Below are 57,671 nucleotides of genomic sequence, written 5' to 3' on the forward strand. Positions count from 1 at the left end.
GGCAAACAAGCCATCAATATCGTGGTTACAATCGTCTACGAATACAAAACCCCCATTGTTCACATATTTCTTGAAATTGGCCGCTTCCTGCTGGTCGAACTGCACTAGCTTATGGCCGCTTAAATAGCAGAAAGGATAATTGAAAAGATCATGACTACTCAATTCTACGATCTTTTCTTCCGGATCTAAAGGGATGGTGGTATACTCCAACAAAGAGTTGAGCAGGTTGGAAGGCATCCGCTGATCTGTATCCCAGTTTCCGGATTTATACTTTATTCTCGCAAATGTGAACTTTGATCTTTGCATCGTTCTAAAATAACGTCAATTTTCAATACAATCCAGGTTTTAACCAGAGATATCTTGTAATTTTTTTGATATTCTGGTCAGGGATTAGGAATAAATACATGGAGAGCGCTATATTGAATCACAATCTTTACCTCATTAAACCTCAATGCTTTGGAAATTTCAGAAAATAACGTAAAAAACCTGATCCATAAAATTACCCTGTTAAAAGAAGAAATTCAAAAAGTGATTGTCGGACAAGACCTCATCATTGAGGAAATGCTGGTTGCTTTGCTTGCTGGTGGACATTGTTTACTGGAGGGTGTACCCGGACTGGCAAAAACACTAATGGTGCGTACCATGTCGCAGGCCCTCGATCTTTCTTTTAGAAGAATTCAGTTTACCCCAGACCTCATGCCTACCGATATCATTGGTACAGAGATTTTGGAAGAAGACCATGTAACCGGCAAAAGATTTTTTAAGTTCAATAAAGGACCTTTATTCGCGAATATCATTTTAGCGGATGAGATCAACAGGACACCGCCAAAAACGCAATCTGCTTTATTAGAAGCGATGCAGGAGTTTGAAGTCACTTATGGCGGACATACTTATCCATTAGACCGACCATTTTTTATCCTTGCCACACAAAATCCTATTGAACAGGCCGGTACTTATCCGCTTCCTGAAGCACAACTGGATCGTTTTCTATTGTATATTAAAATCGGATACCCTACTGCTGCCGAGGAGACTAAAATCCTGAGCAGTACTACCGGCTCTGTTAAAAATAAGGTGCAAGCTGTAATCGGAGCGGAGGAAATCAAACAACTTCAGGCACTGACCAGAGAGGTGAGTATCAGTGATGACCTGATTTCCTATGTGTCGGAGCTGATCAGGGCAACACGCCCGGATACCAGTACCATTGCCTACGTGAAAGAATGGGTGCGTTGGGGTGCAGGTCCCAGAGCCGGACAAGCATTGATCTTAACGGCTAAAGCCAGGGCATTGATCCATGGCCGTTATGCCGTTGTGATGGAAGATTTACAAACCATGGCCTTTCCGGTATTGAGGCACCGCATATTGATGAATTTTAAAGCAGATGCAGAACAGGTAACTGCCGATATGGTGGCTGATGAACTGCTGAAAGCAATTTCAAGACCGAAAATCAATATTTAATGAGCAAACTGCTGGATCCGAAGGTGATGATGGCGATTAAAGAGCTGTCATTGTCGGCGAAAATGACGATAGATGGTTTTATGAGCGGCATTCATAAAAGTACGGTTAAAGGCCCCGGACTGGAGTTTAGCCAGTATCGGAGTTATCAGCCGGGCGACGACCTGCGTTCTCTGGACTGGAAGATGTTTGCCCGCTCAGACCGTTATTATATCCGCGAATCAGAAGTGGAAACGAACATTAGTATCCGCCTGTTGGTAGATGCCAGTGCCTCCATGAATCATCAGGACGGGGAGTTTCGAAAGATTGATTATGCCCGTTATTTGGCTGCTTCGCTGGCTTACCTGGGGAATTTGCAGGGAGATGCTATTGGTTTATATGTGTTTAAAGATAGCGGTATCTTCTCCATGGTAGCCAAACAGGACTTTCAGCACCTCGCCAGGTTGTTCTACCAATTGGAACAGGTAAAGCCAGAAGGAACCTTTACCAAAGCTATAAATTATAAAGAACTCTATGCAGGCGCTCAAAAACGTGAATTACTCATTTTTGTCACCGATCTTTATGAAGTAAACCAAGAGATCTTTGATTTGCTGGATACCTTAAACACCTTGAAACATGAAGTGTTGGTTTTTCATTTGATGGCTGCGAATGAAATGAATTTAGATTTTAAGGGCTTCAGTACTTTTGAAGACCTGGAAAGCGGTAAAACCATCCAGATTGATCAGGAATCCGCAAGGACGGCATATCAGGAGAACTTAAAGCAGTACCTCGAACAAATCAGGACTAAAATGCTGGACAGGAGGATTTCTTATCGGTTGATCCAGACAGATCAGCCACTAGACCAGGCATTGAGAGATTTTTTGAATCAAAGAAACAAATTAAAGATATAAAGATATCATTGTGCATTTACTCTATCCCATAGGTTTAATCGCGTTGGCCGGACTCATTGTCCCGCTGATCATCCACCTGTGGAAGTTAAAGCAGGGGAAAACGCTTCGCATTGGAAGTATTGCACTTTTGGGCACAAGCTCGCCCTTTACTTCCAGAAGTTACCAGATCACCGATTGGCTCTTGCTGTTTTTAAGGATGCTGCTGATTGCCTTACTGGCTTTTCTGCTGGCAGAGCCTTATATGAAAAAAGGGAAGGAAGAGGCATTGCAAAAAGGTTGGCTGTTATTGGAAAAAGAGCAGTTGCCAAAACTGTATAAAACGGAGAGAAAGCGCATTGATTCTTTGATTCAGGCAGGATATGAATTGCATGATTTCGGTTTGAAGTTTCAAGAGATTAGTTTAAAGGATACGCTGAATGTAAACTCAGGAAGTACAACTGCTGTCAGCAAGATGCCTAAACTTAGCTACCATGCTTTATTACGAACGCTGAATGCCCAAATCAAATCGAATTTCCCGGTTTACCTTTATGCGGATCGCCGCTTGGAAGAACTGGGAGGCGCATTGCCAGCTATTGATTTCCGTTTAACATGGAAAGCTATTAAATCAACAGATACGCTAGGTACCTGGACGAGCAACTTCGCGCATAAAACTTTTGAAGCGACTTCCAGTTCTGCCTTGACTACTTTTAAAAGACTGGATGAGGCTCAGGAAGGGACCGGAATTAAGGTGTTGATCTATGGAGACGATTCTAATGAAGATTTAAAATACTTAAAGGCAGCAATCCAGGCGATTGCTAAGGAAAGCAAACGAAATATTGAGGTTGATGTCTTTAATGAAAAGAATAACAGTGATTTAAGATTTGATGTTGGCTTCTGGATTTCTACAAAAGGAGTTAGCTCCGGCTTCCTGGCTAGCCTGCGTGATGGCGCTCGCTTGTTTAATTATGCCGGTGAAAAAAACATTGCCCTTAATTCCTGGTTGGTTGCAGAACCAGAAGGAAAAGGGAACGCGGAGCTAATCAGCTTACGCAAAAGAACCATTGCAGCTGTCTACCCTGGAGCGAAAATCTGGACGGACGGATTTGGTACTCCCTTATTGACCCGGACAAAAGAAAAAGCACTTGATCATTATCGTTTTTATAGTCGCCTAAACCCCATTTGGAATGAGCTGGTATGGAAGGAGAAATTTGTAGAGTTGATGATGCCGATTCTATTAGGGGATGATGGAACAGATACCGGTTTTGGTTTCGAAATGAGTCCTGTTGATCAGCGAAGGAGTTTCCTGAGTTTAAACCCGTCATCTGGAGGGCTTTTATCCTCCGGATCATCTGAAATAGTTAATAAAGAAGTCGCCATTCAAAGTGTAGGCCTAGCTCAAGAGGAATCGCTTCAAAAAGTATTTTGGATAATGGCCATCCTGGTTTTTACCACAGAACGTATCCTTTCTTTCCGTCTTAAAAATAGAGAACAGCATGGTTGAGCAGGAAAAGATACCTCGTATAGAAAAGCTTAGGAAACAGTGGACTGTGGTGCTACTTTTCCAGATTCTGGCATTAAGTCTGGGGCTGGCTTTAATTTTCGGCACTTTAGCCATTTACTTGTTTGACTGGTCGGCCTGGGTGTTTTCTGTCTTGTTTCTGATTGCTGTCTCCCTGTTGAGTTGTTTTAAGCCATTCTGGAAAGTAAGCAAATTACAGATTTGCCGGTATTTGAATGAAAAATATCCGGAACTGGAAGAAAGCGCCGAGCTATTGTTAAAAGATAGGGAGTCTTGTACACAGTTGGAACGGTTACAGCAAGATAAAATTAGCGGAGTGCTGAATCACATGCCTGCGCCAAGGCTGCCATTCCATAAATTAAGATGGGCAGGTTTGGTATTGCTGATGGGCATAGCGATGAGTCTTGGCATTTCTTTTCTAAAGCCAATAGCAGGCGCTCAGTCAGCTTTAGCAGCAAATGAGAAGGCTCAGAGTGTAAAAGAAAAGGTATTGCCGGAGATCGCGTCTTTTTCATTGTTGATCAAAGCACCTGCTTATACCGCTGTGCCGGAAAGAACACAAGCTAAGTTTGCCTTTACCGCAGAAAACGGGGCATTATTGAAATGGGACATCCGTACGACCTTACCGGTTAAGGTATTGAAACTAATTTTTAATGATCAGGAAGTTGCGGTGTTAAAGTCGCAGGATGGGGAAGGAAAGGTATGGCAGTATTTTAAAACCTTTAGGAAATCGGGTTTTTATCAGGTAGAAATCGATGGTAAAAAATCGGAGCTTTATCTGATGACTCTCATACCGGATCTTCCGGCGGTGATCCGGATCAGCCAGCCTAAACCACATACCAGCATCGATTATGGGCAGGCACAGCAAGTTCGCTTAAACCTGGATTTAACCGATGATTATGGGCTACAGTCTGCATATGTGGCTGCTACAATGGCGAGTGGGAAAGGAGAAGGCGTGAGTTTCACAGAAAAGAAGCTGGACTTTAAGGAGGTTTTTAATAACCGGAAATCGATGTCGTTAACGAAACTGATCGACCTTAAAGCCTTGGGAATGAAACCTGGGGATGAACTTTATTTCTATGTCAAAGCTTTTGATAATCTAGGGCAAATGAGTAGATCTGACGTGTATTTTGTGTCCATTGTAGATACGGCCGAATTGATGAGTATGGCCGGCATGACGAATGGTGTAAATCTGGTGCCGGAGTATTTTAGAAGTCAGCGGCAGATTATTATTGATACAGAAAAGCTCCTTGCTGAAAAAAGCGGGATCACTGAAGAAAGTTTTAAAAACCGGAGTAATGAGCTGGGAATGGATCAAAAGTTATTGAGACTTCGCTATGGAAAGTTCCTGGGGGAAGAGTCTGAAACAGAGATTGGTGCTGATCATGACCATAAAGAAGGGGAAAAGGAGGATCATCATGAGCATGAAGAAGGAAAGGGCGAAGAAGGTCATCAACATGGAAATGAAAAAGAGAGTACAGAGAAATTTGGGGATGTGAAAGCCATAATGGACAGTTATGCGCATAAACATGACATTGCTGAAGATGCTACTTTCTTTGAGCCGGAATTAAAAGCGCAGTTGAAGGCGGTTTTGACAGAAATGTGGAAGTCAGAATTGCAATTGAGAACCTATAAAACCCGGGATGCCTTACCATTTGAATATAAAGCTTTGCGTTTACTGAAAGACCTTCAGCAAAAATCGAGGGCTTATGTGGCTAAGACCAGCGTTAAAGTAACACAGTTGAAGGAAGAAAAACGCTTGTCGGGCACATTGGATAAGATCGGCACACCTGTACAAAAAAGCGATTATGAAACTGATGAAAAACAGCAGCAATTGCTAAAACAAGCGCTTACGGTATTGGAGAATAGAAAAGTTAATGCTGGCTTTAGCGAAAAAGAGCAGCTATTGATGAGAGAAACAGAGCAATATATGATCATCGCAGCCTCAGATCAACCGGTACTCTACTTACCTGCTTTAGCGGCAGGGCGTAAACTCTTATCCCCTAAAGGTGGATCAGGAAAAGACATTGCATTGCTGCAAAAAGCGATGCTTAGAATGTTAGGTTCGGTACAGGTTAGTCCTCAGTTACCGGATGTGGCTCCGGCCTCTACATTGGGTCAGAAATATTTCAATCAGCTTAAAAAAGGGGGACGATAAATGGAGTTTAAATACCTGGCAATCGGAATTTGTGTGGCATTGGGCCTTTTCCTCCTGATCACTGAGGCAAGAAGAAAGCGTAAAGCGCAACTGTTTTTGCGATTGGTTGCAAGTACCATCGCTGTCTTATGTTTTTATTTTCTGTTGTACCCTCCGGTGTACAGTAGCAAAAAAACTGAAGGGGCTGTAGCGTTCAATTTACTTACTGCAGGAACCAGTACTAAAGATTTAAAAGGATTATCTTATTCTATAGATGATCAGGTGTTTAAGGATTACAAGAAGTCTGGTGTTCGCTACATTTCTGACCTGGAGTACTTTCTGCAATCAAATCCTGATCTGCAGGAAATTCATATTTATGGCTATGGTTTAAGTTCGGATCAGTTGCAATTATTAAAAGGAAAACTGCTTAGTTTTCATCAGGAACCTGAACAGGGCAGCTTAACTGCTCTAAACTGGAATGCTCAGCTTAAGGCTACGGAGCAATTGAACATACAGGGTACTTACCGGCATATTGGACCAGGCTCGGTAAAACTCCTGCTGGAAGGTTTGGGAACAAAGCTGGATTCTGTAAGTATTGTTCAAAATGGCGCGATATCTTTTAGTTTAACTACCCGACCACAACAAGCGGGGAAAGCGGTTTTCCGGTTGATTGGCCTGAAAGAAAAGGATACCTTATTTAGCGCCCCGGTTCCTCTGGAGATCAAATCTTCCGATCCGGTAAGGGTTTTGATGCTGGCCTCTAACCCTGACTTTGAGTATAAATTCCTGAAGAACTGGCTCTATGAGAAACAATATCCCCTGATTTTTAGAACACGGATCAGTAAAGATAAATACAGCACAGATTTTCTGAATACAACAATAAATGAAATCCATAGTATTAGTCCGGCACTGTTGAGCAAAATGGATCTGTTGATCCTGGACGAAGAAGAGCTGGCACAACTATCCGGAGCGGAACTTTCTAATGTGAAGCGTGCTGTGGAAGCTGGTTTGGGATTGTTTATCAGGGCGAGTACGCTTAAAGGAAATGTCGGAACTGGTCTTGGAACCGACCCTGGACGTTATGAGTTGACAGCCATAAAGAACAAAGCTTTAAGGGGCGGCTTTGTTGGCCAGACTGGAATGCTTAGTCCTTTACCGCTGGAGCAAAGTCTGTTTTTAAAGCATGGGGCCAAGGATCTGCCTTTATTTCAGGAAGCTGAAGGGAAGATCCTGGTCAGCAGCAGCATTTATGGTATGGGCCGACAAACCCTTTCGGTGTTGCCTGCTACTTATCAATGGTTGCTTATGGGCTCGAATGCCGATTATGCGCAATTCTGGTCAGAAATGCTCCATAAAACAGCAAGAGCTACCGAAGTTCCTCAAACCTGGTCGATCAGCCCGGCTGTTCCTACGCTGGGGGAAAGAATAAATGTCTCTATCGCTCTACCTCAAAAAACTACGCTTCCTCAGTTTAAAATAGAAAACATAAGGATGGCGCCAATACAAAACAGGGAGCTTCCTGGGCAATGGCAATTGAATACCTGGGCTACACAGCAAGGATGGAATACCCTCAGCTCTGGTAATAATCAGGATTTCTTTTATGTCTATGCAGCCGAAGACTGGCAGCAGCTGAAAGATGCTCAAAAGCAATTGGCTACCAGTCAGTTTGTGAAAGCATATCCCATTTCTACTAATGTTTTGAAATCTAGCGTTTTATTGGAAGAAAAACTTTCTTTATGGTGGTTTTTTATTCCTTTGTTGATTTCTGTCAGTTTTTTGTGGTATGAAACTAAAATGTTATAATATTTCTTGAATTTTCCTTTCTTAATTTAGTTAAATTGGGAGTATTATTAACCTAACTAACTGAACCACTTGAAAAGAAAAGACTTTCTCTACCTATCCGGAATCGGGATGGGAGCTTTGATGCTTCCCGACCTTTCTGCTTTCGGAAATCCTATCGATCCCTTGCAAGCATTGGAAGGGGTAGATGTGAAAATTAAAAAAGAACTCGCCGATGCGGCTTTAAATGCGGCAAAATCTAAAGGTGCTAGTTATGCAGATATCAGAATTGGCCGATACCTCAATCAATTCGTGGCTACAAGAGAGAAAAGAGTGCAGGGCGTAGCCAATACCGAATCGTATGGAATTGGCGTACGGGTACTTGCTGATGGCTGCTGGGGATTTGCTGCAACCAACAATGTGACCAAAGAGGCGGTAGCTAAAGCTGCCGAACAAGCGGTTGCAGTAGCTAAGGCAAATGCCAAGATTCAGGGGGAGCCGGTACAGCTGGCACCACAGAAAGGTTTTGGTGAGGTGAGTTGGAAAACCCCGTTGGAAATCAATGCGTTTGAGGTTCCTGTGAAGGAGAAGGTAGACCTCTTGCTCAACGTGAATGACATCGCTATGCAAAATGGTGCGAGCTATGTGAACTCGGTCATCTTTGCGGTAAATGAGCAGAAATATTTTGCCTCTACAGATGGTTCTTACATTGATCAGGACATCCATCGCATTTATCCTTCCTTTAACGTCACTAGAATTGACCGGGAGTCGGGTAAATTCCAAACCAGGTCTGCCTTAAGTTCTCCAATGGGGATGGGTTATGAATACATGAATGCCCGTCCGCAGGATAAGGTTTCAGGTGTGGTGACCCGTTATAAAGACAGGTATGATATGTTGGAAGATGTGAAGTCTGCGGCACTCAATGCCTCAGAAAAGGTGAAAGCTAAATCTGTGGAGCCTGGGAAGTATGACCTGGTCTTAGATCCTTCACATTTATGGTTAACTATTCATGAATCTGTAGGGCATCCAACGGAGCTGGATCGCGTATTAGGCTATGAAGCGAATTACGCAGGAACGAGCTTCCTGACCCTCGATAAATGGAAATCCAAGAACTTTAAATTTGGTAGCGAGCGCGTAAATGTGGTGGCCGATAAAACTCAGCCAGGTTCTCTGGGTGCAGTGGGTTATGACGATGAAGGCGTGAAATGTAAGAAATGGGACATTATTAAAGATGGTGTTCTGGTGAATTATCAAGCCATTCGTGATCAGGCACACATCATCGGTCTGGATGAATCGCAGGGTTGCTGCTATGCCCAGGGATGGGACGATGTGCAATTCCAGCGCATGCCGAATATCTCTTTACAAGCAGGAAAAGAGAAGCTTAGCGTGGATGATATGATAAAAAACGTAGAAAAAGGGATATACATCATCGGAAATGGTAGCTTTTCAATTGATCAGCAGCGTTATAATTTCCAGTTCGGCGGACAAACATTTTACGAGATCAAGAACGGAAAGATTGCAGGAATGCTGAATGATGTGGCTTACCAGTCTAATACTCAGGAGTTCTGGAATTCCTGTTCTGCTATTTGCGACCAAAGTGATTACCGCCTAGGTGGTTCTTTTAACGATGGTAAAGGACAACCTTCGCAAAGCAGTGCAGTTTCCCATGGAAGTGCAACCACAAGATTTAATGGAGTTAATGTGATTAATACAGCAAGAAAGATTTAATTATGGCCATATTAAGTAAAGAAGAAGCCCAGGCAATACTAAAAAAGGTACTCAGCTATTCAAAATCTGATTCCTGTGAACTAAGTTTAAGTGGTTCTGATGGCGGGAATATCCGCTATGCGAGAAATGCAGTGTCTACTGCCGGACAAATCAGTGTGATGGATCTGTCAGTGAGTGCTACTTTCGGAAAGAAAACAGGGGTAGCCACCATCAATGAATTTGATGATGCCTCCTTACAGAAAGTCGTGAAAAGAGCCGAAGAACTGGCCATGCTCGCACCGGAAAACCCAGAGTTTATGCCATTATTAGGGCCACAGACTTTTCAGGAATCCGCAACCTATAATGCAAAAACAGCTGCCATTACTCCGGATACAAGGGCGGAAATGGTAGGAAAGAGTCTGCAGGTATCAAAAGCAGCAAATCTGGAAGCCGCAGGGTTTTTAGAGAATTCTACGCGATTCAATGCCATTATGAACTCTAAAGGGCTTTTTGCCTATAACAAAGGCACCGATGTTTCCTTTTCTGTAACGGTAAGAAATCAGGCAGGAACAGGTTCGGGCTATATAGAGCAAGGTTTCAATGACCTGGACAAAATGGATACGCTAATGTTGAGTAAGATTGCGGCTTCGAAAGCAACAGGATCTGCAGCGGCAAAAGCCATTGAACCAGGGAAATATACCGTGATTTTAGAGCCATTAGCGGCTAGTGATATGCTGGGCAATATGTTCAGAGGCTTTGATGCGCGTAGTGCGGATGAGGGCAGGAGCTTTATGAGTAAAAAAGGCGGGGGAACCCGTTTGGGAGAACAGCTGTTTTCGGAGAATGTGAATATTTATTCTGATCCAATGAATCCGGAGATCCCTTCTGCAACCTGGACTGGTGATGGTTTACCGGTGAAAAGAACGCAATGGGTAGAAAAAGGGGTGGTGAAGAATCTTTCGTATTCCCGCTATTGGGCTGGACAAAAAGGTGTGGAGCCGGTACCATTCAGTAGAAGTATTGTGATGGAAGGTGGCACACAATCACTGGAAGACCTGATTAAAAGTACGGAAAAAGGGATTTTGGTGACCAGGTTCTGGTACATCAGGTCTGTGGATCCGCAAACGCTATTGTTAACAGGCTTAACCAGGGATGGTACTTTTTATATTGAGAATGGAGAGATTAAGTTCCCGGTAAAGAATTTCAGGTTCAATGAGAGTCCGGTGATCATGTTGAATAATGTGGAAGCCTTAGGGAAACCGGTAAGAACAGGAAGTGGAATGATCCCACCGATGAAAATCAGGGACTTTACTTTTACTTCTTTGTCGGACGCGGTTTAAATTAAAAAGGGACAATTAAAAAGGGAGGCAGGGTTTTTCAACGGCTGGAACCTTTGCCCTGAAGGGGGCAAAATTCCTATGCCTTTTTCATAACCCTGCCTCCCTTTTTTGTTGATCGCCATACTTTATGGGGGTCGTTTAAATTGGTTATTTAAAAGGATATTAGATTTTATAAAGAAGATTACATTGAGAAGAAGAGACTTTCTATATATGACCGGAGTTGGCCTTGGCGCCTCGATGGTTTCCGGTATGCCGGTTTTTGGCCGGGAGATTACCATTGAGGAGGCTTTGACGCCTGTGGATGTGGCTTTGAAGAAAAGAATGGCGGATGTGGCACTAAATGCGGCCAGGGCAAAAGGGGCTACTTATGCAGATGTCCGGATTGGCAGGTATCTAAATCAGGTGATTGCAACGCGGGAAAAGCAGGTGCAGAATATTGCCAATTCAGAGTCTTATGGCATGGGAGTTCGGGTGATTGCCTATGGTAGCTGGGGCTTTGCTGCAACCAATAATCTGGACAACGACAGCATTGCCAAAGCAGCAGAAATGGCGGTAGCCATTGCAAAAGGAAATGCGAAGTTGTTAACGGAACCGGTACAGCTGGCTCCACAGAAAGGTTTTGGAGAGGTCAGCTGGAAAACTCCAGTGGAAATCAATGCTTTTGAAGTGCCGATTACGGATAAGGTGGAGATGTTGTTAGGGGTAAATAATGAGGCTTTAAAAGGGGGAGCGAAGTATGTGAATTCGAATCTTTTTATGGTCAATGAACAGAAGTATTTTGCTTCTACGGATGGTTCTTATATCGATCAGGATATCCAAAGAATCTGGCCAACTTTTACGGTAACCAGGATTGATCCGGCAGGAGGAAAGTTTGAAACCAGAAATGCACTTTCGGCCCCAATGGGGATGGGATTTGAGTATTTGAAACCAAAGGATACAGAGCGGATTAAAGGTGGTCCGGTAACGATGTATAAAAAGCGTTATGATATGATGGAGGACGTCCGGGAAGCTACGGCACATGTGGCTGAAAAGTTGAAAGCCAAGCCTGTAGCACCGGGGAAATACGATCTGGTATTGGATCCTTCCCATTTGTTCCTGACCATTCATGAGTCTGTGGGGCACCCAACTGAGTTGGATCGGGTATTGGGTTATGAAGCCAATTATGCTGGAACCAGCTTCCTGACTTTGGATAAATGGGAAAGTAAGAAATTCAATTTTGGCAGTAAAATGGTGAATGTCATTGCGGATAAAACTGAGCCGGGTTCTTTAGGAGCTGTAGGTTACGATGATGAAGGGGTAAAATGTGGCAATTGGGATATCATTAAGGACGGTATTCTGGTGAACTATCAAACCATCAGGGATCAGGCGCATATTCTGGGCTTGAAAGCCTCTCAAGCCTGTTGTTATGCCGATAGTTGGGAAAGCATCCAGTTTCAACGCATGCCAAATGTGTCTTTAGCAGCTGGGAAGGTTCCGCTTACAGCTGCAGAGATGGTGAAGGATGTTGAAAAGGGGATTTATATGTTTGGTAGAAACTCTTATTCCATTGATCAGCAGCGTTATAATTTTCAATTTAGTGCGCAGCTGGCTTATGAAATTAAAGATGGAAAGCTTGGTGGAATGTTGAAAGATGCTTCTTATCAATCCAATACACAGGAGTTCTGGAATTCCTGTACACAACTGTGCGACCAAAGTGATTACCGTCTGGGGGGTACTTTTGCCGATGGCAAAGGTCAGCCAGGGCAGGTGAGTGCTGTATCGCATGGCAGTGCAACTACCCGATTTAACGGGGTAAACGTGATCAATACCGGACGTAAGTTAAGCTAAGATTTATTGTAACTTTTTGTGGGGGATAACCGTCTGATAATTACTATTTATTAACCTTAAACCACCTTACTTTGAAACGTAGAAATTTTATTTATTTAACAGGAGTTGGAGCGGCCGCGGCAATGCTTCCGGCCATTCCTGTATGGGGGAATGAGATCTCCCCTGAAAAAGCACTCGAATACATCGATCCAGCGGCAAAAAAGCTGCTTTCTGATGTCGCACTCAATGCTGCACGTGCTAAGGGAGCCACTTATACCGATGTTCGTGTAGGCAGGTACCTGAACCAGTTTGTAGTGACCAGAGAGGATAAAGTACAAAATATTGTCAATACAGAGTCTTATGGTGTGGGTATCCGCGTCGTTGCCAATGGTTGCTGGGGCTTCGCGGCAACAGACCAGATGGACAAAGACAGCATTGCGAAAGCAGCAGAATTGGCTGTAGCCATCGCAAAAGAGAATTCCAGGTTACAATCAGAACCGGTACAACTGGCACCACAAAAAGGTTATGGGGAAGTGAGCTGGAAATCTCCGATAGAGAAGAATGCTTTCGAAGTACCGATCAAGGAAAAGGTAGATTTATTGCTTTCCGTAAATGATGCCGCCATGAAAGGCGGTGCTGATTATATCAACTCCATTCTGTTTATGGTGAACGAGCAAAAGTATTTTGCTTCTTCTGATGGTTCCTATATTGATCAGGATGTTCACCGCATCTGGCCTACTTTTTTCATCACTAAAATCAATAAAGAGACTGGTAAGTTTGAAACCAGAAATGCCTTAAGTGCGCCTACAGGTAAAGGTTATGAATACCTGGATGCCAGACCTGAGGATAAAATAAAGACTGCTTCCGGAACCCTGTATAAAGGCAGGTATGATATGCTGGAAGATGCGAAACAGGCGGCAACGCAGGTGGGTGAAAAATTGAAAGCGAAGTCGGTGGAGCCGGGTAAATATGACCTGGTTCTCGATCCTTCACACCTTTGGTTAACCATCCATGAGTCTAGCGGACACCCTACGGAACTGGATCGTGTATTGGGCTATGAAGCGAATTTTGCAGGTACCAGCTTCCTGACTTTAGACAAATGGCAGAGCAAGAATTTTAAATATGGCAGTAAGGAAGTGAACATTACCGCGGATAAAACAGAGCCAGGTTCTTTAGGAGCGGTTGGTTATGATGATGAAGGCGTGAAATGTGGCAAATGGGATGTGATCAAAGATGGTGTTCTGGTGAATTACCAGGCAATCAGAGACCAGGCACATATTGTTGGATTGGATCATTCACAGGGCTGTTGTTATGCCGATAACTGGAGTAGTGTACAATTCCAGCGCATGGCAAATATTTCTTTGCAACCGGGTAAAAAGCCTTTATCTATTGCCGACCAGATTAAAAATGTAGAAAAAGGGATTTATATCGTTGGTGATGGCTCTTTTTCTATTGATCAGCAGCGCTATAACTTCCAGTTTGGCGGACAGTTGTATTATGAAATTAAAGCGGGTAAGATTGTAGGAATGCTGAAGGATGTAGCTTATCAGGCCAATACGCAGGAGTTCTGGAATTCTTGTGTCGCCATCTGCGATCAGAGTGATTACCGACTAGGTGGTTCATTCTTCGATGGTAAGGGGCAACCTATGCAAACCAGTGCCGTATCTCATGGTTCGGCTACCACGCGTTTCAATGGAGTTAATGTGATCAATACAGCTAGAAAAATCGGATAGAAATCATGGCAATACTAACTAAAGAACAAGCCAAAGCGCTTTTGACGAAAGTGCTGAGCTACTCAAAAGCAGATGAAATTGAAGTAAACCTGGGTGGATCTGATTCAGGAAATGTCCGATATGCAAGAAGTTCAGTTTCTACCAGTGGGGGCTCTAGTACCCAAAGTCTGGTGGTGAGTGCAGCATTTGGCAAGAAATTAGGGGTGGCAACGATCAATGAATTTGACGATGCCTCTCTGGAAAAAGTAGTGCGCAGGGCTGAGGAACTGGCAAAGCTGGCACCGGAAAATCCGGAGTTTATGTCCTTTTTAGGCCCTCAGGAATATGGTCCGGATTCGCCAACCTATTCGGAGGTTACTGCAGCTGTAGGCCCGAAAGAAAGAGCTGATGCTGTTGCTGCAAGTCTGGATCAGGCAAAGAAAAATAAACTGAATGCAGCGGGTTTCCTTTCTAATCAGTCGGGCTTTTCAGCGATGATGAATAGCAAGGGCCTGTTTGCCTATAATAAGGCCTCAGATGTGGCCTTTAATATTACCATTCGTACAGATGATGGCAAGGGATCTGGTTATGCGACCAGAGGTTATAACGACTTTAGTAAACTGGATACCAAGACAGATACTGCTGTGGCGGCAAAAAAAGCCATGGCTTCGGTTACCGCAAAGGCGATTGAGCCGGGTAAATATACCGTGATCCTGGAACCTACTGCAGTGGCCGTAATGCTGGAGAACCTGTTTTTTGACCTTGATGCCCGTAGGGCAGATGAAGGTAGGAGTTCAATGAGCAAGCCTGGTGGGAAAACTAAAGTAGGAGAACAATTACTGGATGAGCGTGTCAATGTCTATTCAGATCCATGGGATAAGGAATTACCGGGATCTACCTGGTCTGGCGATGGCAGACCGCAGCAGAAAGTAAACTGGATAGAAAAAGGGGTGGTTAAAAACCTGTATGCTTCGAGGTATTGGGCAGAAAAAACCGGGATTAAAGCCTTGCCTTCGCCAGATGGTCTGATCATGGTAGGTGGCAATAAATCTTTGGAAGAGCTGATAAAAGGAACAGAGAAAGGCATATTGGTGACCAGGTTATGGTATATCCGTCCTGTAGATCCTCAGACCTTATTATTGACCGGACTCACCAGAGACGGTACATTTTATATTGAGAATGGAGAGATCAAGTTTCCGATCAAGAATTTCAGGTTCAATGAAAGCCCGATTATCATGTTGAACAACCTGGAGGAAATGGGGAAAACAGAAAGAACAGTGTCAGCAGAATCGAATTCAAATTACCTGTTGCCACCATTAAAGATTAGAGATTTCACTTTTACCTCTTTGTCAGACGCAGTTTAGCGCAGAGATAGAAAATGAAAATGGCTGCCCGAGTTGAATCGGAGCAGCCATTTTGCATAGGTAGGGATGTCTGTAGGGTATTTTTTCGCTTATTTATTGATGTTAGGATTACTGTTTAATTCCGATTGTGGAACAGGAATCAGGTAATAAGGGCTGTTAGGTACAAAATCCGTATCATTTGAGAACCTTAACGTCGTATGTTGTTTCGCTAATACTTCTTTTGGACCAGTAGGTGTAATGACCGTAACTTTTAATGGTTTTCCGTCTAATCCCAGAGCTGGTTTTCTAACCACGGTCGACTGTGTTCTTAAGATATCTGAGATGGCAAAACCTTCTCCCCAGAGTTCTTTTCTTCTTTCAATCAGGATATCGGCAATCACCTCATCTTTAGTTTTTGAACCTAATAGATAAGCATTCGCCTTTCTTGCTGTTAAAAGCTCATTTAAGGTCTCTACAGCTTTAGGCAAGTTGTCTGCTCTTGCATAACCTTCTGCGGCAATCAAAGTCATTTCTGCAGAACGCATCATCACGATATCAGCGGTAACATCTGCGCGGAATTTGAATTTCTGGTACCTTAAATAGCCTTCTCTGCTTGGTGATCCATCCCATTGGAACAGTTTTGACCTGATGTCATTATCATCAAACAGTTTTTTGAAATTTGGATCTGCCATGAAGCTGTAGTAGTAAGAAGAAGAGCTGCTCACATCTATGTAATGGAAGGAATAACTGGCATTACTTTGATCTGGCTGCTGTCCTTGTCCCCAGATCCATTCGCTGTTTTTCAAATCATTGAAGCCATTTGCATAGTCATCAGCGGGCATATAAGCATAGTTTTTCTTTGCTGCCAGGGCTTGTTCCGTAGCCAGATCCCATTTACCGATGTTCAGGTAAGTTCTCGCTAAGAGACCATGAACCACATCAATATTGATTTTATATTTAGTAGTACCGGGGCGGCTATAAGTTGGCAATAAGCGCTCTGCCTCTGTTAAATCGGCGATGATCACTTTATAGATTTCTTCCAGCGTTGCTTTTGGCTGCCCAACAGAGGTTGGTGTGGTTGGGGTAATGTATAAAGGAACTGCTTTTGCATTCGGATTCAACTGGTAATTGAACTGGTAATACGTCACCAGGTTTAAATAGCTGTTGGCTCTTAAGGCTAAGGCCTGACCTTTAATTCTGGCTTTTTTCTCTGCTGTACCTTCTGCTCCATCAATTTTGGTGATGACGTTGTTCATGTTGTCGATCACTTTGTATAAAAGCGTCCAGATTCCGTTCAATCGTGTTTGGTTGTTAGCGATGGTATAGTTGTAGGAATCACTATAACCATACTTATTTTGAATGATGGCTACATCATTACCCATGGCATCACTGTTTCTAAAAATAGTAGAATAACCTGGGTTGGCATAGGTAAAAAAGGTTTCGTGCATATAGGCCCAGGTACCGTTAATTACCAAATCGATGTTGTCAGCATTCGCATAAACCAGTGCTTCGTCTACGGATGTTGTAGGGCTGGTGGTTAACTCTTTCTTGCAACCCAGAAAAGGGAGTAAAAGAGCCGTAACCGCGATATATGTGATATTTTTGATCTTCATTGTCGTAGAATTTAAATTAGAAAGTAAGGTTTAAACCAGCAGATAAAGTGCGCATTGATGGGTAACGGAAATAGGTTGTTCCTTCAATGGTTTGCTCAGGATCCATTCCCTTATGACCGTAAAAGGTCAGCAGATTTTCTCCGGTTAGCGTCAGTCTCAGATTGGCTAATCCCCATCTGTTGGCCAATGTTTTTGGCAAACTGTAAGCTAAAGTCACGTTTTTCAATCGTGCATAAGTCCCACTGTACAGGAATCGGGTAGAGGCTTGCGTCCATCCTTTGTTATCTGTAGTCAGCTTAGGCACATCTGCATTTGGATTTTCCGGTGTCCAGTGGTTCAGGATTTCTGTAGACCATGGGCGGCCGATAGAGCTACCAGTATGCATTAAACCTACATAATCATTGTCCAGGATTTTACCACCAATGCTATAGCTCAATAAAGCAGAGATCTCAAACTCTTTGTAATTGAAGGTATTGGAGATACCCCCCGTTAGCTTAGGAAGTGAAGTACCCTGGTAGTATTGTGTAGCCTTCGTGTAATCATTTGTAGTTACTTTGTTGTTGTTATTGTCTGTTCTATACCAAAGAGGTTCACCGTTAGCTGGGTTTACACCTGCCCATTCTTTCAGGTAGAAATCAGAAATCGTTCCACCTATCTGCATAATTTTAGTCGTTGTGACAATCGGTTCAGATGGCTTGCTAGGATCTCTCTGTGGCAATTCGGTAATGGTGTTTTTGTAATGTGTTGCATTTAAACTAACTGTCCATCTGAAATCTTGAGTTCGTACTGGAACGGCATTGATCTGTACTTCGAATCCGATGTTTTTCAGGGCGCCAACGTTTTCATCGATGGCGGAGAATCCTAATGATGGAGGCAGTGGACGGCTAAACAATAAGTCTTTTGATCTTCTGTCGAAATACTCTACCGTACCGCTGATGCGATCATTGAAGAAACCGAAATCTACCCCAACATTCAGGTTTAAATTAGATTCCCATTTCAGGTTTGGTGTAGCCAATCTTGAGCTGACCAATCCACTTTCACCCAGGTTATTCATCACACGGTATAGTCCTTTGTAAGCGTAATAAGATCCGATGTTGTCGTTACCTTGCGCACCATAACTGGTTCTTAAGGTCAAAGTACTCAACCATGGGGTATCTTTCAGGAAGTCCTCTTCTGAAGCTTTCCATGAACCACCTAAGGACCAAAAGGTACCCCAACGTTTCTTTTCAGAGAATCTTGAGGTTCCATCACTTCTTAGGGAAGCGGACAAGAGGTATTTCTTTTTGTAGTCATATTCTGCTCTTCCAAGGAAACTTAACAAAGCATAGTCGATGGAACTTCCACTAAAACCAGTCAGCTGTGCAGCTGCATCTGGCTCATAAAAACCTGGTAGCGCAAAGCGCTGACGGGAACCGGAAATTACACGGTAATTGTATTTGTAAAGCTCTTGTCCAGCTAAAACATTCAGGTGATGGTCACCAATAGTTTTATCGTAGGTCGCAATATTGTTCCAGGTCCAGGAATAAGTTCTGCTATTTGATTTAGATACAGAGCCACTGGTTTCTTTTCCATCACCTAACAATGGATTGCTGTAATTATGAGTGTTCAGGTTTACAAAATCACCACTGTAAGTGCTTTTTAACTTTAATCCAGGTAGGATGGTAGCTTCTAAGAATGTTCTGGCAGAAACATTATCCTTCATGATTTCTGATTTATCCAGTCCTACCGTAGCAGGGAGGTTACTTCTTGGAATGGCAGAGCTTGGACGGTAGGCACCAAAATCATAGATCTTTTGATTGTTGCCATCCAGTTTATAAGAACCATCAGGATTGCGTTCATATATTGGATAAAAGCTTGGGATCGCTCTTGAATATTGAATTACATTGGCGGTATTACTGTCTTCCGAAGTTGGATAATCCTGAATGCTGTTTGCAGCAGAAAAATTCAGTCCTGCGGTCAGCCATTTTTTTGCCTGAGTGGTCAGGTTTATTCTTGCATTGTAGCGTTTGTATCCTGAACCCAATGCAATACCTTTATCGTTCAGGTATCCACCAGAGATGAAATATTGGCTTTTTTCGCCACCACCACTAAAGCTTAGATCCGCTTGAGTTCTTCTGGCTGTTTGTTCTGTAGCATCGCCCCAGTTGTCATTCCATAGCGCTGTAGCACCAGGAACAATTTTACCATCCAATCCAACTGGATTTGGGTAATTGATGCCATAAGGGTTGATGCCTAAATCACCGATGATTTGTCTGCTGGCTGCTTCTCCAGCCTGTTGGTCTGTGAATGTAGGGTTAGAACTGATTTGTTTGTTTTTTACTGCCAACCAATAGTTTTCAAAGTATTGATCGGTGGTTACCTGTGCGTAATCTTTTATGGCACGGTCTGATATTCCCTGGCTATAGCTCGCGTTGATTTGAGTTTCAGTGTTTCTTTTACCAGATTTAGTGGTGATGATGATGACACCATTTGCACCTCTGGAACCATATAAGGCACTTGAAGCGGCATCTTTTAGCACACTGATCGATTCTACATCTGCCGGGTTAAGGGCACTCAGGTCTCCGGAAAAAGGGTTACCATCTACTACATATAAAGGGGCACTGGAAGCGTTAATTGAACCGATACCGCGAATACGGATGGTTGCTGCAGTTCCCGGTTGTCCACTGGAGGAAACCGCTTGAATACCTGGCGCTAAACCTTGCAGTGCCTTCGTGATGTTGGACACTTGTCGGTTTTGAAGTTGTTCTCCATTGATTCGGGATACAGATCCGGTAATGTCTCTCTTTTTTGAGGTACCATAAGCCACGACCACTACTTCATCCAGGTTGTTGGAACCATCAACAAGGGATACTTTTAAGTTAGCACCTGCTTTTGCCTGGATCTCCTCACTGTTAAAACCGAGGTAAGAAAATACCAGTGTTTCCTGTTCTTTAGGCAACTGAAGAAGGAAATTTCCGTCTTTATCAGTGGTTGTACCCACTTTTGAGCCTTTGATCAGTACACTCACCCCAGGTAGGGGAAGTTTGGTTCCTTTTTCAATTACTGTACCGCTAACTTTATAAAGCTCCTGGGCATGTGCAAATTGAATGAAGAACAACAGGAATAAAATAGATAATCTTGTTTTCATTTGAATAGTTTTTTCTTTGATAATAGGATTTAGCTCCGCCGGTTCCCTAAATTATAGGAAGGGTAAGGGGGGCAATAAAAGAATGTTTTAGGCAGAAATTTTAGGCAATAGTTTTCCTTCACCGAAATGTGGTGTTTTCCTCAACTAAGAAATATTTCTACAGAATTAGGCCGGGCAACAACACATTCGGCGTGTTGCAGGAACCTTTGAAATTAAACAGGTGAAGGATTCAGCCTGAGGAGAATTTTGAAGTAGAATTTGATACATAACCGTGTCTTTACTTGAACATATTAAACGTTTCGCATGCAAATGTAAGTAAAAACACTACTAAATCCCTAGACTTTAAGTAAATTCTATCAGATTATTGTCATAATAGATTGGAATCGGCTTTTAATGCGCTTCAATAGTGGTTTGTTGATTAAAGAAAAGAGGCTGGTCATGATGATTTTGACACAGCCTCTTTGATGAAATGAGGTTTTATTGGGTTACTTCCAGCCGCCACCTAAGGCGCGATACAGATTCACAACTGCATGTAATTTCTGGCTTTGGTCATTTATTCCTTTCAGTTCTGCGCTCAGCAGGTTTTGCTCAGCCGCTAGAACATCTGTATAATTGGTATTCTTACTGTTGTTTAACAGCTCTTTATTAAATTCAACAGCGAGGCTTAATGCCTTCAGTTGTTTGGCACGTTTTTCTTCTTTTTGTGCTGCCGCCTGGTATGCTGAAAGTGCATCAGAGACTTCCTGACTGGCTTTCAATAAAGAAAGTTCAAAGAAGTGTAAGGCTTGTTGTTGCTTAGATAAGGCAATCGCTAAACCTGCTTTATTTTGTCCTTTGTTTAAAATTGGTTGTGTCAGAGAACCGGCAATATTGCCGAATAAACTGCCTTTACTAAACCAATCTTTCCAACCATAGTTCGAAAAACCAGCCGTGGCTGTAATATTCAGTCCGGGGTAAAATTGAGTTCTGGCCACATTCGTGTTTTCAAATGCTGCGCGAAACAGGTATTCTGCTTGTTGTACATCCGGACGATGTGCCAGCAATTGTGCAGGGATTCCAGGTTTTAAATTATAAACAAGTTGCTGTTGCAGTAGTGTGCTTCTTTGAATCGGGGCAGGAGATCTGGCTAGCAGGACAGCCAGGGCATTTTCCTTTACCCTGATCTGTTGCTCCAGATCCGGAATAGACAATTCAGCTTCATAATAATTCGCTTCACTTTGAACGACAGCTACACCATTTAAGATGGAGTTTTCAAATAGGAGCTTTATGGTTGCTGCATCCTGGCCTCTGTTCAATGCGGTTTTCTTAGTGACAGCCAGCTGCTCGTCCAGGCTTAGCAAATCGTAATAGTGATTGGCAATGTCGGCAATCAGTTGTGTCTGTATAGCTCTTTTGGCGGCATCGCTAGCCAGCAATTCTGCCATCGCTCCGCGTTTCGCACTGCTTAATTTGCCCCAAATATCCAGCTCCCAATTGCTGCTGATGCCAAAGTCGTATTGGGTCGTGTTTTTGAAAAGGCCAAATCCCTGTGGGTAGGACAGTCGACTTTGTTTTGCGCCAATGTTTGTTTTCAAGTCGGGTAGGTAAGCTGCTTTGCTTTTTCTTAGCAGGGCGTTCGACTGATTGATGCGTTCTATAGCAATTTTTAGGTCCAGATTGGCAGTTAGGCCTTCTGTTATCAGTTGTTGTAAAATGACATCTGTAAACAGGGAAGACCATTGCATACGCACCATGTTTAAGGTATCAGCTACTGCTGCTGAATTGCGATAAGCAGCTGGTTGAGAGATATTGGGTTGCTGGTAAGTTTTGCTGACTTTACAGGAAGTTATGCCCAGCGCTGCCATCAATAGCAGCACTGGGGTTTTATATTGGAATATTTTCATATAGTTCAATTAATTGATTTCTGGAATTGGACGTGGAGGATGATTTGGAATTGGGGCTCCTGTTATCTTTTCCTGTAGCGATTGGAAAATCACAAACAAAACAGGAATCACAAACACACCAAATAGCGTTCCGATCAGCATGCCACCAACCGCAGCGGTACCGATTGATTTATTACTCAATGCACCTGCACCCGTTGCCATCATTAAAGGAATCAATCCAAAAATAAAAGCGAAGGAAGTCATCAGGATTGGTCGTAGTCTTGCTCTCGCACCCAATAAAGCGGCTTGTACGATGCTTCTGCCACTCAATCTGTGCATTAAGGCAAATTCTACAATCAGAATGGCATTTTTGGCAAGTAAGCCAATCAGCATGATCAGACTGATCTGCAGGAAAATGTTGTTGTCGATTCCAAATAGGTTGGCAAATATAAAAGCACCGGCTAATCCTATGGGTAGGGATAATAAGACCGAGAAAGGCAGGATGTAACTCTTATACTGGGCACTTAACAGGAAGTAGATAAATACCAGACATAAGGCGAAAATCATGACCGTTTGACTGCCGCTGGACAGTTCTTCTCTGGTTAAGCCTGAAAACTCGTAGGTGTAACCACGACTTAAAGTCTGGGCGGCAACTTCCTCAATGGCTTTAATTGCATCACCTGAACTGTATCCTTTATTAGGAACGCCGGTCACCATTGTAGAGGTAAATAGGTTGAAACGGTTGATGAATTCAGGGCCATAGGTTTTCTTCAAGGTCACAAATTCTGCTATTGGTGCCATGACTCCCTTTTCCGTTTTCACAAATACCTTGTTGAGGTCAGTTTCTTTTTCTCTGAAATCCGGGTGACTTTGCATCATTACGCGGTATTGTTTTCCAAACTTGTTGAAGTCGGAAGCGTATACCCCACCAAAATAACCCTGTAGCGTATTCAAAACCGTGTTTACCGAAACTCCTGCATCTTTACATCTGGCTACATTTACGTTAACCTGTAACTCCGGGAAGCCGATGTTAAAGGGACTGGTGGCGTACATGATTTCCGGACGCTGGTTAATCCCCGCCATGAATTTCCCGATAGATTTGGCAAATGCCTCATAGTTTCCACCGGTTTTATCCTGCAGCTGTACTTCAAAACCATTGCTGTTGCCGAAACCCTGTAAGGTTGGCGCGGCGAAAAAGATCACTTTTGCACCTTTTATATGTGCGGTTTTCGCAAAGAGCTGGTTTACGATGCTTCCCACATCTTGTTGAGGTCCTTTTCGTACATTCCATGGTTTTAAGCGGATAAATAAAGCACCATAAGAACCCCCAAATCCATTGATCAGGTCCATTCCTGCTAATCTTGAAGAGAGTTCTACTTCTGGGATGCTTCTGGCAATGCTATCAACCAGGTTCGTGATTTCCTCGGTACGCTCTAATGTGGCTGCCGGAGGGAGGATCACGTCTCCATAAATGGCGCCACCATCTTCATTAGGGACGAAACCGGTAGGTGTAGTTTTTAATAGGGAATAAAATATCATTCCGAAAAGTGCAATGCCCGCTAAGGAAAGCCATTTTCTGCGGATCAGGAACCTCACTGCCCGCATATATTTAGCCGTTAAAGACTCAAATGAAGCATTGAATCCAGCATAGAACCTGGGCATGAAACCTTGTTTTGGCTGATCTTTTTCAGGATGATGGGGTTTTAACAAAATTGCACAAAGGGCAGGGCTTAATGTTAGGGCGTTTACCGCAGAGATCACAATTGCGACAGCTAAGGTTAAGCCGAACTGCTTGTAAAATACCCCCGCAGATCCGGTGATAAAGGTGACGGGAACAAATACTGCCGACATGATCAGGGTAATTGAAACAATTGCACCACTGATTTCGCTCATCGCATGAATCGTTGCTTTTTTAGCGGATTTAGCTCCCTGGTCTAGTTTCGCATGGACGGCCTCGACCACCACAATCGCATCATCTACCACAATTCCGATGGCCAATACAAGAGCGAAAAGTGTCAGGAGGTTAATCGTAAAGCCAAAGAGTTTCAAAAAGAAGAACGTACCAATGATTGCTACGGGCACGGCAATGGCCGGGATCAGGGTGGATCTGAAATCCTGTAGGAAGATAAATACTACGATAAATACCAGGATAAAGGCTTCTGCAATGGTATACATTACTTTCTCTATCGAGGCGTCCAGGAATTCATTGGCATTTAAGAAGGTTTGGTATTCCACACCTGGAGGGAAATCTTTGGAGGCTTCTTTCAAAATGTTTTCACAGGCAATGATCAATTCTCTGGCATTGGAGCCGGAAGACTGGCTCACAGCACCACCAGAAGAGACTTTTCCCTGCGTCACCAGACTTGTGGTATAATCCAATGCGCCAAACTCTACTGTAGCTACATCTTTTAACCGGACCAGGCCACCTTGTTGGGCACTGCGAAGGATGATGTTTTCAAATTGCGAGGGTTCCTCTAAGCGGCCGGTATATTTTAAGGCATACTGCACAGATTGCTTGCTGTTTTCTCCAATCTTTCCGGGCGCAGCTTCTATGTTTTGTTCTTTTAAAGCGGCGATAATGTCATCAGGTACCAAATGATAACTAGCCATTGCATCCGGTTTCAACCAAACCCTCATCGAATATTCCTGATTGCCATAAATTACGGCTTCACCAACACCTTCTACACGTTTCATTTGCGGCATGATGTTTATCCTGAGGTAATTGTCCAGGAATTTCTGATCATAGGCGCCGTCTTTACTGAAAAGTAAAAAGCTAAATGCCGTACTGCTCAGTTTTTTACTGGTGGTAATCCCAGCTTTAATCACTTCGGTAGGCAATAAGCTGGTGGCTTTAGTGACCCGGTTTTGTACGTTTACCGCAGCCTGATCTGGATCCGTACCCTGTTTAAAGAATATGGTGATGGTGGCACTTCCATTGTTACTCGCGGTGGAAGTCATGTAAGTCATGTTTTCTACTCCATTGATTTGCTCTTCCAATGGTACAATTACACTTTTCATGACCACATCTGCATTGGCACCCTGGTAAGCGGCAGAAACGGCAACGGTAGGCGGGGCAATTTCCGGATATTGGGAAATAGGAAGGGAGAGCAGGCCTAAAAGGCCCAGTATGACAATAATAATCGATATGACCGTAGACAGTACCGGATTTTCTATAAATTTTCTTAACATCTCGTTCTATATTATTTTGTAGCCGCTGCTGATTTGATTTTCATTCCATCTTTTAGGTTGTCCAGGCCTTCGGTTACGATCTTATCCCCGGATTTCAAGCCAGTACTCACGATAAAGTCTTTCTCCGTTCCAGCGTCCAATACTTCGATTGCGGTATGGTGAACCGTATCTTTAGGATCAATGGTGAATACGAAATGTTTGCCTTGAAGTTCAAAAGTGGCGCTTTTAGGGACCAGAATTGCTGCATTCAGCAAGGTTGGGATGCGCAAAACGGCACTGGAACCACTCCATAGTTTCCCTTGTGGATTTGGGAAGACTGCTTTAAAATTTGCTGCCCCGGTACTGGCATTCAATACCCCACTTAATGTTTCGATTTTACCTTTTGTAGGATACTCAGTTCCATCTGCGAGAACTAGCGAAACCTCAGGCATATTTTTAAACTTGTCGCTAGTCTGGTTGCCATTGTACTTATTTAAGAAAGCGGCAAGTTGCTGCTGACTGAGCGAGAAAAATGCATAGATCCTGTTTGTATTGGCGATGCTGCTGAGGGGGATTTCTGCGCTGCTGCTCACAAGGCTTCCCACTTTATAAGGCAGGCTTCCCACTACGCCATTGATTGGGCTCACAATATGGGTAAATGCAAGATTTGATTTCGCGGCTGATAGATTTGCCTTAGCCTGTAATAATGCCGCTTTTTTAACGCGGACTACATTTCTAGCGGCTGTAGCTTCAAAATCGTTGACGATCTTTTTATCGACTAGTGTTTTTGTTCGTTCTGCCTGAATGCTGGCCGTTTCCAGGTCTGCTTCTGCAGCGAGTACCGCCGCCTGCTTGCTATTCATATCCTGTTGGAAACTATTGGCGTCAATTTTAAATAAGGGCTGACCTTTGGTCACGCGGCTACCTTCGGTTACATACACCTTTTCTATATAGCCATCTACTTTGGACCTGATTTCTACCGTTTCTTCTCCTTGAAGGATGGCCGGGTATTCTACTGCAATTGCAGTTTTGCTGGGCTCAATTACTAAGCTTGGAAATTCAGGCAGACTTTCTTGTTGTCCTTTTGGTGTTGCGCTGGAGCAAGCACTGAAAAGTGCGCTGATCAATAAAGGGTAAGCGAGCAGTTTTGTTTTGGTAAGGTTCATTGGATAACGTTGTTTTTGAATGGATAAATGTTATTGTTCCTTAAAAATTTGGGCATAGCGATTCCTGCTCAATGAAATCCATAAGGGTCGATGAGTAATAGGATACGCGATAATGATCGCGTTAAACAGGAGTGTGCTAAGGTTTACTTAAAGAGTACGTTCCAATAAGGGACGAGGTATACGGGGAGCAGGGCTGCTGTGCCGTAAAGAATAGTCAGGGTATTTTTTTGTAGCATAATTGGCATAATCCTGTGGGTTGAATAATTATTAATTTCTCATCTGCCTGTTTTTGTAAATCTGATGAATGCAATATTATCGGTTTCAGGGCTTGATAAGTTCGGCAAAGTTAGTACTTTTGTTAATATAACAAGCAATCACTTGTTTTATTAGATTATGAAGACAAACAGATTTTTGATGTTGCTGAAAACCAGAGGAGCTTTGACTTCAGCATCGATTGCGAAAGAGCTGGGCATCACTAATGAGGGTGCAAGGTTGCAATTGTTGAAATTTACTGAAGAGGGCCTGGTGAGTTCCTTTAATGAATCTGCAGGAGTGGGGAGGCCTAAACAGTTTTTTAAGCTTACGCAGGAAGGGAATGCCCAATTCCCGGATACGCATTCTGAATTGACGGTTAAATTAATTGCCGGAATGCGGGATGTATTGGGAGAAGCGGCGCTTCAAAAGGTGATTGATGTTACAGAACAAGCGGGAAAAGAGCGGTACTTAGAGGAGTTGGCACCGCTGGCAGAATTGGAAGATCGGATTGCCAAACTTGCGGAGATCAGGACAAGAGAAGGGTATATGGCAGAATATACCAAAGACGAATCGGGTTATCTACTGGTAGAGAACCATTGTCCGATTTGCGCTGCTGCAAAAACCTGTCAAGGGTTTTGTACTGCAGAGCTGAACGTATTTAAACACGTATTAGGGGAAACAGTCAGCATCAATCGCCTGGATCATATTGTGAGTGGCGACCGCAGGTGCGCTTACCGGATTGCAGAAATAACGGAATAGGAATTTGATTTAGCTTCTGATGACCAATTCCGTATCCAATACCCGGTTTTCGAATTCTGTGACCGGATATTTACTTTCGATCAGTTTGATCAACATTTCTGTAGCCATACGTCCCATTTCATAAGCAGGTTGCCTTACGGAGCTTAGCGAAGATTTAAACAAGTCCAATACATCTGAATTGCTAAATCCAGAAACTGCGATTTCTTCCGGCACAGCGATATTGAATTTCTTTAACACGGTTAAACAGCCGATGCTCAGGCGGTCGCCGGCAACAAAGATGGCATCTGGTTTATCTTCCAGTGACATCAGTTCCGAAATGGCGTGTTCTGTTTCTTCCTGGAACATCCCACCATGTGGACAATGTTTGATGTATTCCTCTTGTAGGGGAATCCCATATTCGTTTAAGGCAGCCGTATAACCAGCCAATCTTTCGATACTTATAGAAAGGTGATTAGAACTGGTGAGGTGTGCAATTTTTCTGCGTCCGGATTCCAGAAGCTGAATGGTAGCATCATAAGCACCTTTTTCATTATTGGCACTGATCTTATGAGTTTCAATATCATTCGCTACCCGGTCAAAAAAGACCATCGGTAAACCGCGATCATGTAAAAGCTTCAAATGAGAAGTATCACTGGTTTCTGCAGATAGCGAAACCAATAATCCATCTACCCCTCTGGAGGCTAAATGTTGAATATTGATCTTTTCTCTATCATAAGATTCATGTGTTTGCGTAATGATAACATGATAGCCTCTATCATAGGCGATAGATTCAATTCCTCCAATGGCTTGAGAGAAATAATGGTTGGCTACTTCACTCACCAGGACTCCGATAGATTTTGTACGTCTTTCTTTTAAGCTTAAGGCAATAGGGTTTGGTCGGTAGTTGATCTTTTCTGCATATTCCAATACTATCTTTTTCGTTTCCACACTGATTTCATGGGTATCTCTTAAAGCCCTTGAAACAGTGGATGTAGACAGGCCCAGGGCCTTCGCGATATCTTTTAAAGTAGTCGGTTCGAACATGAAAAAAGGGGAAGAGTTTAAGTATTGGTCTATATAGGGCAATATAAGAATTATCATTCTAATTAAAAGCATCTGATTTTTAGACTGGGAACGTTGTCGGGAACGATTGCGCAAATTTATCTGGCCTTCCGATTACTTTATTAATAAAAACAATGTAGAATTGTTAATGGAAGGTCGAGCAATCTTCCATACTAACCAAATTAAACTAAACTCCCCTTATCCTAAATCCGGGGATTATTAACCGAACGAGTATGAAAAAATTTTTACTACTGTTTGTATTGTTGGCTATCGTAGTTTTCCGGGCGGATGCACAGAAAATTCGCCAGGTAACCGGCAAGGTCACAGATAAAACGAGCAAGGAATCTATTCCTGGGGTGAGCATTTCTATCAAGGGCACTGCTATTGTGGTGAGTACGGATGAGAAAGGCCAGTTCAAGATTTCTGTTCCTGATCAAGGGGCGACAGTTTTAGTAGCCAAATATATCGGTTATGTGCCACAGGAAATTGCAGTAGGCAATCAATCAAAAATCAATTTTGTTTTAACGGAAGATGTTTCTCAACTGAACGAGGTCACGATCAATATTGGTTATGGAACGGTAAGAAAAGAAATGCTGACGGGTTCTGTATCGGTATTGTCCGGTAAGGATGTCGCAGATTTCCCGGTGGGAACATTGGCGCAGGCATTGGCTGGTAAAATGGCCGGTTTATCTGTAATTACACCTGAGGGGAATCCTGGGGCAGATATCCAATTAAAAGTTCGTGGTGGAAGTTCGCTTACCGGCGACAACTCACCTTTATATATAGTAGACGGAATTCCTGTAGAGAATGCGCTTTCTATCTTATCTCCTGGGGAGATCGAATCGATCAACTTGTTGAAAGATGTGGCTTCGACTGCTATTTATGGTTCAAGAGGTTCAAATGGGGTAATGATCATTACTACTAAATCCGGAAAACCCGGTAAGACTATAGTTTCTTTTGATGTGTTTGGCGGCGTTCGTCAGATCGTCAATAAACTGGAAGTGATGGATCCATATGAGTTTGTGTCTTATCAATATGAACTGTACAATAACAATACTTCATTACAAACGAAAAGCGATTTCACAAAAGCTTACGGGACTTTTGAGGATTTAGAGATCTATAAAAACCTCCCTAAAGTGGATTGGCAGGATAAAGTATTCGGTCGCCAGGCCTGGTCAAATACCCAGATCCTGAATATCTCCGGAGGAACTGACAAGACTACTTTTAACTTCTCGCTCAACAATACCAAGGAAGACGGGATTATGCTGGAGTCTGCTTATAAAAGGACATTTGCTTCTTTTAGGTTTGACCACAAGCTTTCTGATAAAATCCGTTTCGGTTTAAATGCGAGGTATAGTCGCCAGCGCGTAGATGGGGTTGGTACGAGTAATACTCAATCTCAAAGTGCCAATCGTTTAAGAAATGCAGTGCGTTACCAGCCTTATCTTGGTGGTGGTGATTCCGGAGATTTGTTTGATGCAGATTTCCAGACCACCAATCTGACCAACCCGGTTAGTTTAGCTCATAATGAATTGAAATACGATTACCGCAATGATTTGATCACGAGTGCTTATGCGAGTTATCAGATTCTAAAGAATCTAACCTTGAAAAGTACTTTAGGTTTGAATTACAATGACCGTAATGTAGACACTTTCAATGGAATGCTGAGTAATATTGCGCGGAACAATGCGAATATGCCGGCCATTCAGCTGGAAAACTCTCATCTGACTACTTTTGTCAATACCAATACCTTAAATTACAAACCAAATTTAGGGGCAGACCACAGTTTGGATCTTTTGCTGGGCCAGGAGATACGTAAAGACGATACCAACTCGGACAATATGACCATTAAATGGTTCCCAACAAATATTACCCCTGAAGAGGCTTTTTCTAACATTCAAAAAACCGATTTGCCAAATGGTGCGGTTCAGGATAAGCCGACTTCTTTGGTAGGTGGAACTAGAAACCTTTCAGTTTTTGCCCGTGCTGCTTATTCTTATAAAGGAAAGTACCTGGCTACCTTTAATTTCAGAAGAGATGGTATTTCTGTATTTGCCGATGGCAATCGTTATGGCAATTTTCCATCCGGACAAATTGCATGGCGCTTGTCGGAGGAAGACTTCTTTAAAAAAGCAGAGATTAAATGGTTAAACAGTTTGAAGTTTAGATTGAGTTATGGTGTTGCAGGAAATAGCAGAATTGGTTCGGATTTGTTCAGAACGATTTTCCTGGCGAGTTCTACCGCAGGTGGATATGCAGCAAATGATGCTGCTGTAAGCACCGGATTGATCTCAACGAAATTAGCAAATCCTAACATCAGATGGGAAAAGAACTTTTCTACAAACTTTGGTGTTGATATGGAGTTATTCGATAATCGTTTAACGGCTACAGTAGATCTTTATGACAACAGAACTAAGGATTTATTATTGGATGCGAATATCTCGACCATATCCGGTTATAATACGCAACAACAAAATGTTGGTAAAACACAAAACAGGGGGATTGAGTTGCAACTGGGCTTTCTGGCAGTGAAAAGCAGGGATTTTACCTATAACACCAGTTTCAATATTTCCTTCAACAGGAATAAAATTCTTGAATTACAAAGTGGTGTAAATTCTTACCTGGTTCAGTCAGGATGGGTAAACAGCCTTGCAGATGTGAAAGTAGAAGTAGGTAAACCTGTTGGTCAATTCTATGGATATATATCTGATGGCAGGTATACTGTAAATGATTTCAATTATGTGCAGAATGCAAATACCGGTGTATATACTTATACCTTGAAAGCTGATGTGCCAAATAGCAAGTCGCTGATTGGAAATAGAGAACCTCAACCGGGTGATATGAAGCTGAAAAAGCTGTCTTCTTCGGAGAGCATGGTAATTACAGAGGATGACCGTACGGTACTAGGCACTGCACAACCAAAGTTTATCGGAGGTTTCAACAATCAATTTGCTTATAAGAATTTTGACATGTCCGTATTCCTTAACTTCTCAGTAGGGAACAAGGTATATAACGCCAATCGTTTAGAGTTTACTTCTCAATATAATGTGAAAGACAACAACCTTCTGGACATTATGACTCAACGTTGGAAAAACTTTGACGCCAATGGTGTTAAAGTAACCGATCCTGCAGCTTTAACTGCAATGAATGAAAATACGACCTACTGGACGCCTACACCAGGTAACTATGCCTTAACGTCTTTTGCAATTGAAGATGGTTCTTACCTGCGCATTGCCAATGTGACACTGGGTTATACACTTCCTGCAAAATTAATGAAGCGTACCGGATTTATTTCTAAACTACGTGTGTATGGTACCGTAAATAATTTATTAACGATTACTGGTTACTCAGGATATGATCCAGAGGCAAATACCCGTAGAAATAGTCCATTAACACCAGGAATAGATTACGCCGCTTATCCTCGCAGCAGATATATTCTTGCCGGTCTTAATCTTGTTTTTTAATCCAATCATCTTTAAAGAAATGAAAACGAACATATTATCAGCGGCCATCATGGCTTTCGCGATTGGTACTTTAAGCGTACTTCCTTCCTGTAAAAAAGCGTTGGAATTTGAATCTCCATCTACTACTTCACCGACAACAGTTTTTGAAAGTACGGTGTATACAAATAATGCCCTGATAGGGGTGTACAATAGGTTGGTAGGTGACAATGGTTATGGGAACCGATTGGCGACCATCCTGAACCTGAGTGCAGATGACTTTAAAACATCAGGGAGTTATAGCTCTTCTGATCGTAGAGGGGTGAGTATGTATGGTGCAAGTTCCGACAATACGGAGTTAGCGAATCCTTTTGCACAATTGTTTTCGGGCGTAGAACGCGCCAATATTTGTATCAAGTACATTCCTTTGTCGAACTTGTATAACAACGGTACTGCTATTCAGAAAGCAGAAATGGCCAGATATTACGGCGAAGCACTGGCTTTAAGAGCGCAGTTTTACCATGAACTGATCCGCAACTGGGGAGATGTTCCAGGGACATTCGTTCCTGCTTCTGATGCCGCAACCTTGAATTACAGCAATAGCAATCGCGATGAAACTTATGATCAGTTGTTGAAAGATCTGGAACTGGCGGAAACTTTAGTGCCATGGAGATCTAATATTACCGAATATGGAAGCTTCCGCTTCACAAAGGGTGCTGTTAAAGGCCTTAGAGCAAGGATTGCTTTGGCCAGAGGGGGATACGCTTTACGTGTGGATACCCGTAGAATGGAAAGAAGAACGGATTATTTAAACTATTATAATATTGCTTTAAAAGAATGCACAGAAATAATTGCTGAAGCAGGAGAACATGATTTAAATCCAAGTTATGAAAATGTGTTCAAGACTTTGCATGGAACGCGTTTAGATGATAAACATGAATTGATGCTGGAAGTAGGTGCTTTTGGTGGCAATGCTTCTACAGATAGTAAGCTGGGTTATTACAACGGTTTAAGGTATTCTGCTAAATCTACTTTCGGACAAGGCGGTGGTGGTATGAACGCTATTGCAACTTACTTTTATGAATTTGATCCTGCTATGGATAGCAGAAGAGATGTTACCATTGGTGTTTATGAAATCAATGACAATTCTAAAAAGATGCTGAATACTGCAAATACGATGACGGATGCAAAATTCAGAAAAGCATGGACTGCGTTTAACAACTCTTCAACTTCTCAAAACTTTGCGATCAACTGGCCGATTCTGCGCTTTTCAGATGTCTTGCTGATGTTCGCCGAAGCGGATAATGAAGTGAACGGAGCCCCATCTGCGGCGGCACAAGCTGCGTTGAAAAGAGTTCGTGAACGTGCATTTAAAGGTTTTGAAGACAAGGTTCCTGCTAGTCCGACAGATAAAAATGCCTTCTTTGAGGCGATTGTAAAAGAACGCTTACTGGAGTTTGGTGGTGAAGGAATCCGTAAATACGACTTGATTCGCTGGAACCTGATGGAAACGAAGTTCAATGAAACACGTGCTAAACTGAAAGACTTTATGTTGGGACAAGGTGCGTATGAAAATGTACCGCTTTACATTTATGTGAAAGAGAACAATTACCTGAAAGGTGGTAGCGTAGAAGAAGTGGCCAATCTGGATTTATACGGTGGGACACCAAATACGGTGTTTTATACGAAAGGTTTGGGTTCTTCAAGCGCACCTGCTGGTGGCTATACGGTTAAAGCCTGGCGTTTTGCAGTGAATGACGATCCTGTTTCCGGATCGATCTCTGGTCTGGCTAATGGTTTTGCAACGTATTTCAAAGCGAATGAAAGAGAGTTGTTGCCTTACCCTAAAACGGTGCTGATCGAAACGTCCAATATGGTTCAAAATAATGGTTATTAAGTCTATACAATCATGAAAAGAAATCTTTTAACTATCGCTTGCCATTGTTTTTTATTTGCAAGTTTAGCCCTGTCCATTTCTTCCTGCAAAAAGGACGAAACGCCAACAGAGGCCCCAAGAATTTTTAAGCCTTCAGGTGTTAAAATTGTAGCTTCAGAAAGCTCAGCAAGATTAAGCTGGGACGCTCCATTATTTACCGGCAATAATAAATACAGCTATACCGTAGATTTTTCTACAGATTCCCTGTTCTCCACAACAGATTTTTCAGGGAAAACAGATTCTGCAGGGTATACCGTGCATGAAGGAGAGCTTAAGCTAAGACTGAAATATTATGCCCGTGTGAAAGCCAATGCAACAGCAACACAACCGGAATCGAAATACCTTGTGAGCAGTAGCTTTAAGATTGTCGGTACTCAGTTGTTTAGAGAAAGCGGTACCGTGGTTAGAGAAAATAGTGTTACTCTGGCTTTTATGGAAGTTCCTGCAGGTTCGACTATCGTGATCAGCCCTGAAACCGGTACTGCCATCACCATTACCCTAACTGCAGATCAGATTAAAGAAAAGAAAATTACGATCCCAGGCCTTAGTCCAACTACAAAGTATACTGCGGAATTATTTGCCGGAACAAAGAGTAATGGCTACCTGACTTTTAGTACTACGGCTCCAATTGTATATACCATTAAGATCAGTCCTTCAGATAACCTGGCGACTACAATTGCTAATGCAGGAGATAATGCGGTGATCGGCCTGGAAGATGGTACTTATGAATTGCCAGTATTGGTTGCACTGATCAACAAATCGGTTACTTTAAGATCAGTGAATGATAATCCTGAGGCGGTAAGGGTCAATATGAAAGGATTCACATTGACAGGTACAGGCGCTGGTTTCTCTGCTTCAGGAATTAACTTTGATGGAACAGCATATACCGGTGGGTATTTCTGCGATTTACTCGCTGGTTCCGGAGCTGCTAATTTCAAAAATATTAAAGTGGAAAACTCCTGGATTCATGGCTTTACTACCGCAATTATTAGAGCGGATCGTAGTGCTTTGTTTACAATGGATGACCTGAGTTTTAATAAATGTCTGATCTATGAGTTTGCTGGTGCCAACTATTATTTGTTTCATTTAGATAAACTGGCTTTTAAAACCTTAACGGTTAGCAACAGCACAATTTATAACAGTTCGCCAGGATTAGTAAGTTGTAAAACGACTATGGTAGGTAAAGCGCCTGAGATCACCATCAGCTCTTGTACGATTAATAATATCGGTTATGGCAGCATGCTTTTACTACTCAATGCGGCAGCAAATCCGGTTACTTATATTTTCAAGAATTCGATTCTTGCCAATGCACCTCGTTCTGGCACGGTAGTGGGAATCATCGCGAGTACTTCTGCGAGTTCTGCAATTACCTTTACCAATAACAATACATTTAATCTGAAAACTGCAGATAAAGGAACAGTATTGCCATTACCGGGTGCGGCTACACAAGGACAAACAGTAGATCCGGGATGGACGACTAGCACTACTAAATTTGTATTGCCAGCAGGATCTTTACTTTGGACCAGCGCTACCGATGGAGGCGTATTAGGCGATCCACGATGGACGTTTTAAAGAATAGATATGAGAAAATATAGTTGGGTCTTTGCTTTTACAGCCCTGGTGTTGATGTCTTTCATTTCAACTCCGCGAAAATTGACCATATACCTGATTGGGGATTCCACGCTTGCTGTTAAATCAGCAAGCGCTTTCCCTGAAACAGGATGGGGAATGCCTTTTGCTAACTTTTTTAGTAAAGATGTTTTGGTCGATAATCGTGCGAAGAATGGCAGGAGTACAAAGACCTTCATTTCCGAGAATTTATGGGCACCTGTAGCCTCATCACTGCAGAAAGGAGATTATGTGCTGATTCAGTTTGGTCATAATGATGAGGTGAAAACCAAGGCAAGTTATACACCGGAAGCAGATTACGTAAAGAACCTGTTGATGTTTGTAATGGAAAGTCGTGCAAAAGGTGCTATTCCAGTATTGATTACGCCGGTAGCCAGAAGAAGTTTTGATACTTCCGGAAAAGTTAAGGAAACGCATCAGCTCTATTCGGATTTGGTTAGAGAACTGGCAAAATCAGTGGCAGTTCCGTTGATTGACCTGGATTTGAAAAGTCAGGAGCTGTTGCAAAAATATGGCCCTGAAGAATCGAAGCTCTTGTTCAATCATTTAGTAGCAGGAGAACATCCTAATTATCCGGAAGGGAAAAAAGACGATACACATTTTAATGAACTTGGTGCAAGGGTAATGGCACAGCTGGTTTTACAGGAAATGAGAGCCTTGAATTTACCGGTATTACAATACCTGGTTAAACCCGCTAATTGATTAAATAAGAAATGATGCAAATCAAACCATTTAGAAAGTTAACCATAGTTGCGATTGGCTTATTGTGTTTTTGTACCGCTTTTATCAGCGAGCAGAAGCCAATAAAAATCTGGATGATTGGTGATTCCACTATGTGTGATTATGAAAGCTCCAGAGCACCATTAACAGGTTGGGGAATGCCTTTTGCTTGCTTTTTTACTCCCGCAGTGCAGGTTAATAATCGCGCAAAAGGCGGAAGAAGTACCCGAACTTTTATAGCTGAAAAACGTTGGGACAATGTATCCGATAGTTTAAGTAAGGGAGATTATGTACTGATGCAATTTGGCCATAATGATGCTGCTAAAGGAGAAAGATATAAAGAGCGTTACACTTCGGTACCAGATTACAAGACAAATCTTGCGAGGTTTATTAAAGAAAGCAGGGCGAAAAATGCGATTCCTATACTCATTACTCCGGTATCCAGAATGAGTTTCGATAAAAATGGACATGCTAATGAAACGCATATGGAATATAGCGCGGCGGTATATGAGGTTGCAAAAATATATGATGTTCCAGTGATTGATCTTGATCGGGAGAGCAGAGCGATGTATGAAAAGATGGGACCATCAGGGGCCAAGCAATTGTTTATGCAACTGGAGTCAGGTGTACATCCAAATTATCCTGAAGGTAAAAAGGACAATACTCATTTTAATGAGTTTGGCGCAAGGAAAATAGCCCAGATTGTGCTTTCAGAGATGAAAAAACAGCAGTTGGAATTGTGTAACTATGTGGTACAACCTAAACCCTTAAAGAAATGAAAATGATGTTATGCCTGGCTGTCTTTGGTTTTCTTGGCCTTGGACAGTTAAAAGCACAGGATAAAACCCTTGTGGTAGCCCAGGATGGAACGGCTGATTTTAAAACCGTTCAGGAAGCGATCAATGCTGTTCCGGATTTTAGAAAAGTGAAGACCACCATTTATATTAAAAATGGCAGGTATAAAGAGAAACTCAATTTATCGGCTTCCAAGAAAATGGTTAGTCTGGTTGGAGAGAGTGTAGAGAAAACAATTCTAACCTATGACGATTATGCGCAGAAGAAAAACCGATTTGGAGAAGATATGGGTACTTCAGGATCTTCAGGCTTTTATATTTATGGGGATGACTTTAGTGCAAAGAACATCACTTTTGAGAATACTGCCGGTCCAGTTGGTCAGGCGGTAGCATTATGGGTTGCCGGAGACAAAGCCAGTTTTCTGAATTGTAGAATGCTCGGCTTTCAAGATACCTTATATACCTACGGCCCTGGCAGCAAACAGTATTTTTATCGTTGCTTCATCAGTGGAACAGTAGATTTTATATTCGGATCAGCAACTGCGGTCTTCGAAGAATGTGAGATTTTTAGTAAACAACCAGGTTTTCTTACGGCTTCCTCAGCACCAGATTCTGTAAAGCATGGTTATGTATTCCTGAATTGTAAGATTACTGGAACTGCGCCTGCACAATCTGTATATCTGGGCAGACCATGGCGCCCTTATGCACAAGCTGTTTTTCTGAATTGTGAGCTTGGAGCTATGATTAAAGCTGAAGGCTGGAACAACTGGGGGAAAGCCAGCAATGAGCAAACTGCATTTTATGCGGAGTATAAGAACAAAGGTGCAGGTAGTGCTACTGATAAAAGAGTGAATTGGTCGAAGCAACTAAACGATCAGGAAGCTGCGGAGTATACTATAGAAAAGATTTTTAAAGGATGGATACCAGCAAAAAGTTAAAGCTATTTCTGGGGTTATTCCTATTGCATTTTAGTCTGAATGCTGAAATGGTCCTTGCACAAAGTCAGGCAGCTGCAGGGAAAGGGGCGGTTCCAACTTCAATTACTGTAAGCAAGGATGGTACTGCAGATTTTCAAACGATTCAGGCTGCCATCAATGCTGTTCGGGATTTCTCGGAGCCGGTGGTCACCATTCGTATAAAAAAGGGTGTTTATAAAGAGAAGCTAATCGTGCCTTCCTGGAAAACAAATGTGTTCCTCCTTGGAGAAGATTCTTCAAATACGGTGATTTCTAATGGGGATTATTCTGGTAAGCCCGGTTTCAATACTTACAATTCCTATACCTTGTTGGTACAAGGGAATGATTTCAGGGCAGAGAACCTGACCATTGAAAACGATGCCGGTCCGGTTGGACAAGCAGTTGCGCTCCATACAGAAGGAGACCGCATCGTTTTGAAGAATTGCCGGATACTGGGAAATCAGGATACTTTGTTTCCTGCGGTAGACACCAGCAGACAGTACTATGTGGATTGCTATATAGAGGGAACTACCGATTTTATCTTCGGTGCGGCAACGGTTGTTTTTGAACGTTGTCATATCCACAGCAAAAAGAACTCATACATTACTGCAGCTTCCACTACTGCCGCACAGCCTTATGGTTTTGTATTTCTGGATTGTAAGCTAACTGCAACGCCGGGACTTGAGAAAGTTTATCTGGGCAGGCCTTGGCGTCCTTATGCCAACACGGTATTTATCAATACGGAAATGGGCAGTCATATTTTAGCTGCCGGTTGGCGGGCATGGAATGAAAACGATAACCATAAGACCAGTTTTTATGCGGAATATGGCTCAAAAGGACCTGGAGGGGCAATATCAGAAAGAATCCCATGGTCAAAGCAATTGTCAAAGAAAGAAGTTAAAGCATATACATTAGTCAAGATATTTTCAGCAAAGAGTTTATGGAAGCCGAAACAATAGTGAAAGATACGGTGCGTACCTGCAAAAATGCACTGAAAACAATTGGAGCTGCAAAGCAGTATCCTTTGTGGAGGAGTAGTTTATGGATCGCAAGTTTTATCCTCTGCGGAGGAACTGTGGCTGCACAAAAAGAAAGTGCTACATCAGGTAAACCCAGCGTCAGTAAAGTTTGGTTGGCCGACCTTGGCAATGGCAAGTATAAAAATCCGGTGTTGAATGCCGATTATTCAGATCCGGATGCCATCCGTGTAGGCGATGATTATTATATGATTGCTTCCAGTTTTGATGGGGTTCCGGGGATTCCGATACTGCATTCTAAAGATCTGGTGAACTGGACAATTATCGGCCATGCCTTAACCCGCCAAATTCCTGAAGCTCATTTCTCGAAAACTCAGCATGGAAATGGGGTATGGGCACCAGCAATTCGTTACCATAAAGGAGAGTTTTATATTTATTACCCGGATCCTGATTTTGGAATTTACCTGATTAAAGCAAAAGACCCTCGGGGCGAATGGTCTGCACCTGTAATGGTGGCCGAGGGAATAGGCCTGATTGATCCTTGTCCGCTGTGGGATGAGGATGGCAAAGTTTACCTGGCTTATGCTTATGCTGGCAGTAGAGCTGGGATAAAAAGTGTACTTGCCGTAAAAAGGTTGAATGCAGCCGGAGATCGGGCAATAGATCAGGGGCAATTGGTTTATGACGGACATGAAGATGATCCGACCATAGAAGGGCCCAAATTTTATAAGCGTAATGGTTATTATTACCTGTTTGCTCCGGCAGGAGGCGTTTCTACGGGCTGGCAGCTTGTACTGCGCTCCAAAAATGTATATGGTCCTTATGAAAGAAAAGTGGTGATGGATCAAGGGAGTTCTCCAATTAACGGACCTCATCAGGGGGCTTGGGTAGACACTCCCGGGGGAGAAGATTGGTTTTTGCATTTCCAGGATAAAGGGCCCTATGGTCGCGTGGTACATTTACAGCCTATGAAATGGGTCAAAGATTGGCCGGTAATTGGGCTTGATGTTGCGGGCACAGGCATCGGAACTCCGGTATTGGAATATAAAAAACCGGCTGTTGGCAAGGTGTATCCAATCTCTACGCCTGCAGAAAGTGACGAGTTTAATGAAAATCGGATGGGGCTACAGTGGCAATGGCAGGCGAATCCTGAAGCAACCTGGGCATTTATGAATCCTGGAAAAGGAAGCTTAAGACTTTTTACGCAAGCTGGTCCGGAAGACATGAACAGTTATTGGGATGTGCCAAACCTACTCTTACAAAAGTTCCCTGCGGAGGAGTTTATGGCCACTGCTAAGCTGATATTTAACGCAAGTGCGAAATTGGAGGAGGAAAAAGTAGGCTTGATCATCATGGGTAGAAGCTATGCTAATCTTGCTTTGAAAAGTAATAAAGGGCAGCTGTCTTTAGTTTATACGACTTGTATGGATGCGGCTAAAGGGAAAAAAGAGCAGGAAATCAAGATTACAGATTGGAAAGAGACATTGGCGAAAGAAAAGCTAAAAGGAAACTTTGTCCCTCCGATTAGTCATGTTCAGGCAGAGGAAGTTTATTTGCGCGTTAAAGTAAACAAAGGAGCGCTTTGTAATTTCAGTTATAGCCTTGATGGAAAGAACTTCATCGCTATTCCCGGATCCTTCCAGGCAAGTGAAGGACAATGGATAGGTGCGAAAATGGGCTTGTTTGCAGTTAAAAAAGGAAAAAGCAATGATTCCGGCTATGCAGATGTGGATTGGTTCCGTGTAGAAGCCATTCAGTAAATTCTTCTAAACCCAATTTTAACAGGAACACGGGAACGATTGCGCAGTTATTTTGGGCGCTTTTGTTTTATTCTCTAACAAAACTATGTAGAATTGTGAACGAGCTGGAAACAGCGATAACCAAATATTATACGATACCTAAACCAGCCTTGTATGAACAAGATTAACCCTATGCTATGGTCTTTGTCTTTTGCCCTTATGTTATGGAACCCAATGGTTTCAAAGGCACAAGGATCAACCAAAGAGCAGCAGTATTCATTTGAGAACTTACCGACAGTAAAAGGAACATCTTTTAAAAAAGATACAATCAATATTCTTAGCTATGGTGCCAAAAATGATGGCATCACGCTAAATACAAAAAGCATTAATTCGGCGATCCAGGCTATGAGCAAAAAAGGTGGGGGTGTTGTAGTTATCCCTGCCGGCTTATGGCTTAGCGGACCGGTAGAGCTGAAGAGTAATGTGAACCTGCACTTACAGAAAAATTCGCTGTTGCAGTTTACCAAGGATTTTACGCAATATGAGTTGGTGAAAGGAAATTGGGAAGGATTTCCGCAGATGCGCAATCAATCTCCTATCTGGGCAAATGATCAGGTAAACATTGCTATCACTGGTTTTGGAATTGTTGATGGTGGTGGTGATGCCTGGAGAATGGTTAAAAGAGATAAGCTGACTGAAAGCCAATGGAAGAAATTATTGGCTTCAGGTGGTTTGGTAAGTGAAAACAAGAAAATCTGGTATCCTTCGGCATTGACACTTAAAGGATCATCAATGAAAGATCCCGGAAAAATTAGTCCGGATAAAACACCCGAGTTTTACGAAAGTATTAAAGACTTTTTACGTCCTAATTTAATGGTCTTGTACCGTTGCAAGCAGATTTTGCTGGAAAGCGTGACTTTTCAGAATTCTCCGGCCTGGAACCTTCATCCCTTAATGAGTGAGGACATTACCGTAAGGAATATTTATGTGAAAAACCCATGGTATGCGCAGAATGGGGACGGAATAGACATTGAATCTTGTAAAAATGTGCTGATTGAAGGCAGTACTTTCGATGTAGGTGATGATGGGATTTGTATTAAATCCGGTCGTGATGCTGCGGGACGAGAACGTGGAGTGCCTACAGAAAATGTGATCATTAGAAATAGCACCGTTTATCATGCTCATGGAGGTTTTGTAATTGGCAGTGAAATGTCTGGAGGCGCTAAAAATATCTTCATTTCTGATTGTACTTTCATCGGCACCGACATTGGTTTGCGTTTTAAAACCACCAGAGGAAGAGGTGGTGTAGTAGAAAATATCTACGCTAAAAACATCAATATGAAGGATATTGCTGGTGAAGCGATTCTTTTTGACATGTACTATGCGGCAGTTGATCCGGTTCCTTTAACTGGAGAGCAGCGCACAGCGCCTAAAGTAGAGTTGTTACCTGTTACTGAGGAAACACCTGTTTTCAGGAAGTTCTACATTGAGAATGTTGTTTGTGATGGAGCAGCGAAAGCTGTATTTGTACGCGGATTACCGGAAATGAGCATTAGCGACATCTATTTAAACAATTTGGTGATCAAGGCTGATGAGGGGGTAGACATTCAGGAAGCTAAAAATATTCATTTGACGAATGTGCATTTGGATGTGCCGAAAGCTAAGCCATTACTTTATGTGCAGAATGGTAAGTCTGTCTACTTTAAAAACATAGACTATACCAATGCTGAATTGTTGTTGCGTGTTTCCGGAGACCAGAATAAAGACCTTAAGATTTCTGGTACGGCGACAGGCAAAGCAAAAGCCGTTTCGGAATTTACGCATGATGCAAAACCTGCTGTTCTGGAGATGAAGAAATAGTTGAGATTGAAATAAAGCTTTTTTGAACTAAAGAAACAAAATGAAAATAACCTGGATAAATACAGCGGCAGCATTGCTGATCCTGCAGGCTAGTTGTTCTTCTCTGGCTTATGCGCAGTCGAATAAGCCGCTCTCAGCGCGCATGGCTGCCACAGTGATGGAAATATGGGCAGATTCGCTAAACCTCAATCCTGAGCAGCCTAAGCCCGTAAAATGGGCCTATGATCAGGGGGTGATCCTGGAGGGAATTGATGGGCTTTGGAAAAGAACCGGAAAAGGGGAGTATTTCAAGTATATGCAGAAAAGTATGGACTTTTTTGTCACCAAAGATGGGCTGATTCAACGCTACAAGCCTCAGGACTATAATATTGACAACATTAAAAATGGCCGTTCACTCCTCACTTTGTATAAAGTGACTGGTCAGATGAAATATTTTAAAGCGGCTACGACATTAAGAGCGCAGCTGGAAGGACATCCGAGAACTAAAGAGGGTGGTTTCTGGCATAAAAAAATCTATCCACACCAGATGTGGCTGGATGGTTTGTACATGGGACAGCCTTTTTATGCGGAATACGCTGCATTGGTGGGTGATCAGGCTGCTTTTGATGACATCGCCAATCAGTTTATCCTGATGGAAAAATACAGTAAAGACCCGAAAACAGGATTGTTGTACCATGGCTGGGATGAATCAAGAACACAAAAATGGGCCAATCCGGTTAATGGGCAATCCCCTAATTTCTGGGGACGTGCAATGGGTTGGTATGCAATGGCGCTTGTAGATGCCTTGGAGTATTTCCCTAAGGACCATCCAAAAAGAAAAACACTTCAGGAGATTTTAAACAGAACGGCTGTAGCGATCAAAAAATACCAGGATCCTAAAAACGGATTGTGGTATGATATCCTGGATTTACCAAATGCGAAAGGCAATTATCCTGAAGCTTCTGCTTCCTCCATGTTTGTCTATAGCTTGGCTAAGGGGGTAAGGAATGGAGATCTTCCTGTTTCTTATCTTGCTGTTGCAGAGAAAGGTTATCAGGGGATCAGGAAAGTATTTGTAGAGCAGGTTTCTGAGGATAAAATAAACCTGAAAGGAACGGTTAGTGTTTCTGGATTGGGCGGTAAACCATACCGTGATGGCAGCTTTGCTTATTACATGAGCGAGCCGGTGATCAGCAATGATCCTAAGGGAGTAGGCGCCTTTTTACTAGCAGCTAATGAGATGGAATGGGCGGAAGCGCCAAAGCCAGGCAAGGGAAAAACGGTATTGCTCGACAATTACTTTAACCATGAAATCAAGAAGGATCAAAGTGGGAATGACCTTTCCTGGCATTACAAATGGGCAGAACGCGCAAATGGCGGCTTTTCTATGTGGGCAGGTATCTTTGAAAGAAACGGTTTTAAAGCGAAGGAACTTGGAGAAGGACCAACATTGAAAAACCTGAGTAATGCTGCGGTGTACATTATCGTGGATCCGGATACCGAAAAGGAGAGTCCAAAACCAAATTATATCGCTGCAAATCACATCAAAGACCTGACATCCTGGGTTAAAGCAGGGGGGCTTTTGGTACTGATGGCAAACGATACCGGAAACACTGAGCTGGATCATTTTAATCAGTTGGCAAAACCCTTTGGTGTACAGTTTAATAAAGATAGTAAGGGACGTGTTATCAAGAACGAATATGAAACGGCAAGGGTTAATGTTCCTGCAAGAAATTCTATCTTCGGTAATGCAAAACAGCTGTTTGTGAAGGAGTTTAGTAGTTTAAGTTTAACTGATGCTACAACTGCTGTTTTGAAAGATAAAGACGGAAATAATGTCATCGCCATGGTAAAATATGGCAAAGGAAAGGTCTTTGTGATCGGCGATCCTTGGCTGTATAATGAGTATATAGATGGCAGGAAGTTGCCATCAGATTATGATAATTTTACAGCAGCAACAGACCTTGTGGAATGGTTGGCTAAACAATTACCTTCGAATCTTAAATAATGAAAATACTAACCTTCGCTTTTATGGCTGCTTTGCTGAGTTCTTGTGCTGTTGCGCAGAACATCAGCGAGCGTCCTTCGAATTTGGATAGCACTGCAGAAAAAATGTTGGTTTATCAACGAAGCGTTGGTGGATGGCCTAAGGCGATTGGTAAAATACCGATCGATTATGATCAGGAGCTTTCTGCCAGTCAACGTGTAGAAATTAAAGCGGATTCTCTGCATGAGGATGCCACGATAGACAATAAAGCGACTACAAGAGAGCTGCGGTACCTGGTCAAAGCATTTGGCAGTACCGGAAATCCAGCCTATCTGGCTGCGGTAAAAAAGGGCATGAATTACCTTTTTAAAGCTCAATATGAAAACGGTGGTTGGCCACAATACTTCCCTGACCATCATTTGTACCGCGGACAAGTGACCTACAATGACAATGCGATGGTAAATGTGCTGAACATCATGCAGGATCTGGTAGAAGGTAAAGAGGGTTTTGAGGTTTTGTCGGATGGCGACCGTAAAAAAGCGGCTATCGCTGTAGATAAAGGACTTTCCTGTATTTTGAAAACTCAGGTTTTACAGAATGGAAAGCCAACAGTATGGTGCGCGCAATACGATCAAAACACTTTAAAGCCCGCTCAGGCGCGTACATTTGAGCCGATCTCTCTGAGCGGCATGGAATCTGTTTACATTGTGGAGTTTTTAATGCGTCAAAAGAACCCTTCTCCAGCGATCATCAGTTCCGTGAAATCTGCTATACAATGGTTTGAGAAAGCAAAAATTGTGGGCTATGATTTTGTGTTCATCACTGATCTGAAGCAGCCAAAAGGTAAAGATCGCGTCCTGAAAGCGGATGTGTCTAGCGTGATATGGGCAAGGTTTTATGATATTCCAGACAATACGCCTATTTTTACGGGTCGGGAGAGCGTTCCTAAAAGAAGCCTTTCAGAAATTGAAGTAGAACGACGCGTAGGTTATGCCTGGTATGGAAAATGGCCAGCAAACCTGATCGATAAGAAATATCCTAAATGGTTAAAACAACTGTAGTTGCCACTGGTTTCTTGCTCTTTATCTGTGCCTTATGTTTTGGTCAAAAACCATTTGATGTGCTGGATTGGAAGGGGGAAGCCAGTTTAAATACCTATCTCATTGGCAAAATGACCAAGCAGTATGAGGCCCGGAAACAGGCATTAGTTGCTGCTAAAGGTTCCCGACTGGCTACAATGGGTTACCAATCTAAAGTAAAAGTTAACATTCAACAGCTGATGCAGGGCTTTCCGCTCAAATCACCATTGAATCCACAAATTACAGGAACTTTAGTTCGGGATGGTTATCGCATTGAAAAGCTGGTTTATGAAAGCTTTAAAGACCATCATGTTAGCGCTAATTTATACCTCCCTATAGGAAAAGGCCCTTTCCCTGCCGTTGTTTTGTTATGTGGGCATGAGGACCTTGCTAAGGCAACTCCCTCTTATCAGCAGACTGCCATTCTTTTCGCGAAGAATGGTTTTGTGGTTTTAGTGATTGATCCGATTTCGCAGTCAGAAAGGCATCAGTTGGTTGATGAGGCGGGTATGCCTCAGACAAAAGGTGGCACAACAGAACATACATTGCTCAATCAATCTGCCAATCTATTGGGGAGTTCTGTTGCTGTATACGAGGTTTTCGACAATATGCGCGGTCTGGATTACCTATGTGATCGAAAAGAAGTGGATCCTTCCAGGATCGGCTGTATTGGGAATAGTGGTGGTGGTATGCAGGTTATTTATTTGGGGGCTATGGATAAGCGGTTGAAATTGCTGGCGCCTTGCAGCTATCTGGCCAGTAGGGCGCGTACTTTGGAAATGACCGGTCCTGCTGATGGTTGTGCGCAAATACCAGGAGAAGGGAAGTTGCAACTTGAAATGAGTGATTACCTTATTGCAGCAGCACCGAAACCTGTATTGGTTTTGGCCGGGAAATTCGACTTTATTGATTATCAGGGAACTTTGGAAGCTTACCAGGATCTGAGTCAGGTGTATGCCGATTTAGGAGCGAAAGCAGATTTAGAGTTGTTCGGCTATGCTGATGGACATGGCTTGTCTAAGCCTAAAAGAGAAGCTGCAGTGACCTGGTTTCGTAAGCATTTTTATAAAGATCCAAAGCCGGTAAAAGAAGGTGATTTGCAGTTGTTGTCGGCAGAAGACTTGTGGAGCACTCCGCAGGGAAAGCTTAAAAACCTATATAAAAAAGAGCGGAGTTTAGTCGATTATCATTTGGATCTGTACGATCGTTTATCGGATGGAAGAGCTGGTTTTTCTAAACAGACTAATGATTTTAAACGAGAGAAAATCAGGGGCTTATTGGCTTTGTCTGATGTTAATCTTAATGTAGAGGTTGAAGTGCTGGATTCGTTAGTTGTGAGCAGGTTAAAGGATTCGTTGTTTAGTGCTAAAGGCTTGAGGTATTCCCGGATGATCCTTAGGAGTCCAGAGGAGATACCATTGCCTTTTCTATACTTTAAGCCGGAGGGTAAAATCAAAGAGGTGTTGATCTGGGCAGATGAAGATGGTAAAGGAAAGCTAGCTAAAACACCAGACAGCCTAAGAAAATATCTGGATCAAGGCTATGCATTGATCCTTCCTGATTTGAGAGGAATTGGAGAGACAAAAGATAAAGTCAGTTTGAATGATCCGAAATACCAAAACAAGGAATACCGTAATGCCATGTTTGCCTTGCACCTTGGGCAGTCATTGGTTGGACAAAGAGTCTACGATTTACTGACTCTGGTTCAATTTGTGAAGCAGGATAAACTGCTTAGTGGCCAAAAAGTATGGCTCCGTACAAACGGACTATTAAATGTTCCTGCTATGCATGCTGCTTTTTTGGAACCCACAATTGTTCAGTTAGACCTGTATGGAGGGATTCCTTCTTACCTCAGTAGGTTGCAAAATCCTCTGCAAAAAGATGGCTATAGCGAATTGATTCCCGATGTGCTATCCTATTATGATCTGCCTGATTTGATGCAATGGCTATTGCCAATAAGGCTGATTTCCCATCTTTAATGCCCATTCTGAGGAAATAGCGCTATAATTTTAACACGATAACGTTCCCGATAACGATTGCGCAAATAATTTCCAGTCAAGCGGATCATTCCTTATAATTATTATGTAGAATTGTTTCTAACCGAATGTAAATTAACACATGATACTATCCAAAAACACCTTAAATGGTATAGGATCAGAGCAGCTGATTGTTCCTGATCAAAGGCATTTTAACCTTCCTGAAAGGGTCTTGCAGTTTGGAACTGGCGTATTATTACGTGGGCTTCCAGATTACTTCATCAACAAAGCAAACTTGCTGGGCAGTTTTAATGGTAGAATTGCCGTGGTAAAGTCAACCAGTAAAGGAGATACTAATGCTTTTACAAAACAGGATAGTTTGTACACGATTTGTGTCCGGGGAATTGAACAAGGAGAGAAAATAAAAGAAAACATCGTTTCTTCAGCCATTAGTCGGGTGTTAACTGCAGATGAAGACTGGGACAGCATTTTAGAAATAGCAAGCAGCAAAGCGCTGCGACTCATCGTTTCTAATACAACTGAGGTGGGTATACAATTGGTTAAAGAAGACGTACATCAGCGTCCGCCAGCTTCATTTCCGGCCAAACTACTCGCTGTATTGTACGCCAGGTTCAAAGCTCTGGGAGCGCATCAGCAAGATGCAGATCTAGTGGTCATTGCGACGGAATTGATCCCGGATAACGGAAAGAAACTTGAGGCCATTGTTTTTGAATTGCTGGAACATCAAGGTCTGGAAGCGGCTTTCAAAAGCTGGCTGACTAAACATATTCATTTTTGTAACTCTTTGGTAGATCGGATCGTTCCGGGTAAGCCTGATGCGGAAGTATTGACTGAATTGGAAGCAGAGCTGGGTTATACCGATCAATTGCTGATTATGGCTGAGCCTTATCGCCTTTGGGCAATTGAAGGTGGAGCGGAAGTAGAAAGGCTGCTTGGATTAAGTGGTGTGGACGAAGGGATCATTGTAAATCCAGATATTGAAATTTATAGAGAACTGAAAGTGCGGCTGTTAAATGGTTCGCATACACTGGCATCAGCGATTGCCTTCCTTTCCGGAATTTCTACGGTTGCAGAAGCCATGAATGAAGCGTCTTTAAAAAACTATATATCTAAGGTGATGCAAAAGGAAATTGCTCCGGCTATTCCTTATGAAGTGCCTATAGCAGTGTCTAAAGCTTTTGCGGATACGGTGATTGACCGTTTTTCTAATCCTTTTATTGCGCATTTCTGGATCAACATTACTTTCCAATATAGTATGAAAATCAAGATCAGGGTGGTTCCGGTGTTGCTCAATTACTATAAGAAATACCATCAGGTTCCAGCAAATATTGCCCTTGGTTTTGCGGCTTTCTTTGTATTTATGAGGGTTAGTCGAGCATCTTCGAATGGCCAGTATTTTGGTGTTTTTCAAGGTAAAGAATATCAGATTACAGACGATCAGGCGGCTTATTTCCAGGAGAAAAGTAGGTTGACATCGGAAGAATATATCCAACAGGTGTTGGCAGATAAGGAATTATGGGGGGCAGACTTGTCTGTGTTACCCGATCTTAAAGAGCTGATAACGGCTCAATATCAACTGATTTTAGCATCAGGAATGCAGGAAACGTTGCAACAGGCATTGCAACAATCAGAAAAACATTTACAAAGTAATTAATGAAGCAAAGAATATTAAAGGTACATCCAAAAGATAATGTGTTGGTGGCGTTAACGGACCTATCTAAAGGAGAGCAACTGAGCTATGAAGGTCTGGATTACCTGTTACAGGATGATGTTGCAGCCAAGCATAAGTTCAATACGGTAGATTTAAAGTCGGGCGATGAATTGATGATGTATGGGGTTTTAGTAGGTAAAGCTCAGCAGGATATCCCTGTTGGTTCGCTGTTGACTACCGCAAATATCAAACATGCTGCGACTGGTTTTGAAACTAATGAAGCGGATTTGTCCTGGAATAAGCCAGATATCCAGGCCTGGAAAGACCGTACTTTTAATGGTTTTCACCGCAAGGATGGACAGGTGGGAACCGCCAATTATTGGTTGGTGATTCCAATGGTTTTCTGTGAAAACAGAAATCTGGAGGTGATTCAAGAGGCTTTACTGAATAATCTTGGTTATGGTCGTAATGAAACGTATCAGCAACAGGCTAAAGAACTGATCTCTTTATATGAGCAGGGGAAAGGCCTGGATGAGATTCTGAATGCAAATTTGGTTTATACCGAGCAAAAGGAAAAAGCGAACCGTTTATTCCCCAATGTGGATGGAATCAAGTTCCTGACCCATACTGGTGGTTGCGGTGGCACCAGACAGGATTCGCAGACTTTATGTGGCTTGTTAGCTGGTTATATCACGCATCCTAATGTGGCTGGTGCAACGATCCTGAGTTTGGGTTGTCAGAATGCCCAGGTGAGCATTTTACAGGAAGAAATTCAGAAGCGTATATCTGATTTTGATAAGCCTTTATATATCCTGGATCAGCAGACGATTGGAAAGGAATCTGAGCTGCTAAGTTTGGCAATTAAGAAAACGTTTGCAGGATTAATGCAGGCCAATGAAAATGTACGCCAGGCGGCTCCATTGAGCAAATTATGTATCGGATTGGAATGTGGAGGTTCAGATGGTTTCTCCGGGATTTCTGCAAACCCGGCAATTGGCTATACTTCCGACTTATTAGTGGCCTTAGGGGGCTCCGTAATTCTGGCAGAGTTTCCTGAATTGTGCGGTGTAGAGCAGAATCTGAGCGATAGATGTGTAGATAGGGATGATGCTTCGCGTTTTTCTGAACTGATGAATACCTATAGTAGTAGAGCAACTGCCGCAGGATCAGGCTTTGATATGAATCCTTCTCCGGGAAATATTAAGGATGGATTGATCACTGATGCCATTAAATCCGCTGGTGCAGCCAAAAAAGGAGGTACTTCGCCAGTGGTGGCGGTTTTGGATTATCCTGAAAAAGTGACAAAGCCTGGTTTGAACCTTTTATGTACGCCTGGTAATGATGTGGAGTCGACTACAGCAGAGGTGGGATCGGGCGCAAATGTGGTTTTATTTACCACTGGACTGGGAACTCCGACTGGAAATCCGATCGCTCCGGTAGTTAAAATTGCGAGTAATACCCGCTTGTTTAATAAAATGAGGGACATTATTGACCTGGATACCGGATCTATCATTGATGGTGAGGAGAGTATTGAGGCGGCTGGTGCGCGTATTTTAGAATACGTAATTGGAGTGGCGAGTGGAACGGTGGAAGTAAGTGCCTTACGTCATAGACAAGATGATTTTATTCCTTGGAAAAGGGGCGTTTCTTTATAAAAATTTATACATTTAGAAATATTATTGTGAAAAACTTTTTAGATAGCAACTTCTTACTACAGACAAAAACAGCGCAATCGCTGTATCATAACTTTGCAAAACAGATGCCCATTATTGATTATCATAATCATTTAATGCCGGATCAGATTGCAAACGATTTCATGTTTGAAAATATTACCCAGGTTTGGTTATATGGTGACCACTATAAATGGCGTGCGATGCGTGCCAATGGCATCGATGAGTATTACATTACCGGAGGTGCCACAGACCTTGAAAAATTCAAGAAATGGGCGGAAACAGTACCTTATACTTTAAGAAACCCTTTATATCACTGGACGCACCTGGAGTTGCAACGTTACTTTGATATCCATGAAGTTCTATGTCCTGAAAATGCAGAACGCATTTATGAGGAATGTACCGCGAAGTTGCAAACACCTGAATATTCTGTGCAAAATCTATTGCGCAAAATGAATGTGAAGGCCTTATGTACCACAGATGATCCATTAGATTCTTTAGAACACCACCAGAAAATTAAAAGAGATCAGCTGGATATTAAAGTCCTGCCTGCTTTCCGTCCGGATAAAGCAATGAATGCAGATGATACTCTGCTGTTAAACAAATACATCGATCAGCTTGCAGCCTTAACAGGCAATTCGTTGGATAGTTTAGAGGCGTATTTAAACGCGCTCAAGTCTAGACATGACTATTTCGCAGAAAATGGCTGCTCTGTTTCTGATCATGGCTTAGAGCAAATCTATGCTGATGATTACACCGAAGAAGAAGTTAAGGCAATTTATCTTAAAATCAGAGCGAAATCTGATTTAACCGCAGTAGAAATCGGGCAGTTTAAATCAGCCTTGCTGTTTCAGTTTGCCTTATGGGATCATGAAAAAGGATGGGTGCAGCAATACCATTTGGGTGCTTTAAGAAATAATAATGATCGTTTATTGACTCAGTTAGGGCCAGATACTGGTTTCGATTCTATCGGTGATTTTAGTCAGGGGAAAGCCTTAGCTAAATTCTTAAACAGATTAGATAGCAAAAATTGCCTGGCAAAAACGATTCTATATAACCTGAATCCTGCAGATAATGAGTTGATGGCTACTATGATTGGAAATTACAACGATGGAACTGTTGCCGGAAAAGTGCAATGGGGTTCGGGTTGGTGGTTTCTGGATCAAAAAGACGGCATGATCAAACAATTGAATACCTTATCAAATATGGGCTTGTTGAGCCGATTTGTAGGGATGCTAACCGACAGCAGAAGCTTCCTGTCTTACCCACGTCACGAATACTTCAGAAGGATCTTATGTAACCTTTTTGGAGATGACGTAGAAAATGGCGAATTACCTGATGATCAGGAATGGCTGGGTAAGGTAATTCAGGACATTTGCTATAACAACGCAAAAGAATACTTTAATTTTTAATAGATATGGGAAAGGTTTTAAACTTTGGTGAACTGTTATTGAGAATCTCTCCGGATTTGGATGGGAACTGGCTCAAAGAAAACAACCTGTCCTTTTATGTAGGGGGTGCAGAAGCCAATGTGGCTGCTGCATTAGCACTCTGGGGCGTACCGTCGTCCTACCTTTCGGCAGTACCAGACAATTTTATGAGTAAACAGGTGGTTAACTACCTGGATAAGCTGAATATTGACACCAGTCCGATGCAATACACGGGTGAGCGTATCGGCTTGTATTATCTGCCAAATGGTAAGGATTTGAAAAATGCTGGGGTTATCTACGACCGTAACCATTCTTCATTCTCTACTTTGAAAACTGGCACCATCGACTGGGATAAGGTGTTGCAGGATGTTTCCTGGTTACATTTTAGCGCCATTTGTCCGGCATTAAACCAGGAGATTGTGGCCCTTTGTGAAGAGGCTTTAATTGCTGCTTCTGAGCGTAATATCCAGATCTCACTGGATTTGAATTTTAGGAGTAAGCTATGGCAATACGGCAAGAAACCGGTAGAAGTGATGCCTGCATTGGCCAAATACTGTAACCTGATTATGGGGAATGTATGGGCTGCAGAAAATATGCTGGGCATCCCAGTTGCTGATGGACTTGCAGAAGAGGATCAAAAAGAAGCTTACCTGGCACAGGCAAAAAAGAGTGCTGAGGCCATCATGCAGGCTTTCCCGAAATGTACTGCCGTTGCCAATACCTTCAGGTTTGATTTCAAAGAAAGAGGTGTGAAGTATTATTGTACTTTGCATACCGCTGAAGCGGATATTGTTTCCAAAGAATACCGTGCAGAAAGAATTATCGGTAAGATTGGTAGTGGCGATTGTTTCATGGCAGGTTTAATTTACGGCTTTTACCATGAACACAGCAAGGAAGAAATTCTTGGTTTTGCCACCAGAGCAGCTTTTTCTAAACTATTTACGCATACTGATTTTACAACGACCAAACTGGAAGAAATTCCTAAGGTTGCGAAGATGTATGAACTGGCTATGTAACAACTATTAGGCATAGATGACCATCATTTAAAAATACACAATACGAATAAACCATATAAGAACCCTCACAAAACGATAGAGAAATGAAAACGAAAGAAAACTCTTTAAAGGCGATTACAGACCAGGGAATCCTTCCTTTGTTCTACTTTGAAGATGCGCAGGTGAGCCTGGAGATCATCAGGACGTTGTACAAAGCAGGAATCAGGGTATTAGAATATACCAACCGTGGTCCGGCTGCATTGCCAAATTTTAAACTGCTGATTGAGGCATTAAAAACGGAAATGCAAGACTTGTACCTGGGTATAGGTACCATAAAAACTGTTGCAGAAGCGGAAGCCTTTATTGCGGTGGGTGCCCATTTTATTGTTTCTCCGATTGTAAACGAGGAAGTAGGGAAATTGGTTCATGAGAAGGGAATGTTATGGGTTCCGGGTTGTTTTACTCCAACTGAAATCAATACTGCCCATCAAATGGGTGCTGGATTGATCAAATTGTTTCCTGCCAATATTCTGGGACCATCTTACATGGCGGCGATCAAGGACCTTTTTCCGGGTCAGTTATTTATTCCTACTGGTGGTGTTGAAATTGAGCAGTCAAACATCAGCAACTGGTTCAAATCAGGCGTATGTGCCGTTGGAATGGGCAGCAAACTCATTAGTAAAGACATTTTAGAAAACAAAGATTATAACGAACTAGCGAATCTCACCAGCAAAACGATTGAACTGGTAAAAGCGGGTAGATAATACCCGTACAATCGAAACAACCAACCAAAAACCAAATATAATGAAAGAGACTAAAATGAGTAATTACAGATGGACAATCTGTGCATTACTGTTTTTCGCAACCACAGTCAATTACCTTGACAGACAAGTGTTAAGTCTCCTGCATCCCATGCTGGAGAAAGAATTTAACTGGACAAATAGTGATTATGCCAACATAACGGCCGCATTCCAATTCGTATACGCCATTTCTATGCTTTTTGCAGGGAGGTTTGTAGACAGATTGGGTACAAAATGGGGTTATATCATTGCCTTGATTATCTGGTCTATCGGGGCCATTATGCATGCTGTAGCCATTCCGATTGGTGAAGGTGCAACGACCATTCTTACCTGGATTGGTTTAGGTGCCATGCCGGTTTCTGTGGTCGGATTTATCATTGCCAGAGCGGTGCTTGCTTTTGGAGAATCAGCGAATTTCCCGGCAGCAATTAAAGCTACTGCAGAGTATTTCCCTAAAAAAGAACGTTCATTTGCAACGGGTATATTCAATTCCGGAGCCAACGTTGGCGCAATTTTAGCGCCATTAACGGTGCCTTGGATTGCTACAGTCTGGGGATGGGAAGCTGCATTCTTAATCATCGGTGCCGTAGGATTTGTTTGGTTGGCGTTTTGGGGTATTTTCTATGAAAAGCCTGAAAATCAAAAGAGAATGTGTGCAGGAGAGCTGGCTTATGTGAATAGTGATCAGCAGGATGAGGCTGTAGTAGAAGTTGTGGATGAAGGGAAAAAAGTACCATGGACGAAGCTTTTGGGTTATAAACAAACCTGGGCCTTTGCTTTTGGTAAATTCATGACTGATGGTGTATGGTGGTTCTTCTTGTTTTGGTTGCCTTCTTACCTTAAAGTACAGTATAATTTACAAGGAACGGATATTATGTTGCCATTAACGGTGCTGTATAGCATGACGATGATCGGTAGTGTAGGTGGTGGCTGGTTCCCGATGTATTTCATCAATAAAGGTTATTCTCCTTATGATGGCAGGATGCGTGCGATGTTTGTGATTGCGCTGTTCCCATTATTGGTATTATTGGCACAGCCTCTGGGTCATTATAGCTATTGGGTTCCGGTTGTACTGATCGGTATTGGTGCTTCAGCACATCAGGCATGGTCGGCAAATATTTTCACCACTGTATCAGATATGTTTCCTAAGAAAAGTATCGCATCTGTGATCGGAATTGGCGGTATGGCTGGTGGACTGGGCGGTGTGGTGATGTCTAAACTTGGTGGTGCGCTATTTGACCACTATAAGGAATTGGGACATACACAAACAGGATATACCATCATGTTTGCCATCTGTGCGGTAGCTTATTTATTGGCCTGGATCGTGATGAAATCACTGGTTCCAAAATACGCACCGATTACTGATCTATAATTCGTTTTTTACCTAATCGACCATATTACTATGAATTTTAATGACCAGCTCCAATCTATTTTTGTAGAGGAGCATCAAATTCCGGAGGAATTTAAACTGGAGGAAGAGGTTCACCAACGCGAGTACTTAAGCAATGGGGAACTACGTGCATGGGATGGAGAAGTACATGAAGTTTTGTCGCCAATTTGTATCAAGACCGCAGAGGGGTTGAAACGCAAAGTGATTGGAACTTATCCTCTATGTACTGAAAAGGAGGCATCAGAGGCTTTAGCGGCAGCTGTAGCAGCATATAATAATGGTAGAGGCGAATGGCCAACCATGAGCGTTGCTGATAGAATCAACTGTGTGGAGAAATTCACGCACCGGATTATTGAGAAGAAGGCAATTGTAGTGAAACTCCTGATGTGGGAAATTGGTAAGTCGTATGCTGATTCTGTGAAGGAGTTTGACCGTACTGTAGAATACATTCATGCTACTATTGATGCATTAAAAGATCTGGATAGACAATCTTCAAGGTTTAGCATTGAACAAGGAATTGTGGCACAAATCAGGCGTTCTCCATTGGGCGTAGTGTTGTGTATGGGGCCTTTTAATTACCCTTTAAACGAGACTTTTACCACTTTGATCCCTGCGCTGATTATGGGGAATACCATGCTGTTTAAACCACCTAAACATGGAACCTTATTACATTATCCATTGTTAGAGGCCTTCCGTGATTGTTTTCCGAAAGGAGTGGTCAATACGATCTATGGTCGTGGGAATAAAATCATCCCTGATTTGATGAAATCAGGACAGATCAATGTGCTGACTTTAATCGGTTCGAGTAAAGTGGCCAATGAATTGAAGAAACTACATCCAAAAGTAAACCGTTTACGTGCTATTTTAGGATTAGATGCGAAGAATGCCGCCATCATTACTGCTAAAGCAGACGTAAGTTTGGCGGTGCAGGAAACGGTTTTAGGTTCGTTGTCGTTTAATGGACAGCGCTGTACGGCATTGAAAATTATATTCGTTCACCGTAGTCTGGTAGAGGTGTTTTTAAAGGAACTAACTGCAGCTGTAGCGCAATTGAAATTTGGGATGCCATGGGAAAATGGCGTTGCATTGACACCATTGCCAGAGCCTCATAAGCCGGCTTATTTACAGGAATGCATTGCGGATGCGATTGTTAATGGCGCCCGTGTCATCAATGAAAATGGGGGTGCAGTGAACGAATCGTTTGTCTACCCGGCGATTGTTTATCCGGTTACGAAAGACATGAAACTATATGCGGAAGAGCAATTCGGACCAGTGATTCCAGTCGTTCCTTTTGATGACCTGGAAGAGCCGATTGAGTACCTGATAGAATCTACGCATGGTCAACAGGTGAGTATATTTAGCAATGACAATGAAGAAATCGCTTCACTGATTGATCCTTTGGTGAACCAGGTGAGTCGTGTAAACATCAATTGTCAGTGTCAGCGTGGTCCGGATGTGTTTCCATTTACTGGAAGAAAAGATAGTGCTGAAGGCACGCTTTCTGTAGTGGATGCATTACGATCTTTCTCAATTCGTTCTTTAGTAGCCACGAAACTAAATGAAAATAATAAACACCTGATCAACGAGATTGTAGACAGCAACAGTTCCAACTTTTTAAGTACAAAATACTTGTTTTAAGCTCAGGAATTTTTTGTTTTAATCATTGCAAGCCGGAATCATGGAATTCTATTCCAATTTGATTCCGGCTTCTTTATAAGCCCTTAGACTTTCATCATTAGGATCAATATCGGTGACAATGATGTCAATATCGCTCATGCTGGTAATATAATAAGGTTCTGTGGTACCTAGTTTTTCAACAGTGGCTAAGGCTACGATTTGTTTTGAAGTTTCTACCATTGCTTTTTTTACCTGGCAATCCTCATAATTGATACCTGTAACTCCAGAAATCAGGTCTATACTGCAAATTCCCAGAAAGCAAAGGTCTGGACGAATGCCGCGGATGGTCTGAATGACCTCGAAGCCAGTA

The 57,671-nt window shown here is 42.5% G+C and carries 38 protein-coding genes (2 of these 38 running past the window's edge); 30 read left to right on the forward strand and 8 right to left on the reverse strand.

Going from position 1 to position 57,671, the window contains the following annotated elements; translation table 11 throughout:
* Positions 1-306, reverse strand: partial view of a DUF4159 domain-containing protein gene (locus tag R2S10_RS01815; RefSeq protein ID WP_316838725.1) — the 5' end (the start) only. 324 nt of this gene lie to the left of the window's left edge; only the first 306 of its 630 coding nucleotides appear in the window; its start codon is at positions 304-306; its stop codon lies off the left edge, out of view.
* A 150-nt stretch (positions 307-456) separates the two neighbouring features.
* On the opposite strand from R2S10_RS01815, the gene R2S10_RS01820 reads away from it, so the two are divergent.
* From R2S10_RS01820 to R2S10_RS01865, 10 genes are all read left to right on the forward strand, one after another.
* Positions 457-1,455: a MoxR family ATPase gene (locus tag R2S10_RS01820; protein WP_316838726.1), complete on the forward strand. Its 999-nt coding sequence runs from the start codon at positions 457-459 to the stop codon at positions 1,453-1,455.
* On the forward strand, positions 1,455-2,342 hold the full coding sequence (locus R2S10_RS01825; RefSeq protein WP_316838727.1) for a DUF58 domain-containing protein: 888 nt from the start codon (positions 1,455-1,457) through the stop codon (positions 2,340-2,342). Before R2S10_RS01820 ends, R2S10_RS01825 begins: the two co-directional genes overlap by 1 nt.
* Before the next feature lie 10 nt (positions 2,343-2,352).
* Positions 2,353-3,822 carry a BatA domain-containing protein gene (locus tag R2S10_RS01830; RefSeq protein WP_316838728.1) on the forward strand — a complete coding sequence of 490 codons (1,470 nt, stop codon included), beginning with the start codon at positions 2,353-2,355 and terminating at the stop codon, positions 3,820-3,822.
* Positions 3,815-5,998: a hypothetical protein gene (locus R2S10_RS01835; RefSeq protein WP_316838729.1), complete on the forward strand. Its 2,184-nt coding sequence runs from the start codon at positions 3,815-3,817 to the stop codon at positions 5,996-5,998. Before R2S10_RS01830 ends, R2S10_RS01835 begins: the two co-directional genes overlap by 8 nt.
* A complete protein-coding gene (locus R2S10_RS01840) occupies positions 5,999-7,780 on the forward strand; it encodes a hypothetical protein (RefSeq protein ID WP_316838730.1) in 1,782 nt (593 codons plus the stop codon).
* A gap of 69 nt (positions 7,781-7,849) precedes the next feature.
* Positions 7,850-9,484 (forward strand): TldD/PmbA family protein, encoded by a 1,635-nt coding sequence (locus tag R2S10_RS01845; RefSeq protein WP_316838731.1) that lies wholly within the window; start codon positions 7,850-7,852, stop codon positions 9,482-9,484.
* A gap of 2 nt (positions 9,485-9,486) precedes the next feature.
* Positions 9,487-10,803: a TldD/PmbA family protein gene (locus tag R2S10_RS01850; protein WP_316838732.1), complete on the forward strand. Its 1,317-nt coding sequence runs from the start codon at positions 9,487-9,489 to the stop codon at positions 10,801-10,803.
* 186 nt (positions 10,804-10,989) lie between these two features.
* On the forward strand, positions 10,990-12,630 hold the full coding sequence (locus tag R2S10_RS01855) for a TldD/PmbA family protein (RefSeq protein WP_316838733.1): 1,641 nt from the start codon (positions 10,990-10,992) through the stop codon (positions 12,628-12,630).
* 71 nt (positions 12,631-12,701) lie between these two features.
* Positions 12,702-14,342, forward strand: coding sequence for a TldD/PmbA family protein (locus R2S10_RS01860; protein ID WP_316838734.1), 1,641 nt, complete (start codon positions 12,702-12,704; stop codon positions 14,340-14,342).
* 5 nt (positions 14,343-14,347) lie between these two features.
* Positions 14,348-15,685: a TldD/PmbA family protein gene (locus tag R2S10_RS01865; protein ID WP_316838735.1), complete on the forward strand. Its 1,338-nt coding sequence runs from the start codon at positions 14,348-14,350 to the stop codon at positions 15,683-15,685.
* Positions 15,686-15,774: 89 nt separating this feature from the next.
* On the opposite strand, the gene R2S10_RS01870 is transcribed toward R2S10_RS01865, so the two are convergent.
* From R2S10_RS01870 to R2S10_RS01890, 5 genes are all read right to left on the reverse strand, one after another.
* A complete protein-coding gene (locus tag R2S10_RS01870) occupies positions 15,775-17,277 on the reverse strand; it encodes a RagB/SusD family nutrient uptake outer membrane protein (RefSeq protein ID WP_316838736.1) in 1,503 nt (500 codons plus the stop codon).
* Between the two features lie 16 nt (positions 17,278-17,293).
* Positions 17,294-20,404 carry a TonB-dependent receptor gene (locus tag R2S10_RS01875; RefSeq protein WP_316838737.1) on the reverse strand — a complete coding sequence of 1,037 codons (3,111 nt, stop codon included), beginning with the start codon at positions 20,402-20,404 and terminating at the stop codon, positions 17,294-17,296.
* A 485-nt stretch (positions 20,405-20,889) separates the two neighbouring features.
* On the reverse strand, positions 20,890-22,287 hold the full coding sequence (locus tag R2S10_RS01880; RefSeq protein WP_316838738.1) for an efflux transporter outer membrane subunit: 1,398 nt from the start codon (positions 22,285-22,287) through the stop codon (positions 20,890-20,892).
* 9 nt (positions 22,288-22,296) lie between these two features.
* A complete protein-coding gene (locus R2S10_RS01885) occupies positions 22,297-25,455 on the reverse strand; it encodes an efflux RND transporter permease subunit (protein WP_316838739.1) in 3,159 nt (1,052 codons plus the stop codon).
* A gap of 11 nt (positions 25,456-25,466) precedes the next feature.
* Positions 25,467-26,600: an efflux RND transporter periplasmic adaptor subunit gene (locus R2S10_RS01890; protein WP_316838740.1), complete on the reverse strand. Its 1,134-nt coding sequence runs from the start codon at positions 26,598-26,600 to the stop codon at positions 25,467-25,469.
* Between the two features lie 393 nt (positions 26,601-26,993).
* On the opposite strand from R2S10_RS01890, the gene R2S10_RS01895 reads away from it, so the two are divergent.
* Positions 26,994-27,614 (forward strand): metalloregulator ArsR/SmtB family transcription factor, encoded by a 621-nt coding sequence (locus tag R2S10_RS01895; protein ID WP_316838741.1) that lies wholly within the window; start codon positions 26,994-26,996, stop codon positions 27,612-27,614.
* Positions 27,615-27,623: 9 nt separating this feature from the next.
* Here R2S10_RS01895 and R2S10_RS01900 read toward each other — a convergent pair whose 3' ends face one another.
* The gene (locus R2S10_RS01900; protein WP_316839869.1) at positions 27,624-28,637 is read right to left on the reverse strand and encodes a LacI family DNA-binding transcriptional regulator; all 1,014 of its coding nucleotides are present in this window, start codon (positions 28,635-28,637) and stop codon (positions 27,624-27,626) included.
* Between the two features lie 251 nt (positions 28,638-28,888).
* Here R2S10_RS01900 and R2S10_RS01905 point away from each other — a divergent pair, with 251 nt between their 5' ends.
* The 19 genes from R2S10_RS01905 (at position 28,889) to R2S10_RS01995 (ending at position 57,322) form a co-directional block, all read left to right on the forward strand.
* A complete protein-coding gene (locus R2S10_RS01905; RefSeq protein WP_316838742.1) occupies positions 28,889-32,119 on the forward strand; it encodes a TonB-dependent receptor in 3,231 nt (1,076 codons plus the stop codon).
* A gap of 19 nt (positions 32,120-32,138) precedes the next feature.
* A complete protein-coding gene (locus R2S10_RS01910; RefSeq protein ID WP_316838743.1) occupies positions 32,139-33,992 on the forward strand; it encodes a RagB/SusD family nutrient uptake outer membrane protein in 1,854 nt (617 codons plus the stop codon).
* Positions 33,993-34,004: 12 nt separating this feature from the next.
* Positions 34,005-35,603, forward strand: coding sequence for a DUF4957 domain-containing protein (locus R2S10_RS01915; protein WP_316838744.1), 1,599 nt, complete (start codon positions 34,005-34,007; stop codon positions 35,601-35,603).
* 9 nt (positions 35,604-35,612) lie between these two features.
* Complete coding sequence (locus R2S10_RS01920) at positions 35,613-36,362, forward strand: rhamnogalacturonan acetylesterase (protein ID WP_316838745.1); 750 nt, start codon at positions 35,613-35,615, stop codon at positions 36,360-36,362.
* 11 nt (positions 36,363-36,373) lie between these two features.
* Complete coding sequence (locus tag R2S10_RS01925) at positions 36,374-37,159, forward strand: rhamnogalacturonan acetylesterase (RefSeq protein WP_316838746.1); 786 nt, start codon at positions 36,374-36,376, stop codon at positions 37,157-37,159.
* Positions 37,156-38,112, forward strand: a complete 957-nt coding sequence (locus tag R2S10_RS01930) for a pectinesterase family protein (RefSeq protein ID WP_316838747.1) — start codon at positions 37,156-37,158, stop codon at positions 38,110-38,112. Before R2S10_RS01925 ends, R2S10_RS01930 begins: the two co-directional genes overlap by 4 nt.
* On the forward strand, positions 38,091-39,089 hold the full coding sequence (locus R2S10_RS01935; RefSeq protein ID WP_316838748.1) for a pectinesterase family protein: 999 nt from the start codon (positions 38,091-38,093) through the stop codon (positions 39,087-39,089). The genes R2S10_RS01930 and R2S10_RS01935 overlap by 22 nt, the downstream gene beginning before the upstream one ends.
* Entirely contained in the window at positions 39,071-40,867 is a 1,797-nt protein-coding gene (locus R2S10_RS01940; protein WP_316838749.1) for a glycoside hydrolase 43 family protein, read from the forward strand. Before R2S10_RS01935 ends, R2S10_RS01940 begins: the two co-directional genes overlap by 19 nt.
* A 153-nt stretch (positions 40,868-41,020) precedes the next feature.
* Positions 41,021-42,706 carry a glycoside hydrolase family 28 protein gene (locus R2S10_RS01945; RefSeq protein WP_316838750.1) on the forward strand — a complete coding sequence of 562 codons (1,686 nt, stop codon included), beginning with the start codon at positions 41,021-41,023 and terminating at the stop codon, positions 42,704-42,706.
* A gap of 40 nt (positions 42,707-42,746) precedes the next feature.
* Complete coding sequence (locus R2S10_RS01950; protein WP_316838751.1) at positions 42,747-44,693, forward strand: glycoside hydrolase family 88 protein; 1,947 nt, start codon at positions 42,747-42,749, stop codon at positions 44,691-44,693.
* A complete protein-coding gene (gene pelA, locus R2S10_RS01955; protein ID WP_316838752.1) occupies positions 44,693-45,733 on the forward strand; it encodes a pectate lyase in 1,041 nt (346 codons plus the stop codon). Before R2S10_RS01950 ends, pelA begins: the two co-directional genes overlap by 1 nt.
* Complete coding sequence (locus R2S10_RS01960) at positions 45,715-47,730, forward strand: alpha/beta hydrolase family protein (protein WP_316838753.1); 2,016 nt, start codon at positions 45,715-45,717, stop codon at positions 47,728-47,730. The genes pelA and R2S10_RS01960 overlap by 19 nt, the downstream gene beginning before the upstream one ends.
* A gap of 139 nt (positions 47,731-47,869) precedes the next feature.
* Positions 47,870-49,402, forward strand: a complete 1,533-nt coding sequence (locus tag R2S10_RS01965) for a tagaturonate reductase (protein ID WP_316838754.1) — start codon at positions 47,870-47,872, stop codon at positions 49,400-49,402.
* Entirely contained in the window at positions 49,402-51,054 is a 1,653-nt protein-coding gene (locus R2S10_RS01970; protein ID WP_316838755.1) for an altronate dehydratase family protein, read from the forward strand. Before R2S10_RS01965 ends, R2S10_RS01970 begins: the two co-directional genes overlap by 1 nt.
* Before the next feature lie 26 nt (positions 51,055-51,080).
* A complete protein-coding gene (uxaC, locus tag R2S10_RS01975; RefSeq protein ID WP_316838756.1) occupies positions 51,081-52,481 on the forward strand; it encodes a glucuronate isomerase in 1,401 nt (466 codons plus the stop codon).
* Between the two features lie 5 nt (positions 52,482-52,486).
* A complete protein-coding gene (locus tag R2S10_RS01980) occupies positions 52,487-53,515 on the forward strand; it encodes a PfkB family carbohydrate kinase (protein WP_316838757.1) in 1,029 nt (342 codons plus the stop codon).
* Between the two features lie 83 nt (positions 53,516-53,598).
* Complete coding sequence (locus tag R2S10_RS01985; protein ID WP_316838758.1) at positions 53,599-54,258, forward strand: bifunctional 4-hydroxy-2-oxoglutarate aldolase/2-dehydro-3-deoxy-phosphogluconate aldolase; 660 nt, start codon at positions 53,599-53,601, stop codon at positions 54,256-54,258.
* Between the two features lie 40 nt (positions 54,259-54,298).
* Positions 54,299-55,666, forward strand: coding sequence for an MFS transporter (locus tag R2S10_RS01990; protein ID WP_316838759.1), 1,368 nt, complete (start codon positions 54,299-54,301; stop codon positions 55,664-55,666).
* 30 nt (positions 55,667-55,696) lie between these two features.
* Entirely contained in the window at positions 55,697-57,322 is a 1,626-nt protein-coding gene (locus R2S10_RS01995; protein ID WP_316838760.1) for an NADP-dependent glyceraldehyde-3-phosphate dehydrogenase, read from the forward strand.
* Between the two features lie 48 nt (positions 57,323-57,370).
* Here the strand turns inward: R2S10_RS01995 and R2S10_RS02000 are convergent, their stop codons facing one another.
* Positions 57,371-57,671: the 3' portion of a DeoR/GlpR family DNA-binding transcription regulator gene (locus R2S10_RS02000; protein ID WP_316838761.1), read on the reverse strand. The gene runs 449 nt beyond the window's last position; only the last 301 of its 750 coding nucleotides appear in the window; the start codon falls outside the window, past its right edge; it ends in the stop codon at positions 57,371-57,373.

This window comes from Pedobacter gandavensis (assembly GCF_032678745.1).
Taxonomy (GTDB): Bacteria; Bacteroidota; Bacteroidia; order Sphingobacteriales; family Sphingobacteriaceae; genus Pedobacter; species Pedobacter gandavensis_C.

Coding starts and splice junctions, on each gene's coding strand:
- R2S10_RS01915 (WP_316838744.1), top strand. CDS start 34,005: ATGAAAAGAAATCTTTTAACTATCGCTTGCCATTGTTTTTTATTTGCA.
- R2S10_RS01900 (WP_316839869.1), bottom strand. CDS start 28,637: ATGTTCGAACCGACTACTTTAAAAGATATCGCGAAGGCCCTGGGCCTG.
- R2S10_RS01930 (WP_316838747.1), top strand. CDS start 37,156: ATGAAAATGATGTTATGCCTGGCTGTCTTTGGTTTTCTTGGCCTTGGA.
- R2S10_RS01970 (WP_316838755.1), top strand. CDS start 49,402: ATGAAGCAAAGAATATTAAAGGTACATCCAAAAGATAATGTGTTGGTG.
- R2S10_RS01890 (WP_316838740.1), bottom strand. CDS start 26,600: ATGAACCTTACCAAAACAAAACTGCTCGCTTACCCTTTATTGATCAGC.
- R2S10_RS01870 (WP_316838736.1), bottom strand. CDS start 17,277: ATGAAGATCAAAAATATCACATATATCGCGGTTACGGCTCTTTTACTC.
- R2S10_RS01905 (WP_316838742.1), top strand. CDS start 28,889: ATGAAAAAATTTTTACTACTGTTTGTATTGTTGGCTATCGTAGTTTTC.
- R2S10_RS01840 (WP_316838730.1), top strand. CDS start 5,999: ATGGAGTTTAAATACCTGGCAATCGGAATTTGTGTGGCATTGGGCCTT.
- R2S10_RS01960 (WP_316838753.1), top strand. CDS start 45,715: ATGGTTAAAACAACTGTAGTTGCCACTGGTTTCTTGCTCTTTATCTGT.
- R2S10_RS01880 (WP_316838738.1), bottom strand. CDS start 22,287: ATGAAAATATTCCAATATAAAACCCCAGTGCTGCTATTGATGGCAGCG.
- R2S10_RS01865 (WP_316838735.1), top strand. CDS start 14,348: ATGGCAATACTAACTAAAGAACAAGCCAAAGCGCTTTTGACGAAAGTG.
- R2S10_RS01935 (WP_316838748.1), top strand. CDS start 38,091: ATGGATACCAGCAAAAAGTTAAAGCTATTTCTGGGGTTATTCCTATTG.
- R2S10_RS01875 (WP_316838737.1), bottom strand. CDS start 20,404: ATGAAAACAAGATTATCTATTTTATTCCTGTTGTTCTTCATTCAATTT.
- R2S10_RS01825 (WP_316838727.1), top strand. CDS start 1,455: ATGAGCAAACTGCTGGATCCGAAGGTGATGATGGCGATTAAAGAGCTG.
- R2S10_RS01965 (WP_316838754.1), top strand. CDS start 47,870: ATGATACTATCCAAAAACACCTTAAATGGTATAGGATCAGAGCAGCTG.
- R2S10_RS01990 (WP_316838759.1), top strand. CDS start 54,299: ATGAAAGAGACTAAAATGAGTAATTACAGATGGACAATCTGTGCATTA.
- pelA (WP_316838752.1), top strand. CDS start 44,693: ATGAAAATACTAACCTTCGCTTTTATGGCTGCTTTGCTGAGTTCTTGT.
- R2S10_RS01885 (WP_316838739.1), bottom strand. CDS start 25,455: ATGTTAAGAAAATTTATAGAAAATCCGGTACTGTCTACGGTCATATCG.
- R2S10_RS01980 (WP_316838757.1), top strand. CDS start 52,487: ATGGGAAAGGTTTTAAACTTTGGTGAACTGTTATTGAGAATCTCTCCG.
- R2S10_RS01895 (WP_316838741.1), top strand. CDS start 26,994: ATGAAGACAAACAGATTTTTGATGTTGCTGAAAACCAGAGGAGCTTTG.
- R2S10_RS01995 (WP_316838760.1), top strand. CDS start 55,697: ATGAATTTTAATGACCAGCTCCAATCTATTTTTGTAGAGGAGCATCAA.
- R2S10_RS01945 (WP_316838750.1), top strand. CDS start 41,021: ATGAACAAGATTAACCCTATGCTATGGTCTTTGTCTTTTGCCCTTATG.
- R2S10_RS01835 (WP_316838729.1), top strand. CDS start 3,815: ATGGTTGAGCAGGAAAAGATACCTCGTATAGAAAAGCTTAGGAAACAG.
- R2S10_RS01910 (WP_316838743.1), top strand. CDS start 32,139: ATGAAAACGAACATATTATCAGCGGCCATCATGGCTTTCGCGATTGGT.
- R2S10_RS01925 (WP_316838746.1), top strand. CDS start 36,374: ATGATGCAAATCAAACCATTTAGAAAGTTAACCATAGTTGCGATTGGC.
- R2S10_RS01850 (WP_316838732.1), top strand. CDS start 9,487: ATGGCCATATTAAGTAAAGAAGAAGCCCAGGCAATACTAAAAAAGGTA.
- R2S10_RS01920 (WP_316838745.1), top strand. CDS start 35,613: ATGAGAAAATATAGTTGGGTCTTTGCTTTTACAGCCCTGGTGTTGATG.
- R2S10_RS01950 (WP_316838751.1), top strand. CDS start 42,747: ATGAAAATAACCTGGATAAATACAGCGGCAGCATTGCTGATCCTGCAG.
- R2S10_RS01940 (WP_316838749.1), top strand. CDS start 39,071: ATGGAAGCCGAAACAATAGTGAAAGATACGGTGCGTACCTGCAAAAAT.
- R2S10_RS01985 (WP_316838758.1), top strand. CDS start 53,599: ATGAAAACGAAAGAAAACTCTTTAAAGGCGATTACAGACCAGGGAATC.